We start from the raw sequence: 57671 nt of genomic DNA, 5'->3' as shown, positions 1-57671 counted from the left end.
GGACTCTTGGCTGATAAAATGAGCCCGCTCCGCATCTTGATGGTCGTTTTTGCGGGACTTACATTATCAGGAATTATCTTATCGTTTTCACCGACGATTGGCCTTTATACGTTTGGGTCATTAACGGTGGCAGTTTGCTCAGGTATAGGAAATGGGACCGTTTTTAAACTGGTGCCTTTCTATTTTTCGAAGCAAGCCGGGATTGCCAATGGTATTGTGTCTGCCATGGGCGGATTAGGCGGTTTTTTTCCTCCGCTGATTTTGGCGAGTGTTTTTCAGGCAACAGGACAATACGCGATCGGCTTTATGGCGCTTTCGGAAGTTGCGTTAGCCAGCTTTGTCCTTGTCATATGGATGTATTGGCAGGAAAGAATGAAAACGCACACGGAGAGAAACAGTCAGAGCGTCAACTAACATCGGCATTCACAAGATTGTTAGTTTTTTCTGGATGGGTGCAAATCAATTCACGTTACAATAAACATACGCAACGTGACTTTCTTCGAGGTGAGCTCATGAATTTTCTCTCTGTTCGACCATCTGATAGTGATCTGATTTCCAGCGATCTGCATGAATTGCTGGAATCAATCAGTACGAAAAGAAAAATGGAAAAACACACGTATTTGTTTCGGGAAGGAATGGATGCAGAGGAGCTTTATCTGATTCAATCAGGACTCATTGAAATCGGCAAGCTGACATCTGACGGAAAAGACCTGACGCTTAGAATCTGCCAAAAGCATGATATCGTTGGGGAATTAACACTTTTCACTGAAGAACCGAGATATATGCTCAGTGCAAAGGTGCTAGAGGATGGCGAGGTGCTCGTCATTAATAAAAACAAGCTGGAAAAGGAATTAATCCAAAACGGTGCTTTGACATTTGAATTTATGAAATGGATGAGCACCCACCTCCGGAAAATTCAGTCCAAAATCAGGGATCTGCTTCTTCACGGCAAAAAGGGGGCGCTCTACTCCACCCTTATCCGTTTATCTAACAGCTACGGTGTGGAACGAAGCGATGGCATTCTGATTAATATTGTGCTGACAAATCAGGATTTGGCAAAGTTTTGCGCGGCGGCAAGGGAAAGCGTCAACCGTATGCTGGGGGACCTCCGCAAACAAGGGGTGATTTCGATAGAAGAATCCGGAAAAATTATTTTGCACAAGCGGGACTATTTGCGATGCGAGATTGAGTGTGAAAACTGTCCGCTGGAGATTTGCAATATTGACTGAAGAAACCAAGGACCGCCAGCGGTCCTTGATTTTTTATCTAGTGATAAACATACACATGACGGCAAAAAAGAAGCAGGCATTCACGATTTCTAGAATACCGATCGTTTTCACAGACCAATCCTTTCCGTGAAACAACCATGCCCGCAAACTGCTTGGGATAAAAGCAAGAAATGCCCATCCTGCTCCGAGAAGAGCGGATAAAAAGGGGAGGAGCAGGTGATATCCCCATGACCAGTATGCAAAAAACCTGTTCTTTCGTTCCCGGATCACCGACTTTACATAAAAAGAACTCCCGATAAAAAATAAAGCAGATTGTAAGAATATAAACCAAGCCCAGCCGTCGAGCGTTCCTGTCCCCAGCCAGCAGCTCGCAAGCCCGCCTGAACAAAAGAACAAGACACCCGCAATATCATTCACTAATGCTCGTTCGTTTTTTCGGCGGGCAAAATACATATGGATGAGAAACAGCGGCAATAAAGAAACGCTAACCCAGATGAACGGCGGCTTATGAAAGACAGAAATAATTAGAAAGCAGCAGGCCGGAACACCGTAATAATATACCCACTTTTGATAGGGTTTGATCTGTTTCTTTTTCAAGGCGAGCGTGATGGGATAAACCGCCAAGTAAAGGAAAAGCCATCCTAGGAAGAGCGGAATATGCCAGAGAACGGGACCGCCCTTGACGATGCCGAGTAAAAATGGAGTCAGCAGCATCGCCCATGCGCCGTGCTGCTTCGGAATCAGCGCCTTCATCGAACTCCTCCTTTTTTATTTTATTATAAATGCGTTCATCCTCCTGATAAGTGACATTCATCATACAGGCTGTGAAATACATCACTGCTGTACAGGCTCATTCGAGCTACACTAAAGCTATCCTTAGCACAGGAGGCTTTCCTATGAATCAGTGTGACTATTTATTATTTCTGAAACAACTCCCTATGTTTAATGAAGTGCCTCTATCCATTGTCGAAACCTTGCTGAAAAACGGGACGTTTATCCGCGGCTCATCTGATCAGTCTCCAACCTTTCTACATTCTCAATCCGTTTATATTGTATTAAAAGGCAGTGTCCGTTTTATAGACAGCAGGCTCCCTGAAGGATCGAAAACCGTTGCACTGTGGGAAAAAGGCGATGTGTTTCCGATTGATGAAAAAGGCGGGCTGTATTTATCGCCATTTATCGCAGTCAATGCCACTTCAGACATTCTGATTCTCAATATTCCTTATTACATATTTAAGAAAATGATGTCTTACAATGCGCAGCTGCAAATGAATTTTTTGGCCATGCTTCAGCAAAATGTCTTTTGTTCCTATCAATTATTTTTGCGTTATCTGCATACATCACAAGATGAAAATGCCGAGTCCGGTTCTTAAATAGAGCCGGTTTTTTTGATCTTTGAATGAAAGGCGGCTAATGACTCAGGCGTCCTGCCTGAACGCCTTCATTCATCACATCCCTGTGAAAGTCCTTCCTTCTCCTTTCTGTGAACATTTTGTGAAAAAAGCAGAGTGTGTGACATAGTTCACAAGGAAATGCGCTGTCTCTGTTTATAGTGGAACTTAGCATCATCTGACTCGGAAGGAGTGAACTCTCATGAAGAAAAAGAAAATGAGTCCGTTGTTTAGGAGATTGAATTATTTCTCTCCTATCGAACACCATTCAAATAAACATAGCCAAACCAGCCGCGAAGATCGCGATTGGGAGAATGTATACAGAAACAGATGGCAGTACGACAAAGTCGTTCGCTCCACCCACGGCGTCAACTGCACAGGGTCATGCAGCTGGAATATTTATGTGAAAAACGGAATTGTCACGTGGGAAGGACAAAACTTGAATTATCCATCAACAGGCCCGGATATGCCTGATTTCGAACCGAGAGGCTGTCCGCGGGGAGCCAGTTTTTCATGGTATATCTACAGCCCGCTCCGTGTGAAATACCCATACGTGCGCGGTGTGCTGATCAATTTGTGGCGGGAAGCACTGCAGGCCCACCAAAATCCATTGGATGCTTGGAAATCAATCGTTGAAAATCCTGAAAAAGCGAAGTCCTATAAACAGGCAAGAGGGAAAGGCGGTTTTGTGCGTGCTGAATGGCCGGAGGTGCTGAAGCTGATTTCAGCCTCTCTGCTCTATACAGTTATGAAGTACGGGCCTGACCGGAACGTCGGTTTTTCTCCGATTCCGGCTATGTCAATGATCAGCCATGCATCAGGCTCACGGTTTATGTCGTTAATCGGCGGCCCTATGCTTAGTTTTTATGACTGGTATGCGGACCTTCCTCCGGCATCCCCGCAAATTTGGGGTGACCAGACGGACGTTCCGGAAAGCAGTGATTGGTACAATTCAGGCTATATCATCACATGGGGTTCCAACGTTCCGTTAACGAGAACGCCTGACGCGCATTTTTTGGCGGAGGCCCGTTATAAAGGCGCTAAGGTTATTTCGATCAGCCCGGATTTTGCAGAATCCTCAAAGTTTGCGGATGACTGGCTGAGTATCCGCCAAGGGACTGACGGGGCGCTTGCGATGGCCATGGGTCACGTCATTTTGCAGGAATATTACGTGAACCAAGCGACGGAACGTTTCATTGAGTACGCAAAGCAATACACGGATTTTCCGTTCTTCGTCACACTCTCAAAAGAAAATGGCATCTACACAGCGGGACGTTTTTTGCATGCGAAGGACATCGGACGGCAGACAAAGCATGATCAGTGGAAGCCTGCTGTCTGGGATGAGCAGACAAGCACATTTGCCATACCGCAAGGGACAATGGGCTCCCGCTGGGACGGGAAGCAGAAATGGAACCTGCACATGATCGATGAAGAAACCGGAGAACCGATTGAACCCCGTCTCTCTGTGCTGGGGATAGAGGACGAAATTGGCACGGTGCGCATCCCGTATTTTTCAAATGACGGAAACAAAGTGCTTGAGCGGGATCTTCCTATAAAAAAACTGAACCTGAACGGCGAAGAGGTATGTGTCACGACCGTGTTTGACTTGATACTGGCCAACTACGGCGTGAACCGGGGCATCGGCGAACAATCAGCTGTCTCTTATGATGATCCTGAGCCGTTCACGCCTGCCTGGCAGGAACAGATGACAGGAATCAAAAAAGAAGCCGTCATAAAGGTAGCCAGAGAGTTTGCCCAAAATGCGATCGATACAGACGGCCGATCCATGATTATCGTAGGGGCAGGGATCAACCACTGGTTCAACTCCGACACGATCTACCGGGCAGTGTTAAATCTTGTATTACTGGTAGGCGCCCAAGGCGTAAACGGCGGGGGCTGGGCCCATTATGTGGGGCAGGAAAAGCTCCGTCCTGCTGAAGGGTGGCAGACGATTGCAAATGCAAAGGACTGGGAGGGCGTGCCCAAGCTGCAAAACGGCACCTCATTTTTCTACTTTGCGACAGACCAGTGGCGTTACGAGGACCAGCCGATCAGTGACTTAGCTTCACCGATTGGTGCGTCATCCCGCTACAAGCATCACGCCGATTACAATGTGCTGGCAGCGCGATTAGGATGGCTTCCGTCTTACCCGACGTTCAATCAAAACGGCATCGATCTGTACAAAGAAGCTGAAAAAGCAGGGGCAACACCTGAAGACGTTGGTGCGTACGTGGCCTCACAGCTTCAAGAGAAAAAGCTGAAATTTGCGATTGAAGATCCAGACAATGAAGTGAATTTCCCAAGGAATCTCTTCGTATGGCGGGCAAACCTGATCTCCAGCTCAGGGAAAGGGCATGAATATTTTCTCAAGCATTTGCTGGGGACGACGAATGGTTTAATGAATGACGACAGCGACAGCATCCGCCCTGAAGAAATCAAATGGCGGGAGCAGGCGCCGGAAGGAAAGCTCGACTTATTAATCAATCTTGATTTTCGAATGGCGGGAACGGCGCTGTATTCTGATATCGTGCTGCCGGCAGCGACATGGTATGAAAAACACGATCTCAGCAGTACAGATATGCATCCGTTCATCCATCCTTTTGCCCCAGCGATCTCGGCTCCGTGGGAATCGAAGTCAGACTGGGATATTTTCAAGGCACTGTCAAAAGCTGTTTCCGAGCTGGCAGAAGAAGTCGATATGGAGCCGGTAAAAGAAGTAGTCGCGACGCCGCTCCTCCATGACACCGTGCAGGAATTGGCCCAGCCATTCGGCAAAATCAACGACTGGAGCAAGGGCGAATGTGAAGCCATTCCGGGAAAAACGATGCCGAACATCCAAGTTGTTGAACGGGATTACAAGCACATTTTTTATAAAATGACCGCGCTCGGTCCTCATGCCGGTTTAAAACCGAGCGGAACAAAAGGGATGAGCTGGTCGATCGCCGATGAATATGAATCACTCAAAAAGAGACTGGGAGAAATCACCTCGGACAGCGTCGCAAAGGGATGTCCGAATATAAGTGAAGCAAAGCAGGCGGCCGAAGCGATTTTAACCTTATCGTCCACTTCAAATGGAAAAGTCGCTGTGAAAGCATGGGAATCACTTGAAAACATCACAAACCTGAAGCTGAAAGACCTGGCGGAAGAACGGGAGGAAGAATGCTTTACGTTCGAACAAATTACAGCCCAGCCGAAAACGGTCATCACGTCTCCGGCATTTACAGGCTCAGAAAAAGGCGGGCGCAGGTACTCGCCGTTTACAACGAACGTAGAAAAATTAATTCCGTGGCGAACACTGACCGGAAGACAATCTTATTATGTCGATCATGAACTGATGATGGAATTCGGTGAGACGATGGCGACATTTAAACCGATCCTTCAGCATCGTCCGTTTCTAAGCAAGCGGCCTGATCAAGAGGGCAAAGAAATCGTCCTCAATTATTTGACGCCGCATAATAAATGGTCTGTCCACAGCATGTATTTTGATTCTTTGCCGATGCTGACGCTATTCCGCGGAGGGCCGACCGTGTGGATGAATAAAGATGATGCAGAGGACACGGATATCAAAGACAACGATTGGATTGAATGTTTTAACCGAAACGGCGTTGTCGTCGCGAGAGCGGTTTTGTCTCACCGGATTCCTAAAGGAATGGCGTTTATGCACCATGCCCAAGACCGCCACATCAACGTGCCCGGCACAAAACTGACGAATAACCGCGGAGGCACTCATAACAGCCCGACAAGGATTCACGTCAAGCCGACACAGATGATCGGGGGCTATGCCCAGCTCAGCTACGGCTTTAACTATTACGGTCCAACAGGGAATCAGCGCGACCTGAACGTCGTCATCCGCAAGCTGAAGGAGGTCGATTGGCTTGAAGATTAAAGCGCAAATCGGTATGGTCATGAACTTGGATAAATGCATCGGCTGCCACACGTGCAGCGTCACCTGCAAAAACACGTGGACAAACCGTGCCGGTGCGGAATATATGTACTTTAATAATGTAGAAACAAAGCCGGGCATCGGCTACCCGAAGCAGTGGGAGGATCAGGACAAATATAAAGGTGGCTGGACATTGAAAAAAGGAAAGCTCGAGCTAAAATCAGGCCCGAAAACAAATCGGCTTGCAGGCCTTTTCTATAACCCGAACCAGCCGACGATTGATGATTACTATGAACCTTGGAACTATGATTATGAAACACTAACAAACAGCCCGCAGAAAAAACACCAGCCAGTGGCACGCCCGAAATCGTCCTTGACAGGGGATTTCATGAATATCGAATGGGGACCGAACTGGGAGGACGATCTCGCAGGCGGCCACATTACGGGACTTGAAGATCCAAACGTGCAAAAGATGGAGGAATCGATCAAAACAGAATTCGATGAGGTCTTTATGATGTATCTGCCCCGTATTTGCGAGCACTGCATCAACCCGGCGTGCGTTTCCTCTTGTCCGTCGGGGGCCATGTACAAACGCGAGGAGGACGGCATTGTGCTTGTGGATCAAAACGCATGCCGTTCATGGAGATATTGCGTCTCATCGTGTCCTTATAAAAAAGTCTATTTTAACTGGCAAACGAACAAAGCGGAAAAATGCACACTCTGCTTTCCGCGTTTGGAGGCGGGGCTGCCAACCATCTGCTCCGAGACGTGTGTAGGCAGAATCCGCTACCTCGGCGTCATGCTTTACGACGCAGACAAAGTGGAGGAAGCGGCATCTGTTGAAAATGAAAAGGATCTCTATCATTCCCAATTGGACGTTTTTCTTGATCCGAATGATCCTGAGGTTGCCAAACTGGCAAAAGAACAAGGCATCCCGGCTGAATGGATAGAGGCTGCACAGCAATCGCCAATCTATAAAATGATCATCGACTGGAAGATTGCGCTGCCGCTTCATCCTGAGTACCGTACACTGCCGATGGTCTGGTACATACCGCCGCTGAGCCCGATTATGAATCTCTTTGAAGGAAAAGGCAGCCAGCAATCAGCGGAAGATATTTTTCCGGCTATCGACCAAATGAGAATTCCAATTGACTATTTGGCGCAGCTATTAACGGCCGGTGATACGGATCATATTCGGTCAACGTTAAAGAAAATGTCTGTCATGCGCCAGTATATGAGAGCAGTCCAGACGAATAAATCCATCGACCCGGCACTGATCTCCAGTGTCGGCTTAACAGAACAGCAAATTAAAGATATGTATCGTCTGCTTGCGATCGCCAAATATGATGACCGCTTTGTGATTCCGAGCAGCCACCGAGAAGAAGTATCTGATTTATACGCTGAACAAGGGAGCTGCGGTTTATCATTTTCAGGCGGCCCCGGCTCTTGTTTTTAACTTTCTGAAACGAGGTGTAACAAGATGAACACCACAGACCGGCAGATTACGTTCTCCGCTCTTTCCTTTCTTCTATCCTATCCGGATGAAGGGTGGAGAGCCGAGCTTCCCGATTGGGAGACTCTTATCCATGAAAACGGCAATCGGCAAATCCGGGAGAAGCTGCTGCACTTTTTCGAAGCATCAGCCAGCTTTTCTCATGAAGCGCTGATTGAACACTATGTCTATACGTTCGACTTCGGGAAAAAAACGAATATGTACGTCACCTACTTTAACTCAGGCGAGCAAAGGGAACGCGGGATTGAATTGCTTCATTTAAAAGACACATACCAGCAATCCGGTTTCCTGCCGACAGAGAAAGAGCTGCCTGATTATCTGCCGCTTATGCTGGAATTTGCCGCGGTTGCGGAGATTGAAGCAGCGAGAAACGTGTTTGAGAAATATCTGTCCAATGTGAGGGAGCTGGCATTCCGCCTCGAAAAAAATGACAGCGTATATGCGGAGCTGCTGCACGTGCTGCTGGCCGCGCTGGAGAACATTGGCGTACGTGAAAGCGTTGAAGGGACTGTTCAAGCATGAACGGGCAGATCCTGTGGGGCGTGATGCCATACATTGTAATGACGATCTTTATCGGCGGCCATATTTACCGCTACCAGCATGACCAATTTGGCTGGACGGCGAAATCCAGCGAGCTGCTAGAAAAGAAAAAACTTGCGGCAGGCAGTACACTTTTTCATTGGGGCATGCTGTGCGTTATCGGCGGGCATCTCATGGGAATACTGATCCCGGAAGCCGTGTACACCTCCATTGGCATTTCAGAGCATGCTTATCATAAAATAGCGATCGGCGCAGGCCTGCCGGCGGGGGTTGTGGCATGTACCGGACTTGTCATCCTGACGTACAGAAGGCTGTTTGACAAAAGAATCCGGAAAACCAGCTCGCCATCGGATATCCTTATTCTCATCCTGCTGCTGTTCATGGTGCTGTCAGGCGTTGCCGCCACGTTTCTCAACATTGATTCGAAAGGGTTTGATTACCGGACAACAGTCGGGCCGTGGTTCAGGGAGATCTTTTTATTCAGGCCTGATGCCTCCTTAATGGAGAGCGTCCCGTTATGGTTTAAGATCCATATCATGATAGGATACGTCGTTTTTATCCTGTGGCCGTTTACAAGATTGGTTCACGTGTTCAGTCTGCCGCTCAAATATCTGACACGTAGCTATGTCGTGTATCGGAAACGCTCGTAAAAATCCCCCTTGAAAGAGGGGGATTTTTTATGATGATGGAAACAAGTCTTACAAAACAGTTTGAAGAAAAAATAAAAAAGCAAGATATTTTCTGCCAAGGTAATGGCTGAGCGGCCAGGAATCCTGTTATGTTTGCATTTAGAAATAACATTCTAAAAAGGAGAGTGAAGAATGAAGCGGATTTTATTCATTTTAACTGCTTGCCTTATGACAGGCGCCGGAGTCCTGACGCTTAGACACTCTCACGTATTAACCGGCGGGACAGCGGGACTGTCACTAAGCCTGACATACTTGTTTCATTCCTCGTTTGCCATTATCTTCTTTATGATTAATATCCCATTTTACGTATTTTCACTCATCAGAATGGGCATCAAATTCACCCTATCCACTGTATTTGCAGTCACAGCGCTGACTCTGTTTACAAGCGCGGATCATTGGCTGCCGTCTGTCTCTTTTTCACCGCTTGCCGGGGCGATTTGCGGCGGGGCGCTGATTGGATTCGGCTTGTCGCTCATGTTTTATCATCAGGCATCGCTCGGCGGCGCCAATATTCTCGCTTTATTTCTGCAAAAGCGCTACGGATGGAATCCGGGTACGATTAATTTCCTCTTGGATTTTGGCGTAGTGCTGGTCGGCATTTACTCCGTCGGATTGCTGAAAGGTCTCTTCTCCTTAGTGTCGATTGCCGTCACGGGCCTGATCGTCAGCTTCTTCAAAAATAAAATCGAAAGCAGCTACTCCCTCAAGCCGGCCTTGCTCCAGAACATCACACCCGGACAATCTCAGGAAGCTTCATCATAAGCCTTTCCGCATCTTGCGGAGAGGCTTTTTGCATAGAAGGTTTATCGATTAGAAAAAAGAGGTAATACGGAGGTAATTGAATCAGAATGGAGAGAATCAGGATGCTGAAAAGGAGACTGGAATTTTTCTTTTTATATATCATGCTTATCGGGGCATATGTCATATGGTTTTTTCCGGTTTCCAGGCTTGAGTTTTACGGAGGATTGCTTTGCTATGTAAGCATTATTTTGTTCAGCATCTATTCGTTAATCCTTGAAAACCGCACCTCGCAGCACACGCTGCTATGGATCCATATTCTTGTCTTTTTTCCGATCGCCGGCTACATGTTTTATCTGTTTTCCGGACAGCTTTATGTTAAAGGAAAGCTGTTCAAGACAAAACGAATGCACAACAGGGAAAAGCTCAGGAAGCTGTTTGACATGGAAGAAACGCCGGAAGTGACAGGGCTGAAGGACAATCAGGAGAGGTTCTTTACGTATTCCATCAGGGCTGCCCATATGAATATCAATACGAAAAGCAATATCAAAGTGCTGAAAAACGGCGAAGAAACCTTTCCGGACATTTTCAAAGCGATGAGGAAAGCAGAATCTTATATACATATTGAATACTACATGTTTAAGTCAGACATGCTTGGCCGCGGCATGATGGACATTATGATGGAAAAAGCGCGCCAAGGTGTCGAGGTGAGGTTTTTATATGACGCTGCAGGAAGCATCAAACTGGCAAGAAGAGATATCATGAAAATGAAACAAGCGGGAGTGGACATCGTTCCGTTTTCTCCGCTGAAATACGGGTTCTTCAACCAGAAGCTGAATTTCAGAAATCACCGGAAAATCGTGATCATCGACGGAAAAACCGGTTTTGTGGGCGGATTAAATGTCGGGAAGGAATATATCAGCAGAGATCCGTACATCGGGTTTTGGAGAGACACTCACCTGCGGCTGGAAGGAGAAATTGTGCAAACGCTTCACGCCATCTTTATGCTTGATTGGGAATACGTCTCCAATGAAGTGTTAATTGATCAAGAGGTGTACAATACCCCGGTTCCCGTGGAAGGGGAGGGGATTTACCAAGTTGTCGCGACAGGCCCTGACATGAAGGAAAGCATGAGCGACCTTTATTATGAAATGATTTCTTCAGCGCAGAAATCAATATGGATCGCCACGCCCTATTTCGTCCCGAATGAATCCATTCGCACGGCGCTCAAAGCAGCGGCGACAAAAGGCGTACAGGTAAGGGTCATGGTGCCGGAGAAGAACGACAGCTTTTTGACGCAATACGCGTCAAGATCCTATTTCCCAGAGCTGCTACTTGAGGGAATTGAAGTGTATTCCTATCAAAAAGGCTTCATGCATCAAAAAGTCATGATCGTTGATGGCGATCTCGCCTCCGTCGGCACCGCGAATATGGACATGCGCAGCTTCCAGCTCAACTTTGAAGTGAACGTGTTCTTTACGGATGCCGAAGCGATCCGCACCCTTGAAGCCCATTTCGAAGAGGATATGCTGGACAGTGAACAACTCAGCCCTGTTGGCTTTTATAAAAGGGGAATGACCGACCGGACAAAAGAATCCTTAGCCCGTCTGTTTTCAGGTGTTCTGTAAGAAATAAGAAATCTGATCTTTAAAAACCGCCGGTGTATAGTATAATTGAGAAATATTATCAGTTATTTATGCATTGGGGGAAGATAGAGTGCTGCGGCAATTTTTTTCATATTATAAACCATATAAAACGTTGTTTTTTCTCGATTTTTTTTCGGCGATCGCGGGAGGCCTAATGGAGCTGAGTTTTCCTTTGATCGTCAATTATTTTATTGACACCTTGCTTCCGGGCAGGGACTGGGGGCTGATCATCGCGACCTCAATCGGCTTATTTGCAGTGTACGCGCTCAGCTCGGCACTCCAGTATATCGTTACATACTGGGGACACATGCTCGGGATCAATATCGAGACCGATATGAGAAAATCGCTTTTTGACCATTTGCAAAAGCTCTCGTTCAGATTTTACGACAACAACAAGACGGGAACGCTGATGTCGAAGCTGACGAACGATTTAATGTACATCGGCGAAGTTGCCCATCACGGCCCGGAAGACTTATTCATTGCCATTATGACCATTCTTGGAGCGTTCGGGGTCATGCTGTTTATTAACTGGCAGCTGGCATTATTAACGTTTATCATCATGCCGATTGTCATATGGCTAGCGCTTTATTTCAACAAAAAAATGACCAAAGCGTTTACCACGCTGAACAAGGATATCGGCGACTTCAGCGCGCGGGTAGAAAATAATATTGGCGGTATCCGGCTCGTGCAGGCGTTCGGCAATGAAGCGTTTGAAAAAGAACGCTTCGCTGTCAACAATCAGCGTTTCCGTGTCACAAAGCTTTCCTCATACAAAATCATGGCGAAAAACGGCTCAATCAGCTATATGCTGACTCGGTTTGTCACGCTCTTTGTGCTTTTGTGCGGAACGTGGTTTGTCATTCGCGGCTCCTTATCGTACGGGGAATTCGTTGCGTTTGTGCTCTTGACGAATGTGCTGTTCAGGCCCATTGACAAAATTAACGCTATTATCGAAATGTATCCGAGGGGAATCGCCGGTTTCAAAAGCTATATGGAACTGATGGAGACAGAGCCGGATATTCAGGATTCTCCTGATGCGAGAGACGTTGCCGGCCTGAAGGGCAATATCCGCTATGAACATGTTTCATTTGGCTATGATGACCATCACAACGTCCTTAATGACATTAACCTGTCCATTCAAGCGGGGGAAACGGTTGCGTTCGTCGGTCCGTCAGGTGCGGGGAAATCAACGCTTTGCAGTCTGCTTCCGCGCTTTTATGAAGCATCTGAGGGTGACATTACGATCGACGGCATCAGCATTAAAGACATGACGCTGTCTTCGCTGCGGGGGCAGATTGGCGTCGTGCAGCAGGACGTTTTCTTATTCTCGGGCACGCTTAGAGAAAATATCGCCTACGGCCGATTAGACGCATCAGAAGAAGACATTTGGCAGGCTGTGAAGCAGGCGCATCTGGAAGAGCTCGTCCATAACATGCCTGAAGGATTGGATACCATCATCGGCGAACGGGGCGTGAAGCTCTCCGGCGGGCAAAAACAGCGCCTGTCAATTGCACGGATGTTCTTGAAAAATCCGTCGATCCTGATTCTCGACGAAGCAACCTCTGCCCTTGATACAGAAACAGAAGCGGCGATTCAAAAGGCGCTTCAAGAATTGTCCGAGGGGCGCACGACGCTTGTCATCGCCCACAGGCTGGCGACAATCAAAGACGCGGACAGAATTGTGGTCGTCACAAACAACGGTATTGAAGAACAAGGCCGTCATCAAGACTTGATCGAAGCTGGAGGCCTGTACAGCAGGCTGCATCAAGCGCAATTCGGTCAAATGGTGCAGCACTAGGAGGGGAATATGGATAGAAAAAATGTGCTCTACATTGCTGTTTCATTGGATGGGATGATCGCAAGAGAAGATGGGAGCATCGATTGGCTGGATGAATTTGAAGGTGAAGGCGATAACGGTTACAGTGCGTTTTATCAGACTGTTGATACCGTCATCTTAGGCCGGAGCACATATGAACACGTCAAAATCCTTACACCGGTTTTTCCGTATCAGGACAAAACATGCTACGTTTTCACGAGAACGCCCGGCAGCTATCAGGATGGACACGTGACGTTTATCAATGAGGGAGCCAAGGCCTTCACTGACCGTTTGAAACAGGATAAAGGCTTAAACATCTGGATAGCAGGCGGGGCAGAGCTGGTGAATGCCTTTATGAAAGAAGACGCCATCGATGAATTCATCATTACCATGATTCCAGTCGTTTTAGGGAGCGGCATTCCGCTGTTTCACGAACTGACGAATGAAACAAAGCTGCGGTTAAAAGGAATGAAACAATTTGGACAGGCGGTTCAGCTTCATTATGTAAGATCATAAGAAAAAGGATAGACAAATACATGTCTATCCTTTTTATATGTAAGTTAGAGCGCTTCTCTTTCAGGCGGCTCAATGATACTTTGGAACTTTTCAACCAGCTGTGGCGCTTTTGTTCCTTCCACAACAATGAGATACTCCTTTTCATCATGAGCCATACGGAACGTCTCAAGCTCAATTAAGCTTTTGATTTTGCACATCGTTTTCTTTGAATAAATATAAACCTCGTGGCTTCCGGAATGGCACATTTTATAAAGATAAATCAAATTTCTTAAAGTAAATGCCTTTGCGGCTACTTTCAGAGACTTGATGTTTTTCATAATCTTTCTCCTCCATCGGTTGTTGTCTTATATATCGTATGTTCCCAGAGTGGACGACCTGTAAACCTAATATTGCGCATTTATGATTTCCATTGCAGCGTGCCGCCGCCGATGCGCTTGACACCGCGGATGGAGCTTAATTCATCCATCAGGCGGAGGAGCGCCTTGTCTTTCTGTTTTGCTTCAATCATGAAATCAATATTTGTTCCCCATTGCCTGAAGCGTTCCAAAAGCGGCAGCAAAAAGTTTGCGTCAACATAATCGGCATGGCTGCGAACAGCTTGCTCCGATTTTGGGGAAGACAGGTGAACCTTCGGCTGCAGGCCGATTCGCTCCCACGTTTTGATCATCCGGGGCAATGCTTCATTCAGGTCGGCGTGATCATCTGGATTGGCGTAAAAATGATGAAAGTCAAAGACAAACGGAACATCCTCTTGTTCACAGACTTGAAGCGTTTCTTCTGTCGTATATGTTTTATCATCGTTTTCCAGCGTCATCCGCTGTTTGATCTCCTGCGGCAGCTGCTTCATATTTTGATGAAATTGTGCAGTGGCTGTATCTTTATCTCCGTAGGCGCCTCCTATATGAATGTTAATAACAGAGCGATCAGCAATGCCCATGGCCTCAAGCATGCGGTAGTGATACGCCATATCTGTTACCGCATTTTTTGTGACATTTTCCTTCGGGCTCGTGAACAGAGTGAATTGGTTTGGATGAAAGCTGGTTCGCAGATGATGTGCCTTGACAAGCTCTCCGATCTCCCGAAACTCCTTTTGAAACGGCGTTACAAAATCCCACATTACATCGGGATGCGTGGCCAGCGGCACAATCGAACTGGAAAAACGGTACAAAGGAATGCCGTGGCCGATGATATAGTGAAGGGTTCTCATCGTATTGCGTAAATTGGCTCTTGTCACAGTCAGCAGTGCTTCTTTTCTTTCATCCTTTGAAAGCTTGGAATAACGCGCGAATGTCAATGTTTTAGCGGGAGACGCATCCCAAAGGCTCATCGCATTTGAAACGAACCCGAATCTGAAAATCATAGGAACTCCCCTTTATAAAAAATAAGATAATGCTCTGCCAAGCCATTCCGCCGGGCGCTGCCTGAACGTACGCTTTTTGAAATTCTCCTTTGTCAGCAGCGCTGACCTATTAATATCCTCTTCAATCGTGGCATAGACTTCTTTTGTAAAAGCCTTATCATCGATTTCAACATTCACTTCTTCATTTAAAAAAAAGCTTCGTTGATCAAAATTGGCGGTCCCGATGATGCTGAAATGATCGTCAATGATCAGGGCTTTTACATGATAAAACCCCTGATAAAAACGATAGATAAGACATCCGGCATCCAAGAGCTCCGAATAATACGTAAAAGCAGCCTCTCTGACCAGCGGATGATCTGATTTCATCGGTACGATGACCGTAACAGCTACACCGTTTTTTCTTGCTTTGACCAATGCCTGCTGAAGCGGTTTTGTCGGAATATAATAAGGCGTGCAAATGGTAATGCGCTCTTTTGCCCGCGCGATATTTGCCACATACGTTTTTTCAAGAGAATAACCGTCAGTCGCATAAATCTTATGAGAGATATTCCCTTGTGGAAGTTCCGGCCAAACATCCGGGCCCAGTTCAGCTGATCCGGTATTTCGTTTCAGATCGGCTGTAAAAAGTGTCTGAAGATCGCGGACACCTTCACCTTTCATACGCAGATGATAATCCTCCCAATTGCCGAACTTCGCCTTCTTTCCAAGGTATTCCTCACCGATGTTAAACCCGCCGATATAACCGATTTTTCCGTCTATCACAGCGATTTTCCGGTGATTTCGTTTTTGCATATGAAAAAAGAAAAAAGGAAAACGGGGCTTGTTAAGAAAATGAACATGAACCCCGGCATTTTTCATCGTCTCCAGCGCCGGTTTTTTAATTTTTTGGCTGCCGGACCAATCCAGCAGCAAATAAACAGAAACACCGGATGTAGCTTTTGCTTTCAGCAGCGTAAACATATTGTGGCTGACCTCATCATTTTTCATAATAAAAAACATCACGTGAACAGAGGAAACGGCCTGGCGGATGTCTTCCATCATCCGTTCCACAAGATCAGCGCCGCAGTGGATCAATTCGATCTCACTCTTCTTTTTTGAAAAAACAGGCTCGTACGCGTTTTTTTTATAAACGGCGCGTCCCATGAAGATATCAAGCAGAATGAAAGCCAATAGTATGATCACAATGATGAGGATTACGAAAAATATCTTCATCCCGGCACTCCTTTCCGTAGTAAAGGTAGTGTGCCCGAACAGCAGGAATTTAATTATTGACTGAACACTCATTCATTATTTATCATTAAGATAATCTTATACAGATTCGAGGGTAGAGGATCGCGGTCTTTATCAGTAAAAAGGGGGAATTGGAATGAGCGGCTTTCTCATCGCAAATGCATTGTTATTTCTGATTGTAACCGCTTACGCTGTCTATTTGTTTGTGTACTTGGTGAAAACGAGACTGGCCTACATTAGGCTTGGGCAGAAGGAACATTTTGATAAACGGATCAAGGAACGGCTTCAGGCCATATGGGTAAATGTATTCGGACAGAAAAAATTGCTCAAGGACAAGAAAAGCGGAATCATTCACGTCATGTTTTTCTACGGATTTATATTGGTTCAGTTCGGAGCCATTGACTTTATCATCAAAGGACTGGCTCCCGATCGGAATCTGCCGCTTGGCCCTGTCTATCCCGCTTTCACCTTTTTTCAGGAAATCGTTACATTTCTCATTTTAATCGCTGTAGGCTGGGCGTTCTACAGACGTTATATTGAGAAGCTCGTCAGACTGAAACGCGGTTTCAAAGCAGGACTCGTTCTCATTTTTATCGGGGGATTGATGCTGACCGTTCTAGTTGGGAACGGGATGAACCTGATCTGGCATGATCACGGGCTTTCATTGAGCGAGCCGATTGCATCAGGTATCGCGTTTTTGCTTAGCGGAGTCGGGAAAACAGGTGCGGCGGTAATTTTCTATGTCGCATGGTGGGTGCATCTTCTATTCTTGCTGAGCTTTTTAGTGTACGTGCCTCAGTCGAAGCATGCGCATTTAATCGCCGGCCCGGCAAATGTCTTTTTCAATAGAATGGAGTCAGCCGGAAAGCTTGAAAAAATTGATTTTACCGACGAAACGAAAGAAAGCTTTGGAGCGGGAAAAATTGAAGATTTCCGGCAGTCCCAGCTGCTTGATCTGTACGCATGTGTCGAGTGCGGCCGCTGCACCAATATGTGCCCTGCGACAGGCACCGGAAAAATGCTGTCACCGATGGACTTAATTTTGCGTCTCAGAGACCATCTCACCGAAAAAGGCGCCGCCGTCACCTCGCGCTCGCCATGGGTGCCCGCGGCAGCGTTCCGGCATACGAGAGGCAATCAGCTGGCGGCAGCGTCAGCGGGCAGCGGATCGCAGGAAGCCGCGGCAGCGCTAGATTACAATCCGAGCTTGATCGGCGACGTCATCACAGAGGAAGAAATTTGGGCGTGCACGACTTGCCGGAATTGTGAGGATCAATGTCCGGTCATGAACGAACACGTGGATAAAATCATCGACCTCCGCCGCTACCTCGTACTGACAGAAGGAAAAATGGACAGCGACGCACAGCGAGCCATGACCAGTATCGAGCGGCAGGGAAATCCGTGGGGCCTCAACCGCAAGGAACGTGAAAATTGGCGTGATGCGGCGCCGGAAGCTGAGATTCCAACAGTAAAAGAAATGAAAAAAGAAGGAAAAGAATTTGAGTACCTTTTCTGGGTCGGTTCCATGGGGTCTTACGACAACAGAAGCCAGAAAATCGCAATTTCCTTTGCCAAGCTGCTCAATCACGCAGGCGTATCATTCGCGATTCTCGGCAATAAAGAAAAAAATTCAGGAGACACGCCGCGCCGCCTCGGAAATGAATTTTTATTCCAAGAGCTGGCTGAGAAGAATATCTCTGAATTTGAAAAAAATCATGTCAAAAAAATCGTTACAATCGACCCGCATGCATACAATCTATTTAAAAACGAGTATCCTGATTTCGGTTTTGAAGGCGAGGTTTACCATCATACAGAAGTGCTGGCTGAGCTGGTGAAGAACGGGAAATTAAAACCGCAGCACCCGCTTCAAGAGGCGATTACCTTCCATGATTCATGCTACTTGGGCCGATATAATGAAGTCTATGATCCGCCTAGGGAGATTTTGAAAGCCATTCCGGGCGTACAGCTGATTGAAATGGAAAGAAACCGTGAAACCGGCATGTGCTGCGGCGCCGGCGGGGGATTAATGTGGATGGAAGAAGAAACGGGCAACAGGATTAACGTCGCCAGGACAGAGCAAGCGCTTGCGGTCAACCCATCGGTGATCAGCTCAGGCTGTCCGTACTGTCTCACGATGCTCGGGGACGGCACAAAGGCGAAAGAAGCCGAAGACCAAGTCAAAACGTATGACGTCGCCGAGCTTCTGGCCCAATCCGTCTTAGGCGCTGATATGAAAATGGGGGAGAAGCCATGAATTTTTCGTTATCAGAGGAACACGAGATGATCAGGAAATTGGTGCGTGATTTTGCGAAGCATGAGGTGGCCCCGACAGCAGCAGAACGCGACGAACAAGAACGCTTCGACCGCGAGCTGTTTCGGGAAATGGCGAATCTAGGGCTGACGGGAATTCCATGGCCTGAAGATTACGGAGGAATCGGAAGTGACTATCTGGCCTACGTCATCGCGGTGGAGGAGCTGTCGAAAGTGTGCGCCTCCACCGGTGTGACGCTTTCTGCCCATATCTCTCTATGCAGTTGGCCGCTGTTTGCCTTTGGGACGGAAGATCAGAAGACAGAGCACTTAACACAGCTGGCCCTCGGAGAGAAAATCGGCGCTTTTGCATTGACCGAAACGGGGTCCGGCTCTGACGCCGGCGGCATGAAAACAACTGCTGAGCGAATCGGCGATGACTATGTGTTAAATGGTTCAAAAGTGTTTATCACAAACGGCGGGATCGCGGATATTTACATTGTTTTTGCAGTCACCGATCCCGAGAAAAAGAAAAAAGGCATTTCCGCTTTTATTGTAGAAAAGGATTTCGAAGGATTTTTTACAGGCAAGAAAGAAAAAAAGCTGGGCATCCGTTCGTCTCCGACAACGGAAGTCATGTTCGAAGATTGTGTTGTGCCAGCAGCAAATCGTCTCGGAGAAGAAGGGGAAGGCTTCAAAATTGCGATGAAGACGCTTGACGGAGGCAGAAATGGCATTGCCGCCCAAGCCGTGGGCATCGCACAGGGGGCGCTTGATGCGGCGCTTCAATACGCAAAAGAGAGAAAGCAATTCGGGAAATCGATCGCCGAGCAGCAAGGCATTGCTTTTAAACTCGCGGATATGGCTACAATGATAGAAGCTTCAAGGCTATTGACCTATCAGGCGGCATGGCTTGAATCATCAGGCCTTCCATATGGAAAAGCTTCCGCCATGTCCAAACTGCTGGCGGGGGATACGGCGATGAAGGTGGCGACCGAAGCCGTGCAGATTTTCGGCGGCTACGGCTATACAAAAGATTATCCGGTTGAACGCTATATGCGTGATGCAAAGATCACGCAAATCTATGAAGGCACTCAAGAAATTCAAAGACTTGTCATCTCCAGAATGCTCGCGGATTGACGCAAAACTTCTATCAGTCGGATCACTCTTGTAAAATTATTTAAATTAACGCTGTTAAGGGTAGCATATTCTGTTTTATTTTGTTTATAATGAGAGGTATGGTTTGTATAAGAACGATACAAAATCGCTTTCATTATTGATAAAACAGATACATATAAGTAATAGAAAGGGAGTGTCCGACCTTGGGTATCAAACAATATTCACAGGAAGAGCTAAAGGAAATGGCTTTAGTTGAAATCGCTCACGAATTATTTGAAGAACATAAAAAACCAGTTCCTTTTCAGGAGCTTTTAAATGAAATTGCATCTTTGCTCGGCGTGACAAAAGAAGAGCTTGGAGACCGCATCGCTCAATTTTATACAGATTTAAACATTGACGGCCGCTTCCTGGCGCTTTCCGACCAGACTTGGGGGCTTCGCAGCTGGTATCCGTATGATCAGCTTGACGAAGAAACTCAGCCGACCGTCAAGGCGAAAAAGAAAAAAGCGAAGAAAGTAGTCGAAGAAGATCTTGATCTTGACGAGTTTGAAGAGATCGATGAAGACGACATCGATTTAGATGAAGTCGAGGAAGAACTTGATCTTGACGCCGACGATTTTGACGATGAAGATCTTGATGAAGACGACGATGAGCTTGAGATTGAAGAGGATATTATTGATGAAGATGATGAAGATCTTGATGATGAAGAAGAGGATCTCAAATAGTAAAAGATCATCTTCAAAACAATCTTGACTTTCATAGTCGAACTATGTAGTATGTATTTTGGGCTCTTCAAAAACGAAGAGAGAACATAGTGCGTTATGCTCCCTTTCAAGAAATTGAAAGGGAGCTTTCTTATTTTCACCCCTCATTTTTCTTATAAATCATTTAAAAGGCTAAATGATTTTCTATAAAACAGTACATTTTAAACATGTAGCTAAGAGCGAAGAGAGGAGCAAACGAAATGACGAAATATATTTTTGTAACCGGGGGAGTCGTATCCTCACTTGGAAAGGGTATTGTAGCAGCTTCATTGGGGCGTTTGCTGAAAAACCGCGGACTGAACGTGACGATCCAAAAATTTGATCCATACATCAACGTCGACCCGGGAACAATGAGCCCATACCAGCACGGTGAAGTATTCGTAACGGATGACGGCGCTGAAACAGACTTGGACCTAGGTCACTATGAGCGTTTTATCGACATCAATCTGAATAAATTCAGCAACGTGACAACTGGTAAAATCTATTCAACAGTTCTTAAAAAAGAACGACGCGGAGACTACCTTGGCGGAACCGTACAGGTTATCCCGCACATCACAAACGAACTGAAAGACCGTGTTTACCGCGCGGGGAAAGAAACAAACGCGGATGTCGTCATAACAGAAATCGGCGGTACTGTCGGAGACATCGAATCACTGCCATTCCTTGAAGCGATCCGCCAAATGAAGAGCGACATCGGCCGTGAGAACGTGATGTACATTCACTGTACGCTTGTTCCTTACATCAAAGCTGCGGGCGAATTGAAAACAAAACCGACACAGCACAGCGTAAAAGAATTACGCAGCTTGGGTATTCAGCCAAACATCATCGTCGTGCGTACAGAAATGCCGATTTCTCAAGATATGAAGGATAAAATCGCGCTATTCTGCGACATCGATACAAAAGCGGTTATCGAGTGTGAAGATGCGGACAACCTTTACTCCATTCCGCTTGAGCTTCAAAAACAAGGGCTTGATAAGCTTGTTTGCGAGCACATGCAATTGGCATGCAAAGAGGCGGAAATGTCAGAGTGGAAAGAGCTTGTTAACAAAGTCAGCAACTTGTCTCAAACGATCACGATCGGCCTGGTCGGTAAATACGTTGAGCTTCCTGACGCATATATTTCTGTCGTTGAATCACTCCGCCATGCGGGTTATGCGTTTGACACAGATGTAAAAGTAAAATGGATCAACGCAGAAGAAGTGACAGAAAGCAACATCGAAGAGCTCACAAATGAAATTGACGGCATCATCGTGCCGGGCGGATTCGGAGACCGCGGTGTTGAAGGCAAAATCGTTGCAACAAAATACGCGCGCGAAAACAAAATTCCGTTCTTGGGCATTTGCTTGGGCATGCAGGTTGCGTCTATTGAATACGCACGTAATGTATTGGGCCTAAAAGGCGCACACTCTGCGGAAATTGATCCGTCAACTCAATACCCGATCATCGACCTTCTTCCTGAACAGAAAGATGTTGAGGATCTCGGTGGAACGCTTCGTCTCGGACTTTACCCTTGTAAGCTTGAAGAAGGCACGAAAGCCTTTGAAGTGTACCAGGATGAAGTGGTGTACGAGCGTCACCGCCACCGCTATGAATTCAACAACGAATACAGACAGCAAATGGAAGACCAAGGCTTCGTATTCTCAGGCACAAGCCCTGACGGACGCCTTGTTGAAATCATCGAGCTGAAAGACCACCCTTGGTTCGTGGCTTCTCAGTTCCACCCAGAGTTCAAGTCAAGACCGACAAGACCTCAGCCTCTATTCAAAGGCTTTATCGGAGCGTCTGTCGAAGCTGCAAATCAGAAGTAATAAAAAAAGACTTGCCGTTTGTCAAAAGCGGGCAAGTCTTTTTTATTTGTTTCCGGAAAGATACAGCATGTACAATAAGATATTATGCATACTCTTGCAGAATTTCTTTTAATGTAAACGATAAAGCATGGTAGATATACAGTGCCGTCATTAAAGAGGGAAATCCGTAACGGGTGCCGTCTTCATCGGGAACGAGCGGCATTTTTAATTTAGAATCAATATGCACATCGCAATATTGTTCAATTCCCGCACTGTCTTTAGCTGCCGGCGATACGCATACGACTCCCGCGCCTTTTTCATAAAGCTCTTTCGCGAGCGCCTGCTCTTCGGCTGTGCCGGTCCCTGAGCAAAACATCAGCACCCTGTCGCTTTCTGTCACTTCCTCAGCGCTTTCTGGAAAGGCTTTGACGGAAGGGAATGGTTCTTTGCTTTCGGTGGCCTCATAAAAGACGCCCTGAAGCTCATTAGCTCCATATAAATAAATGGAATGCCCGCTGATCACCGCTTGAGCAAGCAGCCGCGCCCCATCTTCAATCGCGTCAGATTCCTTATCCTGAATGCGGGAAAAAATACCTGTTAACTGCGTCGTAAATATTTTCAACATAAGTGAATCCTCCTTTATAACGTACAATATCAGTATACAACAAAAGAGAAAATGCTCAGAAAATGTCGTAAAGTAGACTATTATAATTAAAGGAAATAGGAAAATCAAACAGAATACATACACTACTGCTTACTTTTGACGAAAATCATAATATTGGGGTGTAAAATGATGAATGAAAAAATTTTAATCGTTGATGATCAATACGGTATACGTATTTTGCTTAACGAAGTATTCAATAAAGAAGGCTACCAGACGTTTCAGGCTGCAAACGGCCTGCAAGCGCTTGACATCGTGACAAAAGAACGGCCCGACCTTGTGCTTCTGGACATGAAAATTCCCGGCATGGATGGTATCGAAATCTTAAAACGGATGAAGGTCATTGACGAAAACATCCGGGTGATTATCATGACGGCATACGGAGAGCTCGACATGATCCAGGAATCAAAGGAGCTGGGCGCTTTGACGCACTTTGCGAAGCCGTTTGACATCGATGAAATCAGAGACGCCGTGAAAAAATATCTGCCCCTGAAGTCTAATTGACAAAAAGAAGAAACAAATGAATCATGTCATTATGTTGCCGATTTGTCGAAAAGTTGGTATTCTAGTTATGGAGAAAAAGCGATCTGAGTATTTACATATGACAGCAATATATGGGTCATGCTAGGGTGGAAAGCTTTTTTCGCTAGAAGACAATCAGGCTACATAAGGAGGACATTCGACATGCCTTTAGTTTCTATGACGGAAATGTTGAATACAGCTAAAGAAAAAGGTTATGCTGTAGGACAATTTAACTTAAACAACCTTGAGTTTACTCAAGCGATTTTACAAGCAGCTGAAGAAGAAAAATCTCCAGTGATCCTTGGTGTTTCCGAAGGTGCGGGACGCTACATGGGCGGCTTCAAAACAGTCGTTGCTATGGTAAAAGCACTTATGGAAGAGTACAAAGTGACAGTTCCTGTTGCGATTCACTTAGACCACGGTTCAAGCTTTGAATCTTGTGCGAAAGCGATTCATGCAGGTTTCACATCTGTAATGATCGACGCTTCTCACCATCCATTTGAAGAAAACGTTGAAACAACTTCTAAAGTTGTTGAGCTTGCTCATTTCCACGGAGTATCTGTAGAAGCTGAGCTTGGAACAGTCGGCGGACAAGAAGATGACGTTATCGCTGAAGGCGTAATCTACGCTGATCCTAAAGAGTGCCAAGAGCTTGTTGAGCGTACTGGCATCGACTGCCTTGCACCTGCATTAGGTTCTGTTCACGGCCCTTACAAAGGCGAACCAAACCTTGGTTTCAAGGAAATGGAAGCTATCGGTAAAACAACTGGCCTTCCATTAGTTCTTCACGGCGGTACTGGAATTCCTACTGCTGACATCAAAAAATCAATTTCACTTGGTACAGCAAAAATCAACGTGAATACTGAAAACCAAATTTCTTCTGCAAAAGCTGTTCGTGAAACATTGGCAGCTAAGCCTAACGAGTACGATCCACGTAAATACCTTGGACCAGCTCGTGAAGCGATCAAAGAAACAGTTATCGGTAAAATGCGTGAATTTGGTTCTTCAAACCAAGCTTAATTCAATTGGAACATTTATAGCCGCCTGACAGCTTGACAGGCGGTTTTCCGTCTATCTTTAGAAAGCGCAATCATATTCACAGTTCAGAAAATTTCTTAATCAGGGAGGCTTTTTGAAAATGTTATTCTTTGTTGATACAGCTAATATCGAGGAAATTAAAGAAGCGAATGAATTAGGAATTCTCGCCGGTGTAACGACGAACCCTAGTTTAGTAGCAAAAGAAGCTAACGTATCATTCCACGATCGTCTTCGCGAGATCACAGACGTCGTGAAAGGCTCTGTAAGCGCAGAGGTTATTTCTTTGAAAGCTGAGGAAATGATCGAGGAAGGAAAAGAACTGGCGAAAATCGCTCCGAACATTACCGTGAAAATCCCGATGACGTCTGATGGTTTAAAAGCGGTAAGAGCACTTACTGACTTAGGCATCAAAACAAACGTCACATTGATCTTCAATGCCAACCAGGCACTTCTCGCTGCCAGAGCAGGAACAACGTATGTATCTCCATTCCTGGGACGTTTAGATGACATCGGCCACAACGGACTTGACCTGATTTCAGACGTCAAGCAGATTTTTGACATTCACGGTCTTGAGACGCAAATCATTGCAGCGTCAATCCGCCATCCGCAGCACGTGACAGAAGCCGCTCTAAGAGGGGCTCATATCGGCACAATGCCGCTGAAAGTCATTCATGCGCTCACTAAGCATCCGTTAACAGACAAAGGAATCGAACAATTCCTGGCAGACTGGAATAAATAATTGCAAAGGGCGGCAAACAGCTTTATGCCTGTTTGCCGCGGCCTTTGTTTTTCACCATCTGATACAGCGGACCTACAATGCTGACACCGCTTTACAGAGAAGGAATCATTGGGCTGCAGAAGCTGATATCGGAATGAAGGGTTTGCGTACTGCTTTTGCCGGATGACGACGATGTCTCTCGAGCCGGTGGGTCTCTGTACTTTCGAAACCTGTACCCCGCAAAGCTTCGCTATTTTCTTCCTGATATTTTACAATGTGTTGTATTCTTTCTCTTCGAATTGGCTAGATTTTGGACATGAGCTTTATTTGCAGAGACAGAATAAAATGACATTTTATTTAGCTCCGCAGCTATCTTCTTATGGAAGGAGACTATCATGGAAAAGTTGAATATTGCCGGCGGTGACTCGTTAAACGGTACAGTACATATCAGCGGCGCTAAAAACAGTGCTGTTGCATTAATACCTGCAACCATTTTGGCAAATTCCGAGGTGACAATTGAAGGGCTTCCAGAGATTTCAGATATTGAAACGCTGCGTGACCTGTTAAAGGAAATCGGCGGCAACGTGCATTTTGAGAATGGTGAAATGGTTGTTGATCCCACGTCGATGATCAGCATGCCGCTTCCTAACGGGAAAGTAAAAAAGCTTCGCGCGTCCTATTATTTAATGGGGGCGATGCTCGGCCGCTTCAAGCAGGCCGTCATCGGATTGCCCGGCGGCTGCCACTTAGGGCCCCGGCCGATTGATCAGCATATCAAAGGCTTTGAAGCGCTGGGGGCTGAAGTGACCAATGAACAGGGCGCTATTTATTTGCGTGCTGAAAGGCTGAGAGGCGCACGCATTTATTTAGATGTCGTAAGCGTAGGGGCAACCATTAACATTATGCTTGCCGCTGTTTTGGCAGAAGGGAAAACGATCATCGAAAACGCTGCCAAGGAGCCTGAGATCATTGATGTCGCGACACTGCTTACCAGCATGGGCGCTAAAATCAAAGGTGCGGGAACCAATGTGATCCGAATTGACGGCGTGAAGGAACTGCACGGCTGCAAGCATACGATCATTCCGGACAGAATTGAGGCCGGGACATTTATGATTGCAGGGGCTGCAATGGGCAAGGAAGTCATTATCGATAATGTGATTCCCACTCATCTCGAGTCGTTAACGGCAAAGCTGAGAGAAATGGGTTATCATATCGAAACAAGCGACGACCAGCTTCTCATTGTCGGCGGGCAGAAGCATTTAAAGCCGGTTGATGTCAAAACCCTTGTATACCCGGGTTTTCCGACTGATTTGCAGCAGCCGATGACGGCGCTTCTGACAAGGGCAAAAGGGACAAGTGTCGTAACAGACACCATCTATTCGGCAAGATTCAAGCACATTGATGAGCTGAGACGGATGGGGGCCAATATGAAAGTAGAAGGCAGATCTGCCATCATCACAGGTCCTGTCGAGCTTCAAGGCGCAAAAGTGAAGGCAAGCGATCTGCGTGCCGGAGCCTGTCTGGTGGTAGCCGGCCTGATGGCTGACGGCGTCACGGAAATTACGGGTCTGGAGCATATTGACCGTGGATACAGCAGCCTTGAGAAGAAGCTTGAGGGGCTTGGAGCGACAATCTGGCGTGAAAGAATGACTGACGAAGAAATAGAACAGCTTCAAAATTCATAATGGTTTCTTGTGGAGAGGAGATCGTGTTGAAATGGAAAGAAGTTTATCAATGGAATTGGTTCGTGTAACCGAAGCTGCGGCATTGGCATCTGCAAGATGGATGGGCCGGGGAAAAAAAGATGAGGCTGATGAAGCGGCAACGAGCGCAATGAGAGACGTTTTTGATACAGTTCCGATGAAAGGAACCGTTGTAATCGGCGAAGGCGAAATGGATGAAGCGCCGATGCTGTATATCGGGGAAAAACTCGGAAACGGGTACGGCCCGCGCGTCGATGTCGCAGTTGACCCTCTTGAAGGCACAAACATCCTAGCAAGCGGCGGCTGGAACGCACTGACGGTTATTGCGGTAGCAGATCACGGCACGCTTCTGAACGCTCCTGACATGTATATGCAAAAAATCGCAGTCGGTCCTGAAGCGGTGGGCTGCATTGATATTGAAGCACCTGTCATTGATAATCTTAAAGCGGTGGCAAAAGCGAAAAACAAGGACGTTGAGGACGTCGTTGCCACAATCTTAAACCGTGAAAGACACGCAAAAATTATTTCTGAACTTCGTGAGGCCGGCGCCAGAATCAAATTGATCAATGATGGCGATGTCGCAGGCGCCATCAATACGGCTTTCGACCATACGGGCGTTGACATCCTTTTCGGATCAGGAGGAGCCCCTGAGGGTGTGCTTTCTGCTGTTGCGTTAAAAGCGCTGGGTGGAGAAATCATCGGTAAACTCCTTCCGCAAAGCGAAGAAGAAATCACACGCTGCAATAATATGGGCCTTGATTTAAGCAAAGTTCTTCGTATGGAAGACCTTGTGAAGGGTGATGACGCGATTTTTGCAGCTACCGGGGTAACTGACGGCGAGCTGTTAAAAGGCGTTCAATTCAAAGGCTCTGTCGGTACAACTGAAAGCTTAGTTATCCGTGCAAAATCAGGCACTGTCCGTTTCGTTGACGGCAGACACAGCCTCAAAAAGAAACCAAATCTTGTAATCCGTCCATAACAAACAGAAAAAGCGGGTGTGAGCCCGCTTTTCTTTTGCAGAAAAGCGTCAACTCTATCAATTGCGTGTCAAAACCTTATTTCAGTTGAATAATTTTTTGAAATAAGGTAAAAATAAAGAGTGCTGCGAATTTTACTGCGTAATTCCTTCTTTTAAGCACTAGGAAAGTTTCAATTTCTACCGCATACAGACGATATAAGTATTGATCTTCTCATGTTTTTGTCCTCGCTTCCTTCAAAACTCATTAAGACAATCCTTTTAACAAAAGCGCCGATCATGGGTGGAAGTGTTACCGATAGAAGTTCCTTTATGTTAAAAAAAGAATGTGCTTTGGCGGATGTTGTGCAAAAGCAGCAGATTACATGTGCAAGTAAGATATTGACTATGAAAAGCGTGGTGTTTTTATGAAAGACGTATCTATTTCCTCTTTGGAAAATATGAAATTGAAAGAGCTTTATGAACTTGCAAGACATTATAAAATCTCCTATTACAGCAAACTGACAAAAAAAGAACTCATTTTCGCCATTCTGAAAGCAAATGCAGAACAGGAAGATCTGCTGTTTATGGAAGGCGTTCTTGAGATCATCCAGTCTGAAGGTTTCGGTTTCCTGAGACCAATCAACTACTCTCCAAGCTCAGAAGACATTTACATCTCAGCTTCACAAATCCGCCGTTTCGATTTGCGGAACGGAGACAAAGTATCAGGCAAGGTTCGCCCGCCAAAAGAAAATGAGCGTTACTATGGGCTTTTGCACGTTGAAGCGGTAAACGGCGATGATCCCGAATCAGCAAAAGAGCGTGTGCATTTCCCTGCTCTTACACCTCTTTATCCAGACCGTCAAATGGTGCTTGAAACAAAGCCGAACTTCTTGTCTACAAGAATAATGGACATGATGGCGCCGGTTGGATTTGGACAGCGCGGTTTGATTGTTGCGCCTCCAAAAGCCGGAAAAACGATGCTGCTGAAGGAAATCGCCAACAGCATTACAGCAAACCAGCCTGAAGCAGAGCTGATCGTGCTTTTGATCGACGAAAGACCGGAGGAAGTGACCGATATCGAGCGTTCTGTAGCTGGGGATGTCGTCAGCTCAACGTTTGATGAAGTGCCGGAAAACCATATCAAAGTGGCCGAGCTTGTTCTTGAGCGCGCGATGCGTCTTGTAGAACACAAAAAAGACGTCATCATCCTGATGGACAGCATCACACGCCTTGCCCGCGCCTACAACTTAGTGATTCCGCCGAGCGGAAGAACGCTTTCCGGGGGGATTGACCCAGCAGCGTTCCACCGTCCGAAACGTTTCTTTGGGGCTGCGAGAAATATCGAAGAAGGCGGCAGCTTAACGATCCTTGCTACGGCTCTTGTTGATACAGGGTCACGCATGGATGATGTCATTTATGAAGAATTCAAGGGAACAGGCAACATGGAGCTTCACCTTGACCGCACTCTGGCAGAGCGCCGCATCTTCCCGGCTATCGATATCCGCCGTTCGGGAACGCGCAAGGAAGAGCTGCTTGTGCCTAAAGAGCATCTTGATCGTTTATGGTCTATCCGCAAAACGATGTCTGATTCACCTGATTTCGCAGAAAAATTCATGAGAAAAATGAAAAAAACCAAAACAAACCAGGAATTTTTCGATATTCTCAATCAAGAATGGAAGCAGGCAAATCTATCATCTACTAGAAGATAAATTGTATTTGCAAAAGAAGTAAATCACTGATATAATTTTCTCATATGCGTTTCGGACAATGCTCCGAAATAATAACTCTGTTTCCACACGGGATTCAGGGCGGAAGGAGATGGATACAATGAAAGCAGGAATTCATCCTAATTTCAAAAAAGCAACAGTTAAATGCGCTTGCGGAAATGAATTTGAAACAGGCTCAGTAAAAGAAGAGGTACGCGTTGAGATTTGCTCTGAATGCCACCCATTCTACACTGGCCGTCAAAAATTCGCTTCTGCTGATGGTCGTGTTGATCGCTTTAACAAAAAATACGGTCTTAAGTAATAATAGATTTTTCAACAGGCAGGAAGCAGTCTTGCCTGTTTTTTATATTGTCTAAAAACACAGCTGGCAGAGAGAGGGGAGCGGAGCCTATGTACATAATGAAACAAAGCGGGTGGCTTGAGCTGATTTGCGGCAGCATGTTCTCGGGGAAATCTGAAGAGCTGATCAGAAGAGTGAAGAGAGCGACTTACGCCAAGCAGGAAGTCAGGGTATTTAAACCTGTGATTGATAATCGCTACAGCGAAGATGCTGTTGTCTCCCATAATGGAACATCGATGACGAGCTATGCCATTTCTTCTGCTGCGGACATTTGGGATCACATCAGTGAGAGTACGGATGTGATTGCCGTTGATGAAGTACAGTTTTTTGATCAGGATATTGTTGAGGTTTTATCATCTCTTGCCGATAAAGGCTACCGTGTGATTGCAGCGGGCCTTGACATGGATTTTAGGGGAGAGCCGTTCGGTGTCGTCCCGAATATTATGGCGATTGCAGAAAGTGTGACGAAGCTGCAAGCGGTGTGTTCCGTCTGCGGATCACCGGCGAGCAGAACACAGCGCCTGATTGACGGTAAACCTGCTTCTTACGATGATCCGGTCATTTTGGTGGGCGCATCCGAATCGTATGAAGCACGATGCAGACACCATCACGAAGTCCCAGGAAAATCTAAAAAATAGTCCAAAACATGGGTATAAAGATAGAAAGCACCGGCTAAAAACACCGGTGTTTTTTTTATATTCTGATAATATTCAATTAAAAAATTTAATTAAGTGTATTAAAAAATTAACTAATTTTCTTCCCTTGAATTTTGATTTTGACAGGCATACAATAGCTTACGTAATGTAAATAGTTTTGAGACATTGTTCGAATAATTGTCACAAAGTCGCATAAAGATCATGATCGGTCATATTTTAGATGGGTTATTACTTAACTTGGTTAACTATTTCAAGAAAGAAGGAGATTTGCTTGAATAACATAAAAAAAACGAAAGAAGGCCACTTAGAAACAACTCTTAGAGGAAAAGAAGTTTTATCTATTCCTACTTTAAATAAAGGCGTTGCTTTTTCAGTAGAAGAAAGACAAGAACTTGGCTTAGAAGGGCTTTTGCCGCCAACTGTACTTTCTCTTGATCAACAAGCACAACGCGCATACGAGCAATTCCAAGCGCAGCCTGACCGCCTTCGTCAAAATGTTTACTTAAGTGATCTTGCAAACCGTAACGAAGTTCTTTTCTATAAATTGCTGAAAAACCATCTTCGCGAAATGCTTCCTGTTGTATACACGCCAACAGTTGGTGAAGCGATTCAGGAATACAGCCATGAATATAGAAGACCTCAAGGTATCTACTTGTCAATCGACAACATTGACGGTATTGAAAAAGCTTTTGAAAACCTTCATGCGACAGCAGGCGATATTGACCTTATCGTTGCTACTGACTCTGAAAGTATTCTCGGTATCGGTGACTGGGGTGTAGGCGGTATTAACATCGCAATCGGTAAATTGGCTGTTTACACTGCTGCAGCTGGTATTGACCCTAGCCGTGTTATCCCGGTAGTGCTTGATGTCGGTACGAACAACGAAAAACTTCTGAATGATCCTTTATATATTGGTAACAAGCATGAACGTGTTCAAGGCGAACGCTATGAAGCTTTCATTGATGCTTATGTAAAAGCAGCATTGAAATTCTTCCCTAAAGCGCTTCTTCACTGGGAAGACCTTGGTAACAAAAATGCACGCAATATCATGAAAAAATACAACCATGAAATTCTTACATTTAATGATGATATCCAAGGTACAGGCGCGATCACACTTGCTGGTGTGCTTGCTGCTATGAAGAAAACTGGCGCTTCTATTAAAGATCAGCGTGTTGTTGTCTTCGGTGCTGGTTCTGCTGGTATCGGTATTGCTGACCAAATCCGTGACACAATGGTGCTTGCTGGATTATCTGAAGAAGAAGCTAACAAACGCTTCTACACAATTGATTACAGAGGCCTGCTGACTGAAGAAATCGAAGGCATCCTTGATTTCCAAAAACCTTACCTTCGCAGTACAGATGAAGTGAAAGACTGGAAACGCGATGAAAAAGGCCAAATTCCATTCGATGAAGTGGTTCGCCAAGCGAAACCAACGATCTTAATCGGTACTTCAGGGGTTTCAGGTGCGTTCACAGAGGAAATTGTGAAAGAAATGGCATCTCACGTAGAACGTCCGGTTATCATGCCGATGTCTAACCCGACTCACCTTGCTGAAGCAGTTCCTGAAGATCTGTTCAAATGGACTGACGGAAAAGTGCTTATTGCAACAGGAAGCCCATTTGACAATGTAGAATACAACGGTGTTTCTTATGAAATCGGACAATCTAACAACGCATTCGCGTTCCCTGGTCTTGGACTTGGTTCAATTGTAGCTGAAGCGCGTATCATTACGCCTGCTATGTTTGCTGCAACGGCTGATGCGATTGCTGAAATGGTTGATCTTGAAACACCTGGAGCAGGATTGCTTCCAAGCATTGACAAGCTTCAAGAAGTTTCTATTCAAGTTGCGATTGCCGTTGCTGAAGCAGCAATTAAAGACGGGGTAGCAAATCGTCAGCCTGAAGATGTGAAACAAGCGGTTCTTGATGCAATGTGGACACCGGAATACAAAAAAGTCATCGCGAAATAATTAGCGAGTAAATTTTTTCGTCCGAGGGAAAGCTTTTTGTAAAGCTAAAGTATACGGACATAGGATTTGGAGGAGAATATTTTGAGCATCTTAGATATCTTAATCCTCCTGGCACCGATCTTCTTTGTTATCGTGCTGGGTTGGTTTGCAGGACATTTTGGAAGTTATGATGCCAAGTCGGCAAAAGGGGTAAGTACGTTAGTAACGAAATACGCGCTTCCAGCTCACTTTATCGCTGGTATTTTGACAACTTCCAGAAGTGAATTTTTATCTCAAATTCCATTAATGGTTTCTTTAACTATTGGGATTGTTGGTTTCTATATCGTAATTTTATTGCTTTGCAGATTTGTGTTTAAATATGATTTAACGAACTCATCCGTATTTTCTTTGAACTCTGCACAGCCGACATTCGCATTTATGGGTATTCCTGTACTGGGAAGCTTGTTCGGTGCGCAAGAGGTTGCGATTCCGATCGCGGTTACAGGTATCGTTGTTAATGCGATTCTCGATCCGCTTGCGATTATTGTTGCTACTGTCGGTGAGTCTTCTAAGAAAAACGAAGAGGGCGGCGACAGCTTCTGGAAGATGACAGGAAAATCAATCCTGCACGGTCTTTCTGAGCCGCTTGCAGCTGCTCCTTTAATCAGTATGATCTTAGTGCTTTGCGGTGTCACTCTTCCTGAGCTGGGTGTTAAAATGCTTGATCAGCTTGGAAGCACAACATCTGGTGTTGCTCTCTTTGCTGTCGGTGTTACTGTTGGTATCCGCAGTATCAAACTCAGCGTACCGGCATTTGGCATTGCGTTACTCAAAGTTGCGGTTCAGCCTGCGTTAATGTTCCTGATTGCTCTTGCAGTCGGACTTCCAGCTGACCAAACAACAAAAGCGATCCTTCTTGTTGCATTCCCTGGTTCTGCTGTTGCGGCCATGATTGCGACTCGTTTCGAGAAACAAGAAGAAGAAACGGCTTCTGCGTTTGTGATCAGTGCGATTCTGTCATTGATTTCACTTCCGATCATTATTGCACTTACTGCGTAATCAAAAAAGCTCCCTTTACGGGGAGCTTTTTGCTTTAGGTTTGAAATTTGAACAGTGACAGCAGCGGTTTTTTTCTTGTTTTGTTTTTTTCGGAAGCAGCAGCAGTCTCGGGGATCGGCTGAGCGGTGAATTCTTTCATCTGTGAGGTAAGTGATTGCAGGTCTGCAAGGATGTCATCAATCTCTCTGCGGTGCTGAAGCAGCTGATAAGATACACCCTCATCGGCTTTTTGTTTCAGCTGGCGTTCCAGTTCCGTAATCCTCGACAGCAATTCGTTTTCGTCCTGCTTTTGCTGTAATAGGGTATCCAGTTTCTGTTCGAGCTGTTCGATTCTTCGTTCTGTGTCGCCATTTGTTTTTTGGACAATGAAGCCTGTGCGCTTTTTAATGCTTTGCGGCACATGAATATCCTGAATCGCCGTGCCTTCAGAGATTTGTTTTTGAACAGATTTTAGAACTTTCACGTCCTCTGCCGTGAACGAATAGTGTCCGAGCTCATTGCGTTCGGCGGGAAGATTCAGCTGCTTCACCCACCGCTGCACCGTTTTTGCGGAGACGCCGAGTTCACTTGCTACCATATTTGTATTCATGATCCCATACCTCCTTTTTAGCTAGGTATTCGACCATAGAATGCGGTTCCCTTCTCGTTAGACAAAACAAGAAAAGATTCGGCAAAGAAAGTGGGTATCTCCTTTTTTTCTTCAAAAACCGTTATTGTTCATACAGTTCTAATGGAAGCTGGTCAGGATCAAAAAAGAAGGTGAACCGCTTGCCGGTCAGCGGATCTCTTCTGATCGGCTCTGTTTCGATGCCTTTTTCATGAAGCTCCTGAACGGCCTCATCCAAGCTGCTGACTGTGAAGGCGAGGTGGCGCAGGCCTGCCGCTTCAGGCCGTGTTTGGCGTGCGGGCGGATCGGGAAACGAGAACAGCTCAATGACATACGAGCCGTTAAGCGACAAATCAAGCTTATAGGAAGCGCGCTCTTCGCGGTACGTTTCTTGAATCACGTGAAAACCAAGCTTATGTACGTAGAAAGCTTTCGACTTTTCATAATCTGAACATATGATTGCAATATGATGTATGGATTTCAGCAACATCATCCCTCCTCTATTCCCAGTATAGCAGAGGAGTCTTTTCCAGCTGGGATTGAAATGCTTTTGACTGGGGTTAAGCACTATACTATAATGAGAATGTTACGCACAGGAAAACAGAGGTGAAGACCGTGTTAGACCGTTTAAAGTCAATCGAAGAACGATACGAAAAATTAAATGAGCTTTTAAGCGATCCAGAAGTAGTCAACGATCCGAAAAAGCTAAGAGAATATTCAAAAGAGCAATCTGATATACAAGAAACAGTTGACGTATATAGACAATACAGAGGTGCGTCAGAACAGCTGACTGATGCAAAAGCAATGCTTGAAGAGAAGCTGGACGCTGAGATGCGCGACATGGTGAAGGAAGAGATTTCTGAACTTCAGAAGGAAACGGAAACACTGTCAGAACGCCTGAAAGTGCTCCTGATCCCGAAAGATCCGAATGACGACAAAAACGTTATTATGGAGATCCGCGGAGCTGCGGGAGGCGAGGAAGCCGCTTTATTCGCGGGCAACCTGTACAGAATGTATTCCCGTTATGCTGAGCTTCAAGGCTGGAAAACAGAGGTCATGGAAGCGAGTGTAACCGGAACGGGCGGCTACAAAGAGATCATCTTCATGATTACGGGAAGCGGCGCATATTCTAAACTCAAATATGAAAACGGCGCCCACCGCGTACAGCGTGTTCCTGAAACAGAATCAGGCGGCCGTATCCATACATCTACTGCAACAGTAGCATGTCTTCCTGAGGCAGAAGAAGTAGAGGTTGACATTCATGAGAAGGATATCCGTGTTGATACGTTTGCATCAAGCGGACCAGGCGGACAAAGCGTTAACACAACAATGTCTGCCGTTCGTCTGACGCACTTGCCGACGGGTGTTGTTGTATCATGCCAAGATGAAAAATCTCAAATCAAGAACAAAGAAAAAGCAATGAAGGTTCTCCGTGCCAGAATCTACGATAAATTTCAGCAGGAAGCCCAGGCTGAATATGATCAAACACGGAAATCAGCAGTTGGATCAGGTGACCGCTCTGAGCGTATCCGCACATACAACTTCCCGCAAAACCGTGTGACGGATCACAGAATCGGCCTGACGATTCAAAAGCTTGATCAGATTCTTGAAGGAAAACTTGACGAAGTGGTTGAAGCGCTGATCGTTGAAGATCAAGCAAGCAAGCTTCAGCAGTCGGAAGGTTAAGATGAAGACGATATTTGAAGCCCTGAAATGGGCTTCTTCTTATTTAACCGAAGCGGGAAGAGAAGAAAATGCAGCCGAGCTTCTTTTGCTTTATGATACCGGAATGGACAGAAGCAAGCTGCTCGCCAGCCTACAGGAACCGATTGGTGAAGACGAACTATATCGCTTTAAGCGTCACGTTGAGATGCATAAAGAGGGCGTGCCGGTTCAGTACATTATAGGAAAAGAGTTTTTTTACGGACGGGAATTTATGGTGAATGATGATGTGCTGATCCCGCGGCCGGAAACAGAAGAGGTTGTCTATCATCTGCTTGAAAAATATCGGCATGTCTTTTCTGAAGACGGCAAGCTCGAAGTCGTTGACGTCGGTACAGGGAGCGGAGCGATAGCCGTCACCCTTGCGCTTGAAAACAAAAACTTTTCTGTGTCGGCTGTCGATATCTCGAAAGAGGCGCTGCAAGTCGCCTCCGCCAATGCAGAAAAGCTCGGAGCAGATGTGCACTTTTATCAGGGCGATCTGCTTGAGCCTTTTATTAAGGCAGGCAAAAAAGCGGATATTGTCGTCTCGAATCCTCCTTATATTTCAGAAGAAGAAATGGCTGATCTATCAGAGATTGTTCGTTTTCATGAGCCGCTGCACGCCCTCACCGACGGCGGAGACGGGCTGAAATTCTATAAGCGGTTTATGGAAGATCTCCCGCTTGTCATGAAAGATAAAGTGTTTGTCGTTTTTGAAATCGGATGGAAACAGGGTGCAGCGGTCAAAGAGCTGATCCTCAAGGCGTTTAAGGGTGCGGAAGTAGAAGTGCTGAAAGATATTAACGGAAAAGACAGAACCATATGCGCCGTGATTCATAAAGATATATAAGCAGCTTGCTGGCGAGTTGATGAATCAAGCTGTGTTAACACCGGCAAAGGGGATGTAAAAGATGAAAAAGGCCCTGGCAGCAGGAATCTTGCTCATTGCGATTGAGAGCATGGTTGGCACCATTTTTCCGCAGGCTCTTTCATATGAAACGATGTTTGGCGTAGTGTCTCTCGTTTTGATTGGGCTTGCGATCATCACTTCGGGTTTGGCTGTAAGCGGAAGCGATCAGCGGGCAAACTACCATTCAGAAACCAAAGAAGGCCGTACAGCCCGCTTGAAAATGGCTGCTGCTTTCTTTGTTGCGGCGATACCTTCTATTTTATGTTATTTGCTGACGGTTTTGTTTTAATGAAAAAAGGAAGCCCCTCAGGCTTCCTTTTTTTGCAGCAAAACAGAATCCCATATCCAATAGACAAGAGCTGTTAAAACAGCGAAAAGATAGAAGGCCGTATTTTGAAACAGAGATTGTCCCGAAGGCTGCAGCACGCCGAAAATGATCGCATTGGCAATAGAAGCTGCGGCAAGGTAATACAGCAGATACAAAGGGCTGAACCGTTTCGGCTTTTTATTCATCATGAATTGAAGCGGCAGCGCGAATATCAAATAAGGAAAAAGAAAATAAAATGCCATCGTTATGACAGCGGCAATGATAAATGAATGAATATAGATAATCGAATAAAGAACCGACATCGTGAATGCTGATAACAGCACTGTATAATTATATTTCATCTTAAACCTCCTAAAACACTATCGTACCATAAATTAGATTAACAGCTTGCTAGATTTTTTTCACCCTGTACGTTTACCTCAGGCGCTTCTTGTCCATAATAGGGCTAGAAACAAAGCACGGAGAGGAACGGTGGGGACCGATGAAAAAAACAGTAATCATATGTATATATATCTTTCTTTTATTATCCGGAGCGCTTGTAGGGTTGGCAAAAGAAGAGACGGCACAGCAATCAGAAAATCAGCCGGTGGTCATACCGGACGAGGCGATTCGCCTGAGAATATTGGCAAACAGCGATAGGGATCAGGACCAGCAATTAAAGCGGCATATCAGAGACGCGGTCAATAAAGAAATTACAACATGGGTACAGGATATCACTTCTATTGAAGAAGCGCGGCGTGTGATTCGCTCAAAGCTCCCTGAAATCAAAGCAATTGCAAAGGAAACAATGGAGAAAGAAGGAGCGAACCAATCGATCTCCGTTGACTTTGACAAAATCTCATTTCCGACAAAGCTTTACGGCAACATGGTATATCCTGCTGGTGAGTATGAAGCGATTCTGATTACGCTTGGAAACGGTGACGGCGCCAACTGGTGGTGTGTGCTGTTCCCGCCGCTCTGCTTTCTCGATTTTTCTAACGGGGAAGCCGTAAAAGAACAAGAAGATAAAGAAGCTTCAAAAAAGCAGACTGAAAAAGTGCTTGAGGACGTAACAGCTAAAGCGGAAAAAGCCAAAAAAGAAGAGAAAGAAGAGAAGGAAGACGCCACAGAAGTGAAGTTCTTCTTAGTCGAATGGATTTCCGACCTTTTTTCCTAATCACCTGGTCTAAAAATAGATTTGCCTCATAGATTGGAAGAAAGAATGCAAAAAACGGGGTGAACGGATGTTTTATCAACTGCGGGTGGCAAGGGAAAAAGACGGAGACGTGCTCGAGGAATTTTTAAAACAGGCGAAAACCAATCATGAAGGCGTGAAAGAAGGCTTCACCCAGTTTCTTATGCTGGAGGACAGCGAGAAAAACATTGCCGGCTGTCTCGGAATTGAAAAAATAAGCTGTGATCAAGGGCTGCTGCGATCACTTGTGATAACGGACAAGCTTCACCAAGGCCATATTGTGACGCTCTTTCAGAGCATGGAGGTGCTGTGCGAGAAGCATCAGATCAAAACAGTATATTTAATAGCGAACCAGCATTCCTCTGCTGACTTTCTGGCGGCACTGGGATTTGAACCAGCTGAAAGCGTACCTGAAGAGCTGTTTTCTTCTGATCACTTCTGTGAATCGCGGCAAACGGAAGGGGCCGTCTTGATGAAAAAGGCGTCTGGATAAGGATGATTTATACACATACTTATCCACCTCTTCATTAGCGTTGTCCACAATTTGTGGATAACGCTTGTTTTATTACAGGACATCTTTTATACTTTCAAAAGGATTACACGCATAAAACAATCGTTTTATTGTTGTGAATAAGGAGTTTGGTCAGAAAATGAAAACGAAAAGATGGTTTGTGGATGTAACTGACGAGTTATCCACAAATGATCCACAAATTGCACAAGCAGCCGCTTTGCTCCGGGAAAATGAGGTCGTTGCGTTCCCGACAGAAACGGTATACGGTCTCGGCGCAAACGCGAAAAACACAGATGCCGTCAAAAAAATATATGAGGCAAAAGGGCGTCCGAGCGATAATCCCCTGATTGTCCACATTGCGGATATCAGCCAGCTTGATGATTTAACGGGTATGGCGCCGGAAAAGGCGAAAACATTGATGAAACGGTTTTGGCCGGGAGCACTTACGCTCATTCTTCCTTGCAAACCTGGTGCGCTCTCACCTCGTGTAACGGCAGGGCTTGAAACGGTTGCCATTAGGATGCCAGATCATCCTCTTGCTCTAGCATTGATTCGCGAGTCTGGTTTGCCGATTGCGGCACCTAGCGCCAATCTATCAGGCAAGCCAAGTCCGACAAAGGCGGAACATGTGGCTCACGACTTGGATGGACGCATAGCCGGACTTATGGACGGAGGCCCTACCGGGATTGGGGTCGAATCAACCGTACTTTCATGTGAGGGAGACATCCCTGTTCTCCTGCGCCCGGGCGGCATTACGAAAGAACAAATTGAAGCGGAGATCGGACCGATCCTTGTGGATAAAGGACTCAGCGATCAAAATGAAAAGCCGATTTCTCCGGGGATGAAATATACGCATTACGCGCCGACAGCGCCGCTTGTCATTTGTGAAGGCGGCCCAGAGCGCATTCAGCATCTCATTCAAGAATATCAGCAGGGCGGGAAACGGGTCGGTGTCCTGACGACAGAAGAAAACGCGGGCGTTTATTCGGCTGATTATGTGAAGAGCTGCGGAAGACGGGCTCAGCTTGAGACTGTTGCGGCAGCGCTGTACGATGCTTTACGCAGCTTTGATGAGAATAAGGTGGATTTTATTATCGCGGAATCCTTTCCGGACACGGGCGTCGGTCTCGCCATTATGAACAGGCTGATGAAAGCCGCCGGTGGAAGAGTGATTCGCTGAACACAGTCAGATGTTCTAACCCTTTTTGGACACGCATAGGCTAAAAAAGCGGGGCGTGTCCAAGGGGGTTATTCAAGTATGTCGGATTTGTTCATAGGCGAACTGATTACGTTAAGCATCATGGCGTTTGCTTTAGGGATGGATGCTTTTTCTGTCGGTCTCGGAATGGGCATGGTCAAACTAAGGAAAAAGCAGATATTCTTTATTGGTTTCATCATCGGCCTCTTTCACGTCATCATGCCTCTCGGAGGGATGGCGGCCGGTAACATGCTGTCGGGGCTCCTCGGCGTGTTAGCGGTTTATATCGGGGGTTCGCTGCTTTTTGTTCTTGGGGTTCAAATGCTTATGGCTTCTTTTAAACAGTCAGAAGAACGATTCATGTCACCGACAGGGCCGGGCTTATTGCTGTTTGCCGTCGGCGTCAGCCTTGACAGCTTTTCCGTCGGTTTGAGCTTGGGGATATACGGATCGCATCCGCTCCTTACAATTACCCTGTTCGGGCTGTTCAGTATGATTTTGACATGGCTGGGCCTGCTGATCGGAAAACAAGTGCAGTCGTGGCTTGGCACATACAGCGAAGCGCTCGGGGGCATCATATTAATCGTATTCGGCCTAAAGCTGCTTTTGCCAATTTAATATACCAATAAAAGAAACGAAGTCGCCGTTTCTTTTTTCTTCATATATAATAGAGAAAAATAAGGGGTGACTGACATGAACATTATTTTTGTCTGTACTGGAAATACGTGCCGCAGCCCAATGGCTGAGGCGCTTTTTAAATCAATTGCAGAAACGGAAGGGCTGAATGTCAGTGTCCGCTCGGCAGGCGTGTTTGCTTCGCCTAATGGGAAAGCGACGCCTCACGCGGTCGAAGCGCTGTTTGAAAAACACATTGCCCTGAATCATGTGTCTTCTCCATTAACTGAAGAACATATGAAATCAGCTGATCTAGTTCTGGCTATGACCCATCAGCACAAACAGATCATTGCCAGCCAATTTGGACGTTATCGTGATAAAGTGTTTACGCTAAAAGAATATGTCACAGGCAGCCACGGGGATGTCATCGATCCGTTCGGCGGTTCAATTGATATCTATAAGCAAACGAGAGATGAGCTTGAAAAGCTTCTTCGGCAGCTGGCAAAACAGCTAAAAAAAGAAGGCAGGTAAGTTGTCAGAAAATCTGCAAACAGGTCATTTGCAAATCCTGCGTGAAGGAGTAGAATATAGTGAAAAGCACATCATATGGTGTGAATCAAAGAGCGGACAGGCTGCGCGGTCAACATAGCGGGCGGGGCCGCATCACACACGCTGGGAGGAAAAGCAGATGAAAGTAGCCATAGCATCGGATCATGGCGGCGTTCACATTCGAAATGAGATCAAAGAGTTAATGGACGAATTGCAAATTGAATATATTGATATGGGCTGTGACTGCGGCAGCGGATCTGTCGATTATCCGGATTATGCTTTTCCGGTGGCCGAAAAAGTGGTTAGCGGCGAAGTTGACAGAGGCATTTTAATTTGCGGGACAGGCATTGGCATGAGCATTTCCGCTAATAAAGTCAAAGGCATCCGCTGCGCGCTGGCGCACGATACATTCAGCGCGAAGGCGACGAGAGAGCATAATGACACCAACATCCTCGCGATGGGTGAACGGGTGATCGGCCCTGGTTTGGCGCGGGAAATCGCGAAAATCTGGCTGACCACTGAGTTTACCGGCGGAAGACATCAAACCCGTATTGGAAAAATCTCAGATTATGAAGAGAAAAACCTGTAGGGGTGCTGTTCAATGAATAAGATCAAGCAAACGTGGAGTGCGATGCTGTCTGAGTTTCAGGAACAAGCGGGATTAAAACAGGATCAGCTCTTTGTCCTCGGATGCAGCACGAGCGAAGTGGCCGGCAGCCGGATCGGAACATCAGGCAGTGTAGACATCGCAGAAAGCATCTACAGCGGGCTTGCCGAGCTTAAGGGAAAAACGGGGATACATCTCGCGTTTCAATGCTGTGAGCATTTGAACAGAGCGCTTGTCGTCGAGGAAGAAACAGCCCGGTTATTCAGGCTTCCAACTGTTTCTGCCGTACCCGTTCCAAAAGCGGGCGGGGCGATGGCTGCTTATGCGTTTAAGCAGATGAAGTCTCCTGTTCTTGTCGAAACCATTCAGGCTGACGCCGGAATAGACATCGGCGATACGTTTATCGGCATGCATCTAAAGCCGGTAGCTGTCCCTGTGCGCGTCTCTCAAAATGGTCTCGGTGCAGCCCATGTGACATTGGCGCGTACGCGGCCGAAACTGATTGGCGGAGTGCGGGCGGTTTATGAGTGCGAGTGAAAGGACTGCTTGGCCAGTCTTTTCTTTTATTTTAGGGCAGTATAATAAATCCCGAACTTTAATTTAAATTTAAGTTATTAATATTCGTTTTTACCAATAAAAGTTTTGATTTTTTAAAAATAATCTTTTACATTGGCCTAAAAAACCATGTACAATAGTGGTGGTAAAAACAAAGAACAGGATACGGATAGGAGAGGATCTCGCTGATGAAACATTTACCTGCGCAAGACGAACAAGTGTTTAACGCCATTAAAAATGAGCGTGAACGCCAACAGACTAAGATCGAATTAATTGCTTCTGAGAACTTTGTAAGTGAAGCGGTTATGGAAGCACAAGGATCTGTTTTGACAAATAAATACGCTGAAGGATATCCGGGCAAACGCTACTATGGCGGATGTGAGCACGTCGATGTCGTTGAAGATATCGCTCGTGACCGCGCGAAGGAGATCTTTGGAGCGGAGCATGTAAACGTTCAGCCGCATTCAGGTGCACAAGCAAACATGGCAGTGTACTTCACGATTTTGGAGCAGGGCGATACTGTACTTGGGATGAACCTCTCCCACGGCGGCCATTTAACACATGGAAGCCCAGTCAACTTCAGCGGTGTTCAATATAACTTTGTTGAGTACGGCGTAGATAAAGAAACTCAATATATTGATTACGATGACGTGCGTGAAAAAGCCCTCGCTCATAAGCCGAAGCTTATCGTAGCAGGAGCAAGTGCGTATCCTCGTACAATCGACTTTAAAAAATTCCGTGAAATTGCTGATGAAGTCGGCGCTTACTTCATGGTGGATATGGCGCATATCGCAGGACTTGTTGCGGCAGGCCTTCATCCGAACCCGGTTCCTTACGCTGATTTCGTTACAACAACAACACATAAAACACTTCGCGGACCTCGCGGCGGTATGATCCTTTGCCGTGAAGAGTTCGGCAAGAAAATCGATAAATCAATCTTCCCTGGCATTCAAGGCGGCCCGCTGATGCACGTTATTGCCGCAAAAGCTGTTTCATTCGGGGAAGTATTGCAGGACGATTTCAAAACATATGCACAGAACGTCATTTCAAATGCAAAACGCCTGGCTGAAGCGTTAACGAAAGAGGGCATCCAGCTCGTTTCAGGCGGAACTGACAACCACCTTATTCTTGTTGACCTTCGTTCTCTCGGACTGACTGGTAAGGTTGCGGAGCACGTGCTTGATGAAATCGGTATTACGTCTAACAAAAACGCGATTCCATACGATCCGGAAAAACCTTTCGTCACAAGCGGTATCCGTCTTGGTACAGCAGCTGTGACAAGCCGCGGTTTTGACGGAGATGCATTGGATGAAGTCGGTGCCATCATTGCACTTGCATTGAAAAACCACGAAGATGAAGGAAAACTTGAAGAAGCAAGACAGCGTATAGCTGCTTTGACTGATCGATTTCCTTTATATAAAGAATTAGATTACTAAGATCCTAAAAACCCGCTCGGGCTTATGCCGGGCGGGTTTTTTGACGATGTTCTTGAAACTCCATGTCTTTTTTTGTAGAATCAATAGAAGTGTGTAATTGTTGATGGGACAATAAAAAAGGAGCTGAAACACAGTATGGGAAAGGTTTATGTATTTGATCATCCTTTAATTCAGCACAAGCTGACATATATACGGAATGTAGATACAGGTACGAAGGATTTTAGAGAGCTTGTAGACGAAGTAGCCACACTTATGGCATTTGAAATTACCCGCGATCTTCCTCTGGAAGAAGTGGATATCAAAACACCGGTTCAGGCTGCGAAATCGAAAGTCATCTCAGGGAAAAAACTCGGAGTGGTTCCGATCCTCAGAGCGGGATTGGGAATGGTTGACGGCATCTTAAAGCTGATTCCTGCGGCAAAAGTGGGACATGTCGGCCTGTACCGTGATCCTGAAACCTTAAAACCCGTGGAATACTATGTCAAGCTTCCTTCTGACGTGGAAGAGCGTGAATTCATTGTGGTTGACCCGATGCTGGCCACAGGCGGTTCTGCAGTTGAAGCCATTCACAGCCTCAAAAAACGCGGTGCGAAAAATATTCGATTCATGTGTCTTGTAGCGGCGCCGGAGGGTGTGGAAGAATTGCAGAAGCATCATTCGGACGTGGATATTTACATCGCGGCACTTGATGAAAAATTAAATGAAAAAGGTTATATTGTTCCCGGCCTCGGAGATGCAGGAGACCGTATGTTTGGAACAAAATAAAAAAAGAAAACCCCGAAAAGGGTTTTCTTTTTTTATCCAGTTATTTGCTATTCGGTCAATTTGTATACAATTATAGGTGAAAATGTGAACATTCTGTGGAGGCGTACAGTATAAAAAGTTTTTTAACTTTAAACAGATTGACACATGTTAGGGGCTATTGTATGCTAAACGAGGGTATTATGAGAAGGTTTTCATAGCTTTCATTATAGTCCTCATCCCCAATGTAAATCCTCTCAGCAAACCCGTTTTATGAGGATTTATTTAAGCGAATGAAACAGCATCCCTGCAAGGCTTGCGGATGAATGATTTTTTCGAACAGGCCCGTTTTGTCGGTCAAAAAAGGTCTTCTACTAGGGTTAACCGCTGATTTATGCCGTATCTAAGCTATACATTATTTTTTCATCAGGAGACAGATAATTGATGGACGATCCCAAGCTTACATTTAGCAGACAACGCAAATACCTATTGTTCATTTTGGCAGTGTATGTACTGGGTTATGGTTTAACAGCGTATAAAACCGTTTTTTTAGGCCTTATTCTGGGAACTGTTTTCAGTTTGTTTAATTTTTTACTGCTCGTCAGGAGAATGAATGCTTTTGACAGAGCCGTTGAGAAAGGGAAGTCCATACGATCTCTTGGGAGCGCAGCGCGCTGGTGCAATGCGATTCTTGCTGCGGCTATTGCCTATAAAAATCCCGAGCACTTTCATATGGCAAGTACAGTTATTGGATTAATGACAATATACCCTGTCATTATGATAGATTCCTTTATCCAGCTTAAACGTTCATCAATGGAAGAGAGGTGAAAACCCTTTGAATCATGAATACAGAACTATTGAATTTCTAGGTCTTACTTTTAATCTGACAAACATTCTGATGATTACTGTGGCGAGTGTGATTGTTTTATTGATTGCTATATTAACGACAAGAACGCTTTCGATCCGTCCTGGAAAAGCCCAGAATTTTATGGAATGGGTTGTGGATTTCGTCCGCAATATTATCGGCAGTACAATGGATTTGAAAACAGGGGCTAACTTCTTGGCACTTGGTGTCACATTGCTGATGTACATATTTGTGTCGAATATGCTGGGGCTGCCGTTCTCTATTACAATCGGACATGAGCTCTGGTGGAAATCTCCGACAGCCGATCCTGCCATTACATTAACGCTAGCCGTGATGGTTGTTGCTTTAACGCATTACTATGGTGTGAAGATGAAAGGGCTCAAGGAATATTCCAAAGACTATTTAAGACCTGTTCCATTCATGCTCCCGATGAAAATCATCGAAGAGTTTGCGAATACGCTGACTCTTGGTTTGCGGCTTTATGGTAACATCTTCGCCGGTGAGATTCTTCTCGGCCTGCTTGCGGGATTGGCGACAAGCCATTATTCACAAAGCGTGGCTCTCGGTCTTGTTGGTACAGTCGGCGCCATTCTGCCGATGCTGGCATGGCAAGCATTCAGTTTATTTATAGGTGCCATCCAAGCGTTTATCTTTACAATGCTGACGATGGTATACATGTCTCATAAAATCAGTCATGATCATTAAAACATTATATCCAAACGGATAACATTTTAAAGGAGGAACTTTTTCATGAATTTAATAGCAGCTGCGATTGCAATTGGTTTAGGCGCACTTGGTGCAGGTATTGGTAACGGTTTGATTGTTTCACGTACGGTAGAGGGGATTGCCCGCCAGCCGGAAGCAGGTAAAGAACTTAGAACTCTTATGTTCATGGGTATCGCATTAGTTGAAGCCCTTCCTATTATCGCTGTCGTTATCGCATTCTTAGCGTTCTTTGGCTAAGCATAAAAGCCTTATATGAACTAAAAATGGCGAAGATCATTCCAAGAGAACCTTCGCCATTGCTTTATGTCTGATAAGCATCCCGCCTTGCCGGCTGAAAAGAGACAAGTGCGGCTGCTGGATCAGCAAAGAAAAACCTGCAGAAGGGAGTTGCCGTAGTAGATGTCTCAATTACCACTTGAACTAGGATTTTCGTTTAACGGCGGAGATATCCTGTTCCAACTGTTAGCTATGTTAATCTTATTAGCGCTTCTGAAGAAATACGCTTTAGGGCCGCTATTAAACATAATGAAACAGCGTGAAGACCACATCGCTGGAGAAATTACGTCTGCTGAAGAAAAAAATAAAGAAGCGCAGCAGCTGATTGAAGAGCAGCGCGTTCTTTTAAAAGAAGCAAGACAGGAATCCCAAACTCTTATCGAAAACGCAAAGAAACTGGGAGACAAGCAAAAAGAAGAGATTATTCAGGCTGCACGTGCAGAATCTGAACGTCTGAAAGAAGCAGCAAGAACTGAAATCGTGAAGGAAAAAGAACAGGCGGTTTCTGCTCTCCGCGAGCAAGTAGCGTCTCTTTCTGTCATGATTGCGTCGAAAGTGATCGAAAAAGAACTGGATGAGCAAGCTCAAGAGAAATTGATCCAGGACTATCTTAAAGAGGTAGGAGAAAGCCGATGAGTGAATCAGCTGTCTCTAAACGATATGCGTCAGCTCTTTTTGATATTGCCAATGAGTCTGCTCAGCTGAATCAAGTAGAAGAAGAGCTAAGCGTTGTAAAACAAGTATTTCAAAATGAAAAAGCGCTTAATGATGTGTTAAACCATCCGAAGGTGCCGGCTGCGAAGAAAAAAGAGCTGATTCAAAATGCATTTGGCTCTTTGTCACAGTCCGTGCTCAATACGATTTTTCTTTTGATTGACCGCCATCGTGCCGCGATTGTGCCTGAGCTCACAGATGAGTTTATCAAACTCGCAAATGAGGCTCGTCAAATAGAAGACGCAACCGTATATTCAGTGAAACCGCTGACGGATGCAGAAATTTTATCATTATCACAAGTGTTTGCAAAAAAAGCCGGAGTCGCTTCACTGAGAATCAGGAATGAAGTGCAGACGGATTTAATAGGCGGCATTAAAGTCCGCATTGGTAACCGGATTTTTGACGGCAGCGTAAGCGGAAAGCTTCAGCGCATTGAACGTCAACTAGCCGGGGAAAATCGATAGAAGGGGTGAAACCTAAGTGAGCATCAAAGCTGAAGAGATTAGCACGCTGATAAAACAGCAAATACAAAATTATCAATCTGATATTGAAGTTCAAGACGTAGGTACAGTCATCCAAGTCGGTGACGGTATTGCTCGTGTACACGGCCTTGACAATTGTATGGCCGGTGAACTTGTCGAATTTTCAAACGGTGTTTTGGGTATGGCTCAAAACCTTGAAGAATCAAACGTAGGTATCGTCATCTTAGGACCTTTCAGTGAGATCCGTGAGGGAGACGAAGTAAAAAGAACAGGCCGCATCATGGAGGTTCCTGTCGGTGAGGAACTAATCGGCCGTATTGTGAACCCATTAGGTCAGCCGGTAGACGGACTTGGCCCGATCCTCACAAGCAAAACACGTCCGATCGAAAGCCCTGCACCAGGCGTTATGGACCGTAAATCCGTTCATGAACCGCTTCAAACGGGTATTAAAGCGATCGATGCACTGATTCCAATAGGCCGCGGCCAGCGTGAGCTGATCATCGGTGACCGTCAAACAGGTAAAACTTCTGTTGCGATCGATTCGATCCTGAACCAAAAAGACCAAGACATGATCTGCGTATACGTTGCGATCGGTCAAAAAGAATCAACAGTCCGCGGCGTAGTAGAAACATTGCGTAAACACGGCGCGCTTGATTATACAATCGTTGTAACGGCGTCTGCGTCACAGCCGGCACCGCTTCTGTACCTTGCTCCATATGCAGGGGTTACAATGGCAGAAGAATTTATGTACAACGGCAAGCACGTTCTTGTTGTATACGATGATCTTTCTAAACAAGCGGCTGCTTACCGTGAGCTGTCCTTGCTTCTTCGCCGTCCGCCAGGCCGTGAAGCGTTCCCTGGGGATGTATTCTACCTTCATTCCCGTCTGCTTGAGCGTGCAGCAAAGCTTAGCGACGCGAAAGGCGCAGGATCAATTACAGCTCTGCCGTTCGTAGAAACACAAGCCGGAGATATCTCTGCTTACATTCCGACGAACGTCATTTCCATCACCGACGGACAGATCTTCCTGCAATCTGATTTGTTCTTCTCAGGCGTACGTCCAGCGATCAACGCCGGATTGTCTGTATCCCGTGTCGGCGGTTCAGCGCAAATCAAAGCGATGAAAAAAGTATCAGGAACGTTGCGTCTTGATCTTGCGTCATACCGTGAGTTGGAAGCATTCGCTCAATTCGGATCTGACCTCGACCAAGCGACTCAGGCGAAACTGAACCGCGGTGCGCGTACAGTTGAAGTGCTGAAGCAGGATCTGAACAAGCCGCTTCCGGTTGAAAAGCAAGTAGCCATTCTTTATGCGCTGACAAAAGGATATCTTGATGATATTCCTGTAGCGGATATCAGACGTTTTGAAGAAGAGTACTACATGTACCTTGACCAAAACCATAAAGAACTGCTTGATGGAATTGCGAAAACAGGAAACCTTCCTGCTGATGAAGACTTCAAAGCTGCAATCGAAGGCTTCAAACGCACATTTGCACCAAGCAACTAACTCGAATGCTGATGAGAGAAAAAGGTTCTCTTTTTCTCTCTTTTTACGCAGATGAAGAGAAAAGGTGGTGAAATCTTTGGCCTCATTACGCGATATTAAGTCAAGGATCACGTCAACGAAAAAAACGAGCCAGATTACAAAAGCCATGCAGATGGTATCTGCGGCTAAGCTGAATCGTGCTGAAAACAATGCAAAATCATTTGTGCCATATATGGATAAGATCCAAGAGGTTGTGTCAAATGTCGGGAGAGTTTCCGGCAACGTGAAGCATCCGATGCTTCTCAGCAGAGAAGTGAAAAAGACAGCATATCTTGTCATTACGTCTGACCGCGGTCTTGCCGGCGCTTTTAACAGTTCGGTTTTACGAAGTGCTTATCAGGCCATGCAAGAACGTCATCAATCTAAGGATGAGTATGCGGTGATCGTCATCGGAAGAGTAGGCCGTGATTTCTTTAAGAAACGTGAGATTCCGATCATTTCTGAGTTAACAGGACTTGGAGATGAAGTAACGTTTACAGAAATTAAGGATATTGCCCGACAAACGATCCAAATGTTTATAGATGGTGCGTTTGATGAATTGCACCTTGTTTATAACCATTTTGTCAGCGCCATTTCTCAAGAAGTAACGGAGAAAAAACTTCTGCCGTTATCTGATTTGGGCAGCGGCGGCGGAAAGAGAACGGCGTCTTATGAATTTGAACCGTCTGAAGAGGAGGTTCTGGAGGTTTTGCTTCCTCAATATGCAGAAAGCTTAATCTTCGGTGCGCTTCTTGACAGTAAAGCAAGTGAGCACGCTGCAAGAATGACGGCGATGAAAAACGCGACAGACAACGCGAAGGAACTTATCGATTCCCTTTCGCTTTCTTACAACCGCGCTCGCCAAGCAGCCATCACACAAGAAATTACGGAAATTGTCGGCGGAGCAGCCGCTTTAGAATAGAAAGATTTTGTCAGGAGGGATAGCGATGAAGAAAGGACGCGTTAGCCAGGTATTAGGACCAGTCGTCGACGTGCGTTTTGAAGATGGTCACTTGCCTGAAATTTATAATGCGATTAAAATTTCACAGCCAGCTGCAAGTGAAAACGAAGTAGGTATTGATTTAACGCTTGAGGTCGCTCTTCATTTAGGTGATGATACAGTCCGTACAATCGCAATGGCATCTACGGATGGTGTTCAGCGCGGAATGGAAGCTGTAGATACAGGAGCGCCAATCTCAGTACCGGTTGGTGATGTAACGCTAGGCCGTGTATTTAACGTACTCGGAGAAAATATTGATTTAAATGAGCCAGTTCCTGCGGATGCGAAAAAGGATCCGATCCACAGACAGGCGCCTTCATTTGATCAGCTTTCAACTGAAGTTGAAATTCTAGAAACAGGTATTAAAGTTGTTGACTTGCTTGCTCCATACATCAAGGGCGGTAAGATCGGGTTGTTTGGTGGCGCCGGTGTAGGTAAAACTGTATTAATCCAGGAATTAATCAACAACATCGCGCAAGAGCACGGCGGTATCTCTGTATTCGCCGGTGTAGGGGAGCGTACTCGTGAAGGGAACGACCTTTTCTACGAAATGAGCGACTCTGGCGTAATCAACAAAACAGCCATGGTATTCGGACAAATGAACGAGCCGCCGGGCGCACGTATGCGTGTTGCTTTGACAGGTCTTACAATGGCTGAGCACTTCCGTGATGAACAAGGACAGGACGTACTGTTCTTCATCGATAACATTTTCCGTTTCACACAAGCGGGTTCAGAGGTTTCTGCCCTTCTTGGCCGTATGCCTTCAGCGGTTGGTTATCAGCCGACGCTTGCGACTGAAATGGGTCAGCTCCAAGAGCGTATCACATCTACTAACGTTGGATCAGTTACATCTATCCAGGCGATCTACGTGCCTGCCGATGACTACACTGACCCGGCACCGGCAACAACATTCGCTCACTTGGATGCGACAACAAACCTTGAGCGTAAGTTAACTGAGATGGGTATCTACCCTGCGGTTGATCCGTTGGCTTCTACATCTCGAGCTCTTGCTCCTGAAATTGTCGGAGAAGAGCACTATGCGGTTGCACGTGAAGTACAGTCAACGCTTCAGCGTTACAAAGAGCTTCAAGATATCATTGCGATTCTCGGTATGGATGAATTGAGTGAAGAAGACAAGCTTGTTGTTCAACGCGCACGCCGTATTCAGTTCTTCCTTTCTCAAAACTTCCACGTGGCTGAACAGTTCACTGGACAAAAAGGTTCTTACGTGCCTGTAAAAGAAACGGTTCAAGGTTTCAAAGAAATCTTAGCCGGCAAATACGACCATCTTCCTGAAGATGCGTTCCGTCTTGTAGGCCGTATCGAAGAAGTTGTTGAGAAAGCAAAAGAAATGGGTGTAGAAGTTTAATCTGGTCCTAGGAGGGTAAAAGCATGAAGACCGTTAAAGTCAATATCGTTACTCCCGACGGCCCAGTATACGATGCGGATATCGAAATGGTGAGCGTGAGAGCCGAAAGCGGCGATCTCGGTATTTTGCCAGGGCATATTCCAACCGTGGCTCCTCTTAAAATCGGTGCTGTCCGTCTGAAAAAAGACGGACAGACTGAATTGGTTGCTGTCAGCGGCGGATTTGTAGAAGTCCGTCCTGATCAGGTTACCATCCTTGCCCAGGCTGCTGAGACAGCGGAAGGCATCGATAAAGAGCGCGCTGCAGCTGCACGTCAGCGGGCGCAGGAGCGTTTGAATTCTCAATCAGATGATACTGACATTCGTCGGGCTGAGCTTGCGTTACAGCGGGCTTTGAACAGATTGGATGTAGCAGGGAAATAAGAAAAAATCCTTCTCTTGATGAGAAGGATTTTTTTTATGAACGCACAAGAGAATCAAACAGCGACAAAAGCGGCTGACTCTCTTTTTTCCGCAAGTATAAACGATCACAGCAATTCATTGTATGCCATGATTTGAGATGTCTTCTAAAGCCCATTGTATAAGCGCCGTCTGTGTATGGGTAAGGCTTTACGATCCATTCAGCATCTTCATGATGAGCAATCACGCAATCTATAAGATAAACACTGATCATTTTCTCGAATTCTTCAATAGGAAGATTCCAATCAGCAAGCAAAAGCTCTTGTAAACTTTGAAAATAAAGGTTTTCAAGCTCTTCAAGGCTTTCTCTCGTATAGGTAAGAGAAATGTTATAAAACTGACACAATTCATTCAGTTCTTCAATCTGTGACTGTCTATAATCATAATAGAATGCAATTGCTTCCCATTCCTGATCAAAAATTGGCAGATCCTCACCGTATTGCTTTTCAGGCTGAAAAAAAGAATGATTCACATTTGCCAGCTCCTTTCCACTAAAGTATACCATGTAAAAGAATCGCACTTTAAGCGGGGATTAACCCTAGATTTGGCTGATTATTCCGTTCTGTATAAAATGTATCATCTTTATCCGTGCTTCCTATATAATAAGAAAGGGTATAAACGCGGAGAAAGGATGAAAGGAGTGGAATAGATGAGTGTACTGGGACAGCAGGCTGCAATCGGCATTGTCGTTCATCTGATTTTTATAGCGGTGACTTGGTGGGCGCTGCAAGCCGTCAATATAGATCCGTTAATCAAAAAAGGCAAAGTTGTGCAGGCAAGACTCCTGATGATTTTACTGACCATTGCTATTGGAACGGCCGTTTCGAATTTCTTTTTAGATTACCTCAATTATTCTCAGCAGCTTCCCTATCTATTTTAATAGGTTTTGAACATGATCATTACGGGAATGGTTTGGGAAGCGGGTTGAAGCGTTTTACGCGAGTTTTGACGAAGATTTTTACGTATGGCGCCTCTTGCCTCCGGTAAAACTGGGGATAAGGGGGAGAGATAAACATGAAGAAAAAACAAGTAAGCCACGCCATTATCATATCCGTCATGTTAAGCTTCGTCATTGCTGTTTTCCATACCATTCATGCGACTGAATTAACGCCGTTAGCACAAATTGCAGAGGGGATGGAACGCCAAGATGTGTCAATAGATAAGTGGACATTGCATGCCAAACAAAACATGTCGCTAACCGAAAAAGAATTTTATCAAAAAGTGCAACGTTTAAAATCAGAGTATCGTCAATATGATTGGGCGATTGCACAGGAAGATAAAATCGTAAAGGCAGTTGGCACGTATACTGACAAAAAAAATCACACTTCTTTTAGACTGCAGCTTGTCACAACCCTCAAAAAACACAACCCAACTTCGTATTTACTATATGAGCAAATGAGTCTTAAGACACCGGATAGCTGGAATGATACATATCAACAGTTTGAACGGGAGACACTCGGGATATTCCAAGAAAAAGTAGTTATTTTTACTTGTCTAAATGGTCATTTAGATGATAATATGAATATTGTTTTGCAAAAAAAAGCAAATCAGTTATTAAACGAATTTCAAGCAAGATCTGTTGAACATGTAGTTGAGCCAAATTTCGTTTCTATTTCTGCGTTTACAGATGAGTGGAAAGAGTACATCATGACCTCGAAACATAAAATGAATTTGCAAATTGCACTTAGAAGTGCAGGAATGGGCGGAAAACATACCGTTACGGTTGGCACACCAATCGTTACGACTGAATATTAATATAGAGAATTTAGGGACGCGGAGGGGAATACCTTGGAAAAAATCATCGTCCGCGGCGGTCAAAAGTTAAACGGCACAGTCAAAGTTGAAGGCGCTAAAAATGCCGTTTTACCTGTTATCGCTGCATCTTTATTAGCAAGTGAAGAAAAAAGCGTAATTTGTGATGTACCTACGCTCTCCGATGTATATACAATTAACGAAGTGTTGCGTCATTTAGGAGCAGATGTGCATTTTGAGAATAATGAAGTGACTGTAAATGCTTCATACGCTTTGCAAACTGAAGCACCTTTTGAATATGTACGTAAAATGCGTGCGTCCGTGCTTGTCATGGGGCCGCTTCTTGCGCGTACAGGTCATGCAAGAGTTGCGCTTCCAGGCGGATGCGCAATTGGTTCCAGACCGATCGATCAGCATTTAAAAGGTTTTGAAGCAATGGGCGCAGAAATCAAAGTCGGCAATGGCTTCATCGAAGCTGAAGTAAAAGGCCGTCTACAAGGCGCAAAAATCTATCTGGACTTCCCAAGTGTAGGAGCTACAGAGAACCTGATTATGGCAGCCGCTCTAGCTGAAGGAACAACAACGCTGGAGAACGTGGCGAAAGAACCTGAAATCGTTGATTTAGCAAACTATATCAACGGCATGGGCGGAAAAATCCGCGGAGCGGGCACCGGCACCATCAAAATTGAAGGAGTCGAAAAGCTTCACGGCGTAAAACATCATATTATTCCTGACCGGATTGAAGCGGGCACATTTATGGTTGCAGCTGCAATCACTGAAGGAAACGTATTAGTTAAAGGAGCGGTTCCTGAACACCTCACTTCTTTAATTGCCAAAATGGAAGAGATGGGTGTAACGATTAAGGATGAAGGTGAAGGCCTGCGTGTCATTGGCCCGAAAGAACTCAAACCGATCGACATTAAAACAATGCCTCACCCGGGCTTCCCGACTGATATGCAGTCACAAATGATGGCGCTTCTGCTTCGTGCAAGCGGCACAAGCATGATTACAGAAACTGTTTTTGAAAACCGTTTTATGCATGCGGAAGAATTCCGCCGTATGAATGGCGATATCAAGATTGAAGGACGTTCTGTCATCATTAATGGCCCTGTACAGCTTCAGGGAGCTGAAGTTGCAGCGACTGACTTGCGTGCAGGTGCAGCGCTGATTCTTGCGGGGTTAGTGGCTGAAGGTCATACACGTGTTACTGAACTGAAGCACTTAGACCGCGGTTACGTTGATTTCCATAAGAAGCTTGCAGTTATTGGCGCAGACATCGAACGTGTAAATGATGAGTCTGCTTCTGAGCAAGAGAACAAAGAAGTTGTTTCTGACTTAAACGCATAAACTTACCTAAAAAATCAGTATGTCACTCTGGCATACTGGTTTTTTATTTTTCGTGTATTATCATCATTATGCGCAAAATAGCAAAAAAGAATACGTAAATGACAAATAAAGTTTCTGTCCAAAACGAGAGTCATATTAGCTTGTCCCTGCCCATAGACTAGACTAGAGTCGAATCCCGAGCAGGAGGCAGCTGAATATGAAACAATTCGTAATTACACTATCCGTACTATGTGCATTGATTATCTTGATTCCCACACTCTTGGTCATACCGTTCCAGCATAATAAAGAAGCGGGGGCCAGCGTAGAATCAGGAAAGACAGCAGTCAGCACGAAACCAGCATCCAAAGGAGCGGAAACGTTGAAAGCATCACCTGTTTCTATTCCCGTCTATCGAACCGCAAATCAATCCGTAGAAGACATTCCGCTAGAAGAGTATGTCATTGGAGTGGTCGCCTCCGAAATGCCGGCAACCTTTGAATCTGAAGCGCTGAAAGCCCAGGCTCTCGCCGCCAGAACGTTTATTGTCAGACTGATGGTCTCAAATTCAGCAGTAGAGGCTCCTAAAGGCTCGCTGGTGGATGATACACAGATGTTCCAGGTGTATAAAAGCAAAGCGGAGCTCAAAAAACAGTGGGGCGCAAGCTATGAGCGAGATTTAAAGAAAATCACAGATGCGGTAACCAGCACGCAAGGCAAAATCCTAACGTACAACAACCAGCCAATTGAAGCCTCTTTTTTCTCCACAAGCAACGGCTACACAGAAAACGCAGAAGCCTATTGGACAAGTGCCATCCCATATTTAAAAAGCGTCAAAAGCTCATGGGATAAAAAGTCTCCGAAATATAAGGCAACGAAAACCTTTACAGCCTCAGAATTTGAGCAAAAGCTTGGCGTCAAGCTGGATGGGTCTGGCACTGTCGGGAAAATTACCGGAGAGACACCGGGCCATCAGGTCGCAACAGCCGTTATTAACGGCAAGACGCTCAAAGGCAGGGACATACGTGAAAAGCTTGGCCTCAATTCAGCCGATTTTGAATGGGAGCGAAACGGAGATACGATTACAGTCACGACGAAAGGATTTGGCCATGGTGTCGGGATGAGCCAATATGGTGCGAATTTTATGGCGAAAGAAGGTAAAACGGTTAATCAAATTGTGAAGTACTATTACCAAGGCACACAAATTTCAAACGCAGATTCGTTTTTGAATAAATATATGGCGAAGAAGTAAAAAAAGACGCTCACTGAGCGTCTTTTTGAGTTCCTGAATGTCTTTTATCTAAGGGCGGTTAAAACTGTTTAGAGAAGCTCCTGACAGTCTTTAGAGCGACAAGGCCCTTTTTCCTGATTTATGGCTTTGAGATTGTGGTAAAGTAATCCACATGTATCGACAGACTTCGACAGACTCATATAACGAAAGCCGAAAGGCCGACAATCTTCTTTTTTCATAATAATGTTAGGCGGAAATCACTAATAAAAACAAAGATTTCTATGCAAAAGTAAACAACAGCAATGGGGAAGCCCGCCCTATTTATTTCTCTGTTTTTGTCGATTACGATTAGTTATGTTCAGCGTTGAACATCTGCACGCAGAAACAAATTTGTAAAGGGGTACGAACATGAAGAAAAGATTTTCACTGATCATGATGACAGGCTTGCTATTTGGATTAACTTCACCTGCTTTTGCGGCTGAAAAGAAAGAATCGGAAGCTGAAGCTCCGGCAAACGTGGCAGTCTTGCTTGATGCCAGCGGAAGTATGGCGAAAAGAATAGACGGTGTATCTAAATTTAATTCAGCTAAAAAAGAAATTTCTAAGTTTGCTAGCTCACTGCCGGAAGGAACTCAGGTGAAAATGAGTGTGTTTGGTTCAGAAGGAAACAATAAAAATTCCGGAAAGGTTCAATCTTGTGAATCCATCCGCAACGTATACGGTTTCCAAAGCTTTAACGAGCAAAGCTTTCTCAATTCTCTCAATGCAATTGGGCCGACTGGCTGGACGCCAATTGCCAAAGCGCTGAACGAGGCGAAATCTTCTTTTGACCAGCTTGATACTAAAGGGGAAAAAGTGGTGTATCTGTTAACAGACGGTGAGGAAACGTGCGGAGGAAATCCAATTAAAACAGCAAAAGAACTGCACAAAGACAATATCACTGTTAATGTGATCGGTTTTGATTATAAAGAGGGATACAAAGGCCAGCTGAACGCAATTGCGAAAGTTGGCGGCGGTGAATACTTTCCTGCTTATACTCAAAAAGATGTTGAGAAAATCTTCACTCAGCAATCATTGATGTTATCTAAATAAGAAAAAAGAGGCTGATAGTGATCAGCCTCTTTTTTGTATGTAACATAAAGTTCAAAAGTAATCAGGTGCCAGCCTGTAGCATAGTAGCAGATTTCCGTTTTTCTGTGAAGATCAAGGCGAAA

The 57671-nt window shown here is 45.5% G+C and carries 61 protein-coding genes (1 of these 61 cut by a window edge); 52 read left to right on the top strand and 9 right to left on the bottom strand.

The genetic code is table 11. The annotated features are described in order from the left end of the window. Both narK and fnr read left to right on the top strand, forming a co-directional pair. A protein-coding gene (gene narK, locus M0696_RS18980; protein ID WP_166847167.1) for a nitrate transporter NarK crosses the window boundary here: on the top strand, positions 1-414 show its 3' portion. Its footprint begins 774 nt before the window's first position; 414 of the gene's 1188 nt are visible here — the last part of the coding sequence; the start codon falls outside the window, past its left edge; the stop codon is at positions 412-414. 98 nt (positions 415-512) lie between these two features. Next, positions 513-1229, top strand: coding sequence for a fumarate/nitrate reduction transcriptional regulator Fnr (gene fnr, locus M0696_RS18975; protein ID WP_014115542.1), 717 nt, complete (start codon positions 513-515; stop codon positions 1227-1229). Between the two features lie 33 nt (positions 1230-1262). On the opposite strand, the gene M0696_RS18970 is transcribed toward fnr, so the two are convergent. Beyond that, positions 1263-1982, bottom strand: coding sequence for a YwiC-like family protein (locus tag M0696_RS18970; RefSeq protein WP_222142223.1), 720 nt, complete (start codon positions 1980-1982; stop codon positions 1263-1265). Positions 1983-2125: 143 nt separating this feature from the next. On the opposite strand from M0696_RS18970, the gene arfM reads away from it, so the two are divergent. The 9 genes from arfM to M0696_RS18925 all read left to right on the top strand — a co-directional run bounded on the left by arfM (position 2126) and on the right by M0696_RS18925 (position 13961). Then, complete coding sequence (gene arfM / locus M0696_RS18965) at positions 2126-2602, top strand: cyclic nucleotide-binding domain-containing protein (protein ID WP_222142222.1); 477 nt, start codon at positions 2126-2128, stop codon at positions 2600-2602. Positions 2603-2822: 220 nt separating this feature from the next. Then, the gene (locus M0696_RS18960; protein ID WP_222142221.1) at positions 2823-6506 is read left to right on the top strand and encodes a nitrate reductase subunit alpha; all 3684 of its coding nucleotides are present in this window, start codon (positions 2823-2825) and stop codon (positions 6504-6506) included. Beyond that, complete coding sequence (gene narH, locus M0696_RS18955; RefSeq protein ID WP_222142220.1) at positions 6496-7959, top strand: nitrate reductase subunit beta; 1464 nt, start codon at positions 6496-6498, stop codon at positions 7957-7959. The genes M0696_RS18960 and narH overlap by 11 nt, the downstream gene beginning before the upstream one ends. A 24-nt stretch (positions 7960-7983) precedes the next feature. Beyond that, positions 7984-8538 (top strand): nitrate reductase molybdenum cofactor assembly chaperone, encoded by a 555-nt coding sequence (gene narJ / locus M0696_RS18950; protein WP_222142219.1) that lies wholly within the window; start codon positions 7984-7986, stop codon positions 8536-8538. Continuing rightward, positions 8535-9206 (top strand): respiratory nitrate reductase subunit gamma, encoded by a 672-nt coding sequence (gene narI, locus M0696_RS18945; protein ID WP_248602281.1) that lies wholly within the window; start codon positions 8535-8537, stop codon positions 9204-9206. The genes narJ and narI overlap by 4 nt, the downstream gene beginning before the upstream one ends. Positions 9207-9377: 171 nt before the next feature. After that, on the top strand, positions 9378-10007 hold the full coding sequence (locus M0696_RS18940) for a YitT family protein (protein WP_248602280.1): 630 nt from the start codon (positions 9378-9380) through the stop codon (positions 10005-10007). Between the two features lie 101 nt (positions 10008-10108). Further along, positions 10109-11611 (top strand): cardiolipin synthase, encoded by a 1503-nt coding sequence (gene cls / locus M0696_RS18935; RefSeq protein WP_248602279.1) that lies wholly within the window; start codon positions 10109-10111, stop codon positions 11609-11611. Between the two features lie 88 nt (positions 11612-11699). Continuing rightward, positions 11700-13427, top strand: coding sequence for an ABC transporter ATP-binding protein (locus M0696_RS18930; protein ID WP_248602278.1), 1728 nt, complete (start codon positions 11700-11702; stop codon positions 13425-13427). 9 nt (positions 13428-13436) lie between these two features. Continuing rightward, the gene (locus M0696_RS18925; RefSeq protein ID WP_166847192.1) at positions 13437-13961 is read left to right on the top strand and encodes a dihydrofolate reductase family protein; all 525 of its coding nucleotides are present in this window, start codon (positions 13437-13439) and stop codon (positions 13959-13961) included. A gap of 44 nt (positions 13962-14005) precedes the next feature. Here the strand turns inward: M0696_RS18925 and M0696_RS18920 are convergent, their stop codons facing one another. The 3 genes from M0696_RS18920 to cls (M0696_RS18910) form a co-directional block, all read right to left on the bottom strand. Next, entirely contained in the window at positions 14006-14278 is a 273-nt protein-coding gene (locus M0696_RS18920) for a hypothetical protein (protein WP_166847194.1), read from the bottom strand. An 80-nt stretch (positions 14279-14358) separates the two neighbouring features. Beyond that, a complete protein-coding gene (gene uvsE / locus M0696_RS18915; RefSeq protein WP_222142213.1) occupies positions 14359-15321 on the bottom strand; it encodes a UV DNA damage repair endonuclease UvsE in 963 nt (320 codons plus the stop codon). Between the two features lie 12 nt (positions 15322-15333). After that, positions 15334-16533 (bottom strand): cardiolipin synthase, encoded by a 1200-nt coding sequence (gene cls, locus M0696_RS18910; RefSeq protein ID WP_166847199.1) that lies wholly within the window; start codon positions 16531-16533, stop codon positions 15334-15336. A 154-nt stretch (positions 16534-16687) separates the two neighbouring features. Between cls (M0696_RS18910) and M0696_RS18905 the strand changes: the two genes are divergently transcribed. The 4 genes from M0696_RS18905 to pyrG all read left to right on the top strand — a co-directional run bounded on the left by M0696_RS18905 (position 16688) and on the right by pyrG (position 22492). Further along, complete coding sequence (locus M0696_RS18905) at positions 16688-18805, top strand: heterodisulfide reductase-related iron-sulfur binding cluster (protein ID WP_248602277.1); 2118 nt, start codon at positions 16688-16690, stop codon at positions 18803-18805. Continuing rightward, positions 18802-19941: an acyl-CoA dehydrogenase AcdA gene (gene acdA / locus M0696_RS18900; protein ID WP_248602276.1), complete on the top strand. Its 1140-nt coding sequence runs from the start codon at positions 18802-18804 to the stop codon at positions 19939-19941. The genes M0696_RS18905 and acdA overlap by 4 nt, the downstream gene beginning before the upstream one ends. A 182-nt stretch (positions 19942-20123) precedes the next feature. Beyond that, on the top strand, positions 20124-20645 hold the full coding sequence (rpoE, locus tag M0696_RS18895) for a DNA-directed RNA polymerase subunit delta (protein ID WP_222142210.1): 522 nt from the start codon (positions 20124-20126) through the stop codon (positions 20643-20645). 239 nt (positions 20646-20884) lie between these two features. Further along, positions 20885-22492 (top strand): glutamine hydrolyzing CTP synthase, encoded by a 1608-nt coding sequence (pyrG, locus tag M0696_RS18890; RefSeq protein ID WP_166847209.1) that lies wholly within the window; start codon positions 20885-20887, stop codon positions 22490-22492. An 82-nt stretch (positions 22493-22574) separates the two neighbouring features. Here pyrG and M0696_RS18885 read toward each other — a convergent pair whose 3' ends face one another. Continuing rightward, positions 22575-23096, bottom strand: a complete 522-nt coding sequence (locus M0696_RS18885) for a DUF2529 domain-containing protein (protein WP_222142209.1) — start codon at positions 23094-23096, stop codon at positions 22575-22577. A 165-nt stretch (positions 23097-23261) separates the two neighbouring features. Between M0696_RS18885 and spo0F the strand changes: the two genes are divergently transcribed. The 11 genes from spo0F (at position 23262) to M0696_RS18830 (ending at position 33801) form a co-directional block, all read left to right on the top strand. Then, complete coding sequence (spo0F, locus tag M0696_RS18880; RefSeq protein WP_003227621.1) at positions 23262-23636, top strand: sporulation initiation phosphotransferase Spo0F; 375 nt, start codon at positions 23262-23264, stop codon at positions 23634-23636. 180 nt (positions 23637-23816) lie between these two features. Then, complete coding sequence (locus tag M0696_RS18875; RefSeq protein WP_166847215.1) at positions 23817-24674, top strand: class II fructose-bisphosphate aldolase; 858 nt, start codon at positions 23817-23819, stop codon at positions 24672-24674. A gap of 118 nt (positions 24675-24792) precedes the next feature. Beyond that, entirely contained in the window at positions 24793-25431 is a 639-nt protein-coding gene (fsa, locus tag M0696_RS18870; RefSeq protein ID WP_248602789.1) for a fructose-6-phosphate aldolase, read from the top strand. 374 nt (positions 25432-25805) lie between these two features. Continuing rightward, complete coding sequence (gene murA, locus M0696_RS18865; protein ID WP_014115520.1) at positions 25806-27095, top strand: UDP-N-acetylglucosamine 1-carboxyvinyltransferase; 1290 nt, start codon at positions 25806-25808, stop codon at positions 27093-27095. Positions 27096-27126: 31 nt separating this feature from the next. After that, complete coding sequence (glpX, locus tag M0696_RS18860) at positions 27127-28092, top strand: class II fructose-bisphosphatase (protein WP_166847220.1); 966 nt, start codon at positions 27127-27129, stop codon at positions 28090-28092. Between the two features lie 213 nt (positions 28093-28305). Further along, positions 28306-28500: a hypothetical protein gene (locus M0696_RS18855; protein WP_013308072.1), complete on the top strand. Its 195-nt coding sequence runs from the start codon at positions 28306-28308 to the stop codon at positions 28498-28500. Next, positions 28497-29780, top strand: coding sequence for a transcription termination factor Rho (gene rho, locus M0696_RS18850; protein ID WP_166847223.1), 1284 nt, complete (start codon positions 28497-28499; stop codon positions 29778-29780). Before M0696_RS18855 ends, rho begins: the two co-directional genes overlap by 4 nt. 118 nt (positions 29781-29898) lie before the next feature. After that, complete coding sequence (rpmE, locus tag M0696_RS18845) at positions 29899-30099, top strand: 50S ribosomal protein L31 (protein WP_003151132.1); 201 nt, start codon at positions 29899-29901, stop codon at positions 30097-30099. 89 nt (positions 30100-30188) lie between these two features. Then, complete coding sequence (locus M0696_RS18840; protein WP_166847225.1) at positions 30189-30776, top strand: thymidine kinase; 588 nt, start codon at positions 30189-30191, stop codon at positions 30774-30776. A gap of 289 nt (positions 30777-31065) precedes the next feature. Next, positions 31066-32763, top strand: a complete 1698-nt coding sequence (malS, locus tag M0696_RS18835) for an oxaloacetate-decarboxylating malate dehydrogenase (protein ID WP_217501651.1) — start codon at positions 31066-31068, stop codon at positions 32761-32763. 81 nt (positions 32764-32844) lie between these two features. Then, positions 32845-33801 carry an AEC family transporter gene (locus tag M0696_RS18830; protein WP_072183002.1) on the top strand — a complete coding sequence of 319 codons (957 nt, stop codon included), beginning with the start codon at positions 32845-32847 and terminating at the stop codon, positions 33799-33801. A 34-nt stretch (positions 33802-33835) separates the two neighbouring features. Here M0696_RS18830 and racA read toward each other — a convergent pair whose 3' ends face one another. Beyond that, positions 33836-34390 (bottom strand): chromosome-anchoring protein RacA, encoded by a 555-nt coding sequence (racA, locus tag M0696_RS18825; protein WP_166847229.1) that lies wholly within the window; start codon positions 34388-34390, stop codon positions 33836-33838. Positions 34391-34511: 121 nt separating this feature from the next. Continuing rightward, a complete protein-coding gene (gene gloA2, locus M0696_RS18820; protein WP_166854573.1) occupies positions 34512-34898 on the bottom strand; it encodes an SMU1112c/YaeR family gloxylase I-like metalloprotein in 387 nt (128 codons plus the stop codon). A gap of 125 nt (positions 34899-35023) precedes the next feature. Between gloA2 and prfA the strand changes: the two genes are divergently transcribed. The 3 genes from prfA (at position 35024) to M0696_RS18805 (ending at position 37311) form a co-directional block, all read left to right on the top strand. Next, a complete protein-coding gene (gene prfA, locus M0696_RS18815) occupies positions 35024-36094 on the top strand; it encodes a peptide chain release factor 1 (RefSeq protein ID WP_248602788.1) in 1071 nt (356 codons plus the stop codon). Position 36095: 1 nt separating this feature from the next. Next, on the top strand, positions 36096-36962 hold the full coding sequence (prmC, locus tag M0696_RS18810) for a peptide chain release factor N(5)-glutamine methyltransferase (RefSeq protein ID WP_166847232.1): 867 nt from the start codon (positions 36096-36098) through the stop codon (positions 36960-36962). Positions 36963-37023: 61 nt separating this feature from the next. After that, a complete protein-coding gene (locus M0696_RS18805) occupies positions 37024-37311 on the top strand; it encodes a DUF5316 family protein (RefSeq protein WP_166847235.1) in 288 nt (95 codons plus the stop codon). Positions 37312-37328: 17 nt separating this feature from the next. Here the strand turns inward: M0696_RS18805 and M0696_RS18800 are convergent, their stop codons facing one another. Continuing rightward, positions 37329-37691 carry a UPF0715 family protein gene (locus M0696_RS18800; RefSeq protein ID WP_222142208.1) on the bottom strand — a complete coding sequence of 121 codons (363 nt, stop codon included), beginning with the start codon at positions 37689-37691 and terminating at the stop codon, positions 37329-37331. A gap of 140 nt (positions 37692-37831) precedes the next feature. On the opposite strand from M0696_RS18800, the gene spoIIR reads away from it, so the two are divergent. The 18 genes from spoIIR (at position 37832) to M0696_RS18710 (ending at position 52115) form a co-directional block, all read left to right on the top strand. Then, the gene (gene spoIIR, locus M0696_RS18795) at positions 37832-38506 is read left to right on the top strand and encodes a stage II sporulation protein R (RefSeq protein ID WP_222142207.1); all 675 of its coding nucleotides are present in this window, start codon (positions 37832-37834) and stop codon (positions 38504-38506) included. 67 nt (positions 38507-38573) lie between these two features. Then, positions 38574-39017 carry a GNAT family N-acetyltransferase gene (locus M0696_RS18790; RefSeq protein ID WP_222142206.1) on the top strand — a complete coding sequence of 148 codons (444 nt, stop codon included), beginning with the start codon at positions 38574-38576 and terminating at the stop codon, positions 39015-39017. A 157-nt stretch (positions 39018-39174) separates the two neighbouring features. Continuing rightward, on the top strand, positions 39175-40215 hold the full coding sequence (locus M0696_RS18785) for an L-threonylcarbamoyladenylate synthase (protein ID WP_166847247.1): 1041 nt from the start codon (positions 39175-39177) through the stop codon (positions 40213-40215). A gap of 78 nt (positions 40216-40293) precedes the next feature. Continuing rightward, complete coding sequence (locus M0696_RS18780) at positions 40294-40851, top strand: manganese efflux pump MntP (protein WP_248602275.1); 558 nt, start codon at positions 40294-40296, stop codon at positions 40849-40851. Positions 40852-40926: 75 nt separating this feature from the next. Then, a complete protein-coding gene (prpB, locus tag M0696_RS18775; protein ID WP_248602274.1) occupies positions 40927-41379 on the top strand; it encodes a protein arginine phosphatase PrpB in 453 nt (150 codons plus the stop codon). Between the two features lie 157 nt (positions 41380-41536). Further along, positions 41537-41986: a ribose 5-phosphate isomerase B gene (rpiB, locus tag M0696_RS18770; RefSeq protein ID WP_003221910.1), complete on the top strand. Its 450-nt coding sequence runs from the start codon at positions 41537-41539 to the stop codon at positions 41984-41986. A gap of 12 nt (positions 41987-41998) precedes the next feature. Continuing rightward, positions 41999-42541, top strand: coding sequence for a TIGR01440 family protein (locus M0696_RS18765; protein ID WP_166847255.1), 543 nt, complete (start codon positions 41999-42001; stop codon positions 42539-42541). A gap of 206 nt (positions 42542-42747) precedes the next feature. Then, complete coding sequence (gene glyA / locus M0696_RS18760) at positions 42748-43995, top strand: serine hydroxymethyltransferase (protein WP_166847258.1); 1248 nt, start codon at positions 42748-42750, stop codon at positions 43993-43995. A gap of 135 nt (positions 43996-44130) precedes the next feature. Continuing rightward, positions 44131-44760 (top strand): uracil phosphoribosyltransferase, encoded by a 630-nt coding sequence (gene upp / locus M0696_RS18755; RefSeq protein WP_166847261.1) that lies wholly within the window; start codon positions 44131-44133, stop codon positions 44758-44760. A 420-nt stretch (positions 44761-45180) separates the two neighbouring features. Further along, positions 45181-45564 carry an ATP synthase subunit I gene (gene atpI / locus M0696_RS18750; RefSeq protein ID WP_166847264.1) on the top strand — a complete coding sequence of 128 codons (384 nt, stop codon included), beginning with the start codon at positions 45181-45183 and terminating at the stop codon, positions 45562-45564. A gap of 7 nt (positions 45565-45571) precedes the next feature. Beyond that, positions 45572-46306: a F0F1 ATP synthase subunit A gene (atpB, locus tag M0696_RS18745; RefSeq protein WP_166847267.1), complete on the top strand. Its 735-nt coding sequence runs from the start codon at positions 45572-45574 to the stop codon at positions 46304-46306. Positions 46307-46351: 45 nt separating this feature from the next. Further along, positions 46352-46564 carry a F0F1 ATP synthase subunit C gene (gene atpE, locus M0696_RS18740; RefSeq protein WP_003151167.1) on the top strand — a complete coding sequence of 71 codons (213 nt, stop codon included), beginning with the start codon at positions 46352-46354 and terminating at the stop codon, positions 46562-46564. Positions 46565-46726: 162 nt separating this feature from the next. Beyond that, positions 46727-47239: a F0F1 ATP synthase subunit B gene (gene atpF, locus M0696_RS18735; RefSeq protein WP_003235774.1), complete on the top strand. Its 513-nt coding sequence runs from the start codon at positions 46727-46729 to the stop codon at positions 47237-47239. Then, entirely contained in the window at positions 47236-47781 is a 546-nt protein-coding gene (locus tag M0696_RS18730) for a F0F1 ATP synthase subunit delta (RefSeq protein WP_248602273.1), read from the top strand. The genes atpF and M0696_RS18730 overlap by 4 nt, the downstream gene beginning before the upstream one ends. 16 nt (positions 47782-47797) lie before the next feature. Then, positions 47798-49306: a F0F1 ATP synthase subunit alpha gene (gene atpA, locus M0696_RS18725; protein WP_003221888.1), complete on the top strand. Its 1509-nt coding sequence runs from the start codon at positions 47798-47800 to the stop codon at positions 49304-49306. A 76-nt stretch (positions 49307-49382) separates the two neighbouring features. Further along, a complete protein-coding gene (atpG, locus tag M0696_RS18720; RefSeq protein WP_248602272.1) occupies positions 49383-50246 on the top strand; it encodes an ATP synthase F1 subunit gamma in 864 nt (287 codons plus the stop codon). 25 nt (positions 50247-50271) lie between these two features. After that, the gene (atpD, locus tag M0696_RS18715) at positions 50272-51693 is read left to right on the top strand and encodes a F0F1 ATP synthase subunit beta (protein WP_166847273.1); all 1422 of its coding nucleotides are present in this window, start codon (positions 50272-50274) and stop codon (positions 51691-51693) included. Between the two features lie 23 nt (positions 51694-51716). Continuing rightward, complete coding sequence (locus M0696_RS18710; RefSeq protein ID WP_003221882.1) at positions 51717-52115, top strand: F0F1 ATP synthase subunit epsilon; 399 nt, start codon at positions 51717-51719, stop codon at positions 52113-52115. A 34-nt stretch (positions 52116-52149) separates the two neighbouring features. On the opposite strand, the gene M0696_RS18705 is transcribed toward M0696_RS18710, so the two are convergent. Next, positions 52150-52623: a hypothetical protein gene (locus M0696_RS18705; RefSeq protein WP_222142201.1), complete on the bottom strand. Its 474-nt coding sequence runs from the start codon at positions 52621-52623 to the stop codon at positions 52150-52152. 177 nt (positions 52624-52800) lie between these two features. On the opposite strand from M0696_RS18705, the gene M0696_RS18700 reads away from it, so the two are divergent. The 5 genes from M0696_RS18700 to M0696_RS18680 all read left to right on the top strand — a co-directional run bounded on the left by M0696_RS18700 (position 52801) and on the right by M0696_RS18680 (position 57549). Continuing rightward, complete coding sequence (locus M0696_RS18700) at positions 52801-53031, top strand: DUF1146 family protein (RefSeq protein WP_166847279.1); 231 nt, start codon at positions 52801-52803, stop codon at positions 53029-53031. Between the two features lie 134 nt (positions 53032-53165). Further along, positions 53166-53906, top strand: a complete 741-nt coding sequence (locus M0696_RS18695; RefSeq protein ID WP_166847282.1) for a YwmB family TATA-box binding protein — start codon at positions 53166-53168, stop codon at positions 53904-53906. A gap of 33 nt (positions 53907-53939) precedes the next feature. Then, positions 53940-55250 (top strand): UDP-N-acetylglucosamine 1-carboxyvinyltransferase, encoded by a 1311-nt coding sequence (gene murA, locus M0696_RS18690; protein WP_248602271.1) that lies wholly within the window; start codon positions 53940-53942, stop codon positions 55248-55250. Between the two features lie 196 nt (positions 55251-55446). Further along, positions 55447-56478, top strand: coding sequence for a stage II sporulation protein D (spoIID, locus tag M0696_RS18685; protein ID WP_248602270.1), 1032 nt, complete (start codon positions 55447-55449; stop codon positions 56476-56478). A gap of 387 nt (positions 56479-56865) precedes the next feature. Then, positions 56866-57549, top strand: a complete 684-nt coding sequence (locus tag M0696_RS18680; protein WP_060399704.1) for a vWA domain-containing protein — start codon at positions 56866-56868, stop codon at positions 57547-57549. Positions 57550-57671 lie beyond the last annotated feature (122 nt).

Origin of the sequence: Bacillus rugosus (genome assembly GCF_023238245.1) — a bacterium.
GTDB classification, from domain to species: domain Bacteria; phylum Bacillota; class Bacilli; order Bacillales; family Bacillaceae; genus Bacillus; species Bacillus rugosus.
Note: the sequence above shows the minus strand (reverse complement) of the source record. Positions and strands in the feature narration are given on the sequence as shown.

Excerpts from the sequence above, each read along its gene's own strand:
- arfM (WP_222142222.1), top strand. The coding sequence starts at position 2,126 with ATGAATCAGTGTGACTATTTATTATTTCTGAAACAACTCCCTATGTTT.
- M0696_RS18875 (WP_166847215.1), top strand. The coding sequence starts at position 23,817 with ATGCCTTTAGTTTCTATGACGGAAATGTTGAATACAGCTAAAGAAAAA.
- glyA (WP_166847258.1), top strand. The coding sequence starts at position 42,748 with ATGAAACATTTACCTGCGCAAGACGAACAAGTGTTTAACGCCATTAAA.
- pyrG (WP_166847209.1), top strand. The coding sequence starts at position 20,885 with ATGACGAAATATATTTTTGTAACCGGGGGAGTCGTATCCTCACTTGGA.
- M0696_RS18800 (WP_222142208.1), bottom strand. The coding sequence starts at position 37,691 with ATGAAATATAATTATACAGTGCTGTTATCAGCATTCACGATGTCGGTT.
- M0696_RS18905 (WP_248602277.1), top strand. The coding sequence starts at position 16,688 with ATGAGCGGCTTTCTCATCGCAAATGCATTGTTATTTCTGATTGTAACC.
- cls (WP_248602279.1), top strand. The coding sequence starts at position 10,109 with ATGCTGAAAAGGAGACTGGAATTTTTCTTTTTATATATCATGCTTATC.
- M0696_RS18960 (WP_222142221.1), top strand. The coding sequence starts at position 2,823 with ATGAAGAAAAAGAAAATGAGTCCGTTGTTTAGGAGATTGAATTATTTC.
- M0696_RS18925 (WP_166847192.1), top strand. The coding sequence starts at position 13,437 with ATGGATAGAAAAAATGTGCTCTACATTGCTGTTTCATTGGATGGGATG.
- spoIID (WP_248602270.1), top strand. The coding sequence starts at position 55,447 with ATGAAACAATTCGTAATTACACTATCCGTACTATGTGCATTGATTATC.
- rpiB (WP_003221910.1), top strand. The coding sequence starts at position 41,537 with ATGAAAGTAGCCATAGCATCGGATCATGGCGGCGTTCACATTCGAAAT.
- gloA2 (WP_166854573.1), bottom strand. The coding sequence starts at position 34,898 with ATGTTGCTGAAATCCATACATCATATTGCAATCATATGTTCAGATTAT.
- M0696_RS18680 (WP_060399704.1), top strand. The coding sequence starts at position 56,866 with ATGAAGAAAAGATTTTCACTGATCATGATGACAGGCTTGCTATTTGGA.
- atpI (WP_166847264.1), top strand. The coding sequence starts at position 45,181 with ATGGACGATCCCAAGCTTACATTTAGCAGACAACGCAAATACCTATTG.
- acdA (WP_248602276.1), top strand. The coding sequence starts at position 18,802 with ATGAATTTTTCGTTATCAGAGGAACACGAGATGATCAGGAAATTGGTG.
- uvsE (WP_222142213.1), bottom strand. The coding sequence starts at position 15,321 with ATGATTTTCAGATTCGGGTTCGTTTCAAATGCGATGAGCCTTTGGGAT.
- murA (WP_014115520.1), top strand. The coding sequence starts at position 25,806 with ATGGAAAAGTTGAATATTGCCGGCGGTGACTCGTTAAACGGTACAGTA.
- M0696_RS18855 (WP_013308072.1), top strand. The coding sequence starts at position 28,306 with ATGTTTTTGTCCTCGCTTCCTTCAAAACTCATTAAGACAATCCTTTTA.
- upp (WP_166847261.1), top strand. The coding sequence starts at position 44,131 with ATGGGAAAGGTTTATGTATTTGATCATCCTTTAATTCAGCACAAGCTG.
- M0696_RS18710 (WP_003221882.1), top strand. The coding sequence starts at position 51,717 with ATGAAGACCGTTAAAGTCAATATCGTTACTCCCGACGGCCCAGTATAC.
- M0696_RS18790 (WP_222142206.1), top strand. The coding sequence starts at position 38,574 with ATGTTTTATCAACTGCGGGTGGCAAGGGAAAAAGACGGAGACGTGCTC.
- fsa (WP_248602789.1), top strand. The coding sequence starts at position 24,793 with ATGTTATTCTTTGTTGATACAGCTAATATCGAGGAAATTAAAGAAGCG.
- M0696_RS18785 (WP_166847247.1), top strand. The coding sequence starts at position 39,175 with ATGAAAACGAAAAGATGGTTTGTGGATGTAACTGACGAGTTATCCACA.
- M0696_RS18885 (WP_222142209.1), bottom strand. The coding sequence starts at position 23,096 with ATGTTGAAAATATTTACGACGCAGTTAACAGGTATTTTTTCCCGCATT.
- M0696_RS18970 (WP_222142223.1), bottom strand. The coding sequence starts at position 1,982 with ATGAAGGCGCTGATTCCGAAGCAGCACGGCGCATGGGCGATGCTGCTG.
- atpD (WP_166847273.1), top strand. The coding sequence starts at position 50,272 with ATGAAGAAAGGACGCGTTAGCCAGGTATTAGGACCAGTCGTCGACGTG.
- spoIIR (WP_222142207.1), top strand. The coding sequence starts at position 37,832 with ATGAAAAAAACAGTAATCATATGTATATATATCTTTCTTTTATTATCC.
- narI (WP_248602281.1), top strand. The coding sequence starts at position 8,535 with ATGAACGGGCAGATCCTGTGGGGCGTGATGCCATACATTGTAATGACG.
- M0696_RS18840 (WP_166847225.1), top strand. The coding sequence starts at position 30,189 with ATGTACATAATGAAACAAAGCGGGTGGCTTGAGCTGATTTGCGGCAGC.
- narJ (WP_222142219.1), top strand. The coding sequence starts at position 7,984 with ATGAACACCACAGACCGGCAGATTACGTTCTCCGCTCTTTCCTTTCTT.
- M0696_RS18695 (WP_166847282.1), top strand. The coding sequence starts at position 53,166 with ATGAAGAAAAAACAAGTAAGCCACGCCATTATCATATCCGTCATGTTA.
- atpF (WP_003235774.1), top strand. The coding sequence starts at position 46,727 with ATGTCTCAATTACCACTTGAACTAGGATTTTCGTTTAACGGCGGAGAT.
- racA (WP_166847229.1), bottom strand. The coding sequence starts at position 34,390 with ATGAATACAAATATGGTAGCAAGTGAACTCGGCGTCTCCGCAAAAACG.
- M0696_RS18780 (WP_248602275.1), top strand. The coding sequence starts at position 40,294 with ATGTCGGATTTGTTCATAGGCGAACTGATTACGTTAAGCATCATGGCG.
- M0696_RS18730 (WP_248602273.1), top strand. The coding sequence starts at position 47,236 with ATGAGTGAATCAGCTGTCTCTAAACGATATGCGTCAGCTCTTTTTGAT.
- rpmE (WP_003151132.1), top strand. The coding sequence starts at position 29,899 with ATGAAAGCAGGAATTCATCCTAATTTCAAAAAAGCAACAGTTAAATGC.
- spo0F (WP_003227621.1), top strand. The coding sequence starts at position 23,262 with ATGATGAATGAAAAAATTTTAATCGTTGATGATCAATACGGTATACGT.
- atpE (WP_003151167.1), top strand. The coding sequence starts at position 46,352 with ATGAATTTAATAGCAGCTGCGATTGCAATTGGTTTAGGCGCACTTGGT.
- prpB (WP_248602274.1), top strand. The coding sequence starts at position 40,927 with ATGAACATTATTTTTGTCTGTACTGGAAATACGTGCCGCAGCCCAATG.
- rho (WP_166847223.1), top strand. The coding sequence starts at position 28,497 with ATGAAAGACGTATCTATTTCCTCTTTGGAAAATATGAAATTGAAAGAG.
- M0696_RS18805 (WP_166847235.1), top strand. The coding sequence starts at position 37,024 with ATGAAAAAGGCCCTGGCAGCAGGAATCTTGCTCATTGCGATTGAGAGC.
- M0696_RS18920 (WP_166847194.1), bottom strand. The coding sequence starts at position 14,278 with ATGAAAAACATCAAGTCTCTGAAAGTAGCCGCAAAGGCATTTACTTTA.
- M0696_RS18765 (WP_166847255.1), top strand. The coding sequence starts at position 41,999 with ATGAATAAGATCAAGCAAACGTGGAGTGCGATGCTGTCTGAGTTTCAG.
- M0696_RS18940 (WP_248602280.1), top strand. The coding sequence starts at position 9,378 with ATGAAGCGGATTTTATTCATTTTAACTGCTTGCCTTATGACAGGCGCC.
- fnr (WP_014115542.1), top strand. The coding sequence starts at position 513 with ATGAATTTTCTCTCTGTTCGACCATCTGATAGTGATCTGATTTCCAGC.
- M0696_RS18700 (WP_166847279.1), top strand. The coding sequence starts at position 52,801 with ATGAGTGTACTGGGACAGCAGGCTGCAATCGGCATTGTCGTTCATCTG.
- glpX (WP_166847220.1), top strand. The coding sequence starts at position 27,127 with ATGGAAAGAAGTTTATCAATGGAATTGGTTCGTGTAACCGAAGCTGCG.
- prmC (WP_166847232.1), top strand. The coding sequence starts at position 36,096 with ATGAAGACGATATTTGAAGCCCTGAAATGGGCTTCTTCTTATTTAACC.
- cls (WP_166847199.1), bottom strand. The coding sequence starts at position 16,533 with ATGAAGATATTTTTCGTAATCCTCATCATTGTGATCATACTATTGGCT.